This is a genomic window from Phyllobacterium zundukense, from assembly GCF_025452195.1.
Classification (GTDB): Bacteria; Pseudomonadota; Alphaproteobacteria; order Rhizobiales; family Rhizobiaceae; genus Phyllobacterium; species Phyllobacterium zundukense_A.
Window position 1 is genome coordinate 3,446,389 of the sequence record NZ_CP104973.1, and the last position, 55,189, is coordinate 3,501,577.

Genomic DNA, 55,189 nt, shown 5'->3' on the forward strand with positions numbered 1-55,189 from the left:
ACTAGGCCGGACTGGCTTGATCCTAGAACCGATCTTTTTGCGCAGATCGCCAGCGCTTTCTACGGCAAACAGCGGGAACTGTTTGGCGATACGACGATGTACAAGATGGACATCTTGCACGAAGGCGGCAGTGCGGGCGACATACCCGTGCAAGCTGCAGCATTGGCGGTTGGCAACGCCTTGCGTGATGCGCATCCGGGCGCGATATGGGTTATGCTCGGCTGGCAGGAAAATCCAAAACAGGTTGTTGTGGGTTCGCAGAAAGTAGAAGAAGTCCTGGTAGTTGACGGCACGGCAGGTGTGGAAGATTTCAAAAATCGCGAAGCTGATTGGCTCAGCAGGCCATATGCATTTGGAGAAATCCATACCTATGGTGGCAACACAACACTAGGCGCGCCAACGGGGAATTGGATAAAACGGTACTATGAAAATTTGAACAAGACCGGCAGTGCCGAGAACGGTATAGCTTACTTGCCCGAAGCAACTGGCACCAATCCTGCCGCCTTTGAACTGTTTACGGATATGGTCTGGCAAACCAAACCGATTGATCAAAAAGAGTGGTTCAGCAGATATGCTTCTCACCGCTATGGGCGTCATGACGAGCACGCAGACAACGCGTGGAACATCATGCGTCAAACGGCCTATACGTTTGATTTGGGGGCGGTTGGTCCAAGTTTGTTTGCACCGCATGATAGCTTGTTTGCCGCACAACCTGAACTGACCAGAACGAGCGCCTTTGCTTTTGGCCAGGGTGTTCACTATAACATGGAAAAGTTTGCGAAAGCGTTGCCCGAGTTGTTGCAGGTTGCTTCGGATATTCGAGGAACAACGGCGTATCGCTATGATCTTGTCAATTTAACAAGGCAAGTGCTTGTTGACCGAGCAAGAACCTTGCGGCCAAAAATCAAAAACGCTTATGATGCCAAGGATAAGGCGCAATTTGCGGCCTTGACTGCAATCTGGCTCGACTACATGCGGGACCTTGACGCCTTGGTGGCAACAGATCCCAATTTCCTTTTGGGTCGTTTCCTTGCGGGTGCCAAAGCATATGCCAGTAGTGATACCGAGAGAACATTACTGGAATACGATCAACGCTCGCTGATCTCAACATGGGTAACCAAAGCCAGCGATGACTTTGCGTTGATGGACTATGCCAACCGTGATTTGTCGGGCTTGGTGAGCGGATTGTATATGCCCCGCTGGAAAGCATATTTTGAGTCACTGACAAAGGCTTTGGAGACAGGCGGTGCGCCAATTAAAATCGACTGGTTCGATTGGTCAGACAAATGGGCAAGAACGAGGGTGGACCTTCCAACCGAACCTTCAGGGGATTTTTATGCGTTGGCCACCAAAATTCAGGAAAAAATCAGCAAAGAGCCATCCTTCCCGCCCGTAAAACCTTCAACGACAGATGCGAAGCCTACTTGCGTGCCAACAGCTAAGAAATCCTGCCCGGCCTAATCGCGGCATTCGCACTGGTCAGGTTTTGTTGGAAACCCATCTCGCTCTCCGTCATCCTCGGGCTTGACCCGAGGATGACGGAGAGGTCGGGGATGCAATGATGCAATGGCGTGGGAACTACCCCTCGATCGCGTCGAGGAATGTCTGCACGCCCAGGGTGAGATAGGCCGTATCGACGGAGAGAGGAATATAAGTATAGCCGAGACCAGCGAAGCGTTTTGCCAGCGCCGGCGTCGCAGCGTAGATCGCGCAGAGCTTGCCTGCCGCCTTGGTCTTCGCGGCAATCTGCGTCAACGGCTCGATGATGGCCTCGGAAGCCGCATCCACCTCTTGCCCATCACTCCAGGCGATGGAGAAATCCGACGGGCCGACGAACACGCCATCGATACCGTCCACAGCGAGAATATAGTCTAGCGCCTCATAGGCGGCGCGGGTCTCGATCATGGCGAAGGAGAGCGTCTCGTCATTCACCTCGCGCAGATATCCGCCGGAGCCGCCGGCGCCATAGCTCGCGGGACGACCGCGCATCTGGCCCCAGGAGCGTTCGCCGAGCGGCGGATATTTCATCGCGGCTGCGAAAAGCTTTGCATCGTGGACGCTGTTGATCATCGGCGCGACGACGCCTTCAACACCAAAATCCAGCGCGCGGCTCGCCATGTCGAAACGACCGACCGGAATGCGCACCAGCGCATGCTTTTGGGCGCTGCGCAGGATGCCGGTGAGCGCGGCGACGCTCGCCGTATCGTGCGGGCCGTGCTGCATATCGAAGAGCACGGCATCGAGCGGCGTGCGGGCAAGCGCCTCCATGGCAAATGGATCGGTCAGATGCGACCAGCCAGAATAAATGATTTCGCCGGATTTCAGACGCGATGCGAGCGACATGGGAGATTCCTCGTCCAGGTGTTTTGCGCGAGTATGGGAAGCTGAGACCAGACTGGTCAAGGGCGATGGTGAAATTCTCAAATCTGACATTTGCCGCGAGGCTCCCGGAACGAGATCGTGACGGGATCGATTGTAAGGGTGAATTCGTGTAAGCTCTGGGTGACGCTGAGTCCTATCACCAATGCAACCATGGTGCAGATGACAGTTTTCCGTGATGGAAACGAGCCGAAATTCATAGAAGAAACCGGGCCAAGAGACGAGGTTCTCTACAACCTGCTGCTATCGCAGGACGAAAGCCAGGTTCTTGTCGCTCTTTACGACCAAAATGATGTCTTGCGTTACGCCAACAAGAGCTGGCGAGCTGCCTTCCATCTGGCGCCGGGAGAGCAGCCGAGCTGGGGCGATCTGATGCGGCGCAACTACGATGCCGGGCTCGGAACAGTGCTCACGACAAAGAATTTCGAAGAGTGGCTGATATCGACTCAGTCGCGACGCGGAAAGATCCCGTTTCGTGCCTTCGAGACCGATCTGGTCGATGGCCGATGGCTCTGGATGACAGAAACAGTCCAGGCGAATGGCTGGATGCTTTGCATCGCCAGCGATATTACGCCATTACGCACCGATGACCGCCGCTTGCGGCAGGACCGCGATCTCGCATTGCGTGCTTCGCAGACGGACGAACTGACCGGCGTCGGCAACCGGCGTTTCATCATGACCAGGCTCGAAGAGCTGACACGCCGCGAATTGCCGCCTGACGAGCCTATCAAAGGCTGTGTCGCGGTGCTCGATATCGATCATTTCAAAGCGATCAACGATCGTTACGGGCATCAGGCGGGTGATCAGGTTTTGCTCGATTTCGCCCGGCACGCACATAGTTTCGTGCGGCGGCTCGATTGTTTCGGACGGATCGGCGGTGAGGAATTCATGCTGATCCTGCCGGAAACGGAGCTCAACACGGGCATTCATATGCTCGAACGCGTGATAGAACGTATCCGGACGACGCGGCCACTGACGGCCCTTCCGGATTTCGCCTATACATGCTCGGCTGGCATTACTGCGTTGCGCACGGGAGACAGCGCGCAGGACCTTTTCGCCCGTGCAGACCTTGCGCTTTACGAGGCCAAGCTTGGCGGGCGAAACCGCATCAGCGTGATATGATTGGCGAGGTCCGCAGGGCATAAATGTGAAAAGCGCGTGAATAACATGCGCTTCTCCAAATCGATCCAGTGTTCGTATAGAACGTCAATGTGCCGGCGTTATGCGCCTTCGATTTGCTGTATGGCCTCGATCATCAGCTCTTCCATCTTGCGGCGGATGCGATGGTCGGAGGTGTCGATGCCGGCAGCATCGAAATCCGTACGGATCTTGCGGAAGACGTCATCGTCGCCAGCTTCGACGAAATCCGCCTTGATGACCTCTTTCGCATAGGCCTCGGCGTCTTCACCGGTCTTGCCGAGCTTTTCCGCCGCCCAAAAGCCGAGAAGCTTGTTACGCCGGGCCTCCGCCCTGAAACGCACTTCTGCGTCATGCGCATACTTGTTTTCAAAGGCGTTTTCGCGATCTTGCATTGTCATCCTCTCTTTGCTCCCGCAAATTGTGTCGTTAACTAGTAATACATTCATGTATCAGGCGTTTTTCAGGCAGGTCCCGATGTTTTTGTGTTTGTCGATTCCCATATAACCATTCCGTGCAAAATCAAAAGGCTCAATCGAGCATCGTTTCATATTGTCGTAGAACCAGCATATAACCCATAAAACCGGGGAGCTCCATAAAGGATCATTGTAGAATGCTTGCTTTTGCGATAGTTAGCGCGCCAACATGACGGCCAAGACCCAAGGCCGACCGATAACTCCAATACCAGAGAATCCGCAATGAACCGTCGCCGCCGTGTCTACGAAGGCAAAGCAAAGATCCTTTACGAAGGACCAGAACCAGGCACACTCGTCCAGCATTTCAAAGACGATACAACTGTGCTTCACCCCAAGAAAACCCAAGTAATCGACGGCAAGGGCGTCCTCAACAACCGCATTTCCGAATATATCTTCACGCAGCTCAACCGCATGGGCATCCCGACGCATTTCATCCGCCGTATGAACATGCGCGAGCAGCTGATCAAGGAAGTCGAGATCATTCCGCTGCAGGTCGTCGTGCGCAATATCGCGGCCGGCTCGCTGGCAAAGCGCCTCGGCATCGAGGAAGGCACTGTGCTGCCCCGCTCGATCATCGAGTTCTATTACAAGAATGACGAGCTCGATGACCCGATGGTGTCGGAGGAGCACATTACGGCGTTCGGCTGGGCTGCACCGCAGGAAATCGATGACATCATGGCGCTCGCCATTCGCATCAACGACTTTTTGAGCGGACTGTTTCTTGGCGTCGGCATCCAGCTCGTCGATTTCAAGATCGAATGCGGCCGGCTTTACGAAGGCGAAATGATGCGGATCGTTCTTGCCGACGAATTCTCCCCGGACAGCGCCCGGCTGTGGGACGCGCAGACGAGCGAGAAGATGGACAAGGACAGGTTTCGCCGCGATATGGGCGGGCTGATCGAGGCCTATCAGGAAGTCGCGCGCCGTCTCGGCATCATGAATGAAAACGAACCGACGCGGCCTGCGGGGCCCGTATTGGTCAAGTAACACCGGAGAAGACAGATCGATGAAGGCACGTGTCACTGTAACCTTGAAGAATGGCGTTCTTGACCCGCAGGGCAAGGCAATCGTCGGCGCACTCGGCAGCCTCGGTTTCGAGGGCGTCGGCTCGGTTCGCCAGGGCAAGGTTTTCGACGTCGAACTCGATACGAGCGACAAGGCAAAGGCCGAGGCGAACCTCAAGGCAATGTGCGAAAAGCTCCTCGCCAACACGGTGATCGAGGATTATAGTTTCGCTATTGATTGATGACTTTTCAAGGATTCGCCATGGTCGAAGTGACGCAAGATTTGATTTACGAAGTGTTGAGGAAGGTGCAGACGGACGTATCCTCTTTAAAGGATAATGTGCGCGAGTTGCGACAGGATAACGTTAGCATCCGTAACCATCTTCATATGTTGCAGGGCGACGTGAATAATCTGCACGGTACTGTCGGCCAGATCGTCGACCGTCTCGAACGCATTGAAAACCGTCTCGACCTTCGGGAATTCGCAGAAGCACAAGCAAGGTTTGAACCGCATCCATGAAATCAGCAGTTGTACTCCTTCCCGGCCTTAACCGCGATCGCGACATGATTGCGGCGTTGACGAAGATTTCCGGCGTCGCACCACATACGGTGTGGCAGACCGATACGGAAATTCCCGATGTCGATCTGATTGTGATCCCCGGCGGCTTCTCCTATGGCGATTATCTGCGCTGCGGTGCCATCGCAGCGCGCATGCCTGTGATGGAAGCGATCCGCGAAAAGGCCAACAAGGGCGTCATGGTGATGGGCGTATGCAATGGCTTCCAGATCCTGGTGGAAGCTGGCCTCCTGCCGGGTGCGCTGATGCGCAATGCCTCGCTGAAATTCGTCTGCCGCCAGGTGCAACTCGAGATCACCAATGCCAATACGCCGTTCACCCGCGGTTATTCGCATGGCCAGATCATCCAGTGCCCTGTCGCGCATCATGATGGCAACTATTTTGCCGACCCGGAGACGCTGGCGCGCATCGAAGGCGATGGCCAGGTGGTGTTCCGGTATGCCGAAGGCACCAACCCCAATGGCTCGATGAACGACATCGCGGGTATCATCAACAAGAATGGCAACGTGCTGGGGCTGATGCCACACCCGGAAAACCTGATCGAAGCGGCTCATGGCGGCACCGACGGACGTGCGCTCTTCACGGGCGTGCTGGGGATCGCCGCCTAGGCCTTTTGGTATTCACACTCTGACGGCCTGCAAATGGCGTTTTTCTGCGCTCCGGTGTTCACGTACCTTAAAGTACGCTGCGCTCCGGTGCTCGAAAATCACCATTTTCGGCGCGTCATAGCGTGAATCTCAACAGCCTAGGGCAATCCCGTAGCGGAACGACTTTGGCGTCAGCGTTTTAGCTGATAACCATCCTGATATTCTTGCCCGTCAGCCTGGCCAGCTGCTGCAGGCGGCCCTCCGGAACATCACCAATCAGGTCAGCCTTCCTCTTGTCGATCACAAGCTCAAGCCCTTCTGCCGTCGTCTTCCAGGAAAGCTTCGGGACCACACCGGCCATGGATGCGGAAAACGGATAGGTGATGCGCATGATCCCGGCGAGAATCTTGGAATATTCCAGCAGTCGGGGTGTGGCTATGGCAGCGAGTTCCGGATCGGGGACACTGTTGGAAATGCCCTCATGCCTGAAGAAATTGGCGAGTGCGATATAGGCGCGTCCGGGATGATCGATGCCGATGAAGGAAGCATTGGAAATCATGTTCAATGCCTGCGAGCCACGGTAATCAGGATGGGCACGCCAGCTGATATCCGCCACCAGGCAGGCCGCGCGCCGATAGCGCTTCTCGTCTTCCGTCTCGTTGATCCCGAGCGCCGCGAAGGCTTCGCCGCTCCATTCGGCCAATTCGCGCGCATAGGCCGGCGACCGGGCGCGTAGTACGGCGAACTCCTCGGCCGCCGAGATCAACGGATCTTCCAGCTGATCGCTTTCGGGCAGCAGCGAATAGAGAAACCCCTCGCGCACACCAAGGGCTGAAAACACCACGTTCGCCGGCCGCATAAGCTTGATCGTCTCAAGCAGTGCGATAGCGCCGTACGCAAGCAGCGCGCGGCGGTTCTTGGAAACGTCCTCGATGCCATTCATGTTGTCGACATCGCCGGCAGCAACACGTCTGAGGAACCGCTGCGCTTCCTCGAACGGTATTTCGTAGTGGTGCATCACATGGAGCGCATAATGTTCGGAACTCATGTGCAGCTTGGCAAGGTTCCGCCAGGTGCCGCCCACTGCATAAAATGTCCTGCCCTTGCCGTTGCCGAGCAGCTTTGCCGAGGCGAGATGTTTCCTTGCAAGTTCCGTAGCTTTGTTCAAATCGCCGTCGGACATGTCCTGCAGGCGCAAGCCGCCGAGCGGCAGCGTAATGCCATCACCGATCTGCCTGCCCTTGACATCGACGAGTTCCAGACTGCCGCCACCAAGATCGCCGGCAATGCCGTCCGGATCATGGAAGCCCGAAATAATGCCAAGCGCGGAGAAATAGGCCTCTTCCCTGCCCGTAAGAACCTTGATCGGCTCCTTGAGCAACGCTTCGGCTTCCCGAATGAATTGTGAGCCATTCTCGGCCTCGCGCGCCGCAGCTGTCGCCAGAACGTCGAGTGAAACTGCTCCGGCCTGATCAGCCAGCGCGCGAAAACGACGCAATGCGCGTAGTGCGCTTTGTACGGCCTTCGCATTCAGCTTGCCAGTCTTCGCCAGCCCCTTGCCGAGGCCGCAGAGGATCTTTTCGTTGAAAAGAACCGTCGGGGACCGGTTTACGCCTTCATACACCACCAAACGTACAGAGTTCGAACCGATATCGATGACAGCAGCTGGTTGACGCCCCTGCACGCGTCCTTGTGCAGCCGATATCATGCAGCCTTATTTCTCTTTGACCGCTTGCGATGTGCAATCAATCGCGGTGCTGAAGACTTCAGCGACTTGCCACGGCCCGAAAGGCTGGGATTTGTCATGAAATATTCCTGTGCGTTAAAAGCTTCTTCCCCGTCAGCAGGTGTGATCCGGCGCGACGTTCCGTCTGCTAGTAACTCGTAACTCTGCTGATTGTCGAGAAGGTTGGCCAACATAATCTGTGAAAGAACCTGCTGGTGCACAGTTGGATTGGTGATCGGCACCAGTGTCTCGACACGGCGATCGAGATTGCGGGTCATCATGTCGGCAGAGCCGAAGTAGACCAGCGCCTTTTCCGACGGCATCGGTTCGCCATTGCCAAAGCAGAAGATGCGGCTGTGTTCGAGAAAGCGTCCAACAATGGATTTCGCGCGGATATTGTCGGAAAGGCCTGGAAGCTGCGGGCGAAGACAGCAAATGCCGCGCACGACGAGATCGATCTCTACCCCTTGCCGGCCTGCGTCATAGAGCGCGTCGATGATTTCCGCATCGACCAGGGAGTTCATCTTCATCCAGATCGACGCCGGGCGCCCGGCTTTGGCATGGGCGATCTCCCCGGCAATGTGCTGCATGATGCGCGGGCGAAGCGTGATCGGCGAAACGGCAATACCCATCTCGCCGGATGGCGGCGTATAGCCGGTGATGAAATTGAATATCTGCGCGACATCGCGGCCGATGGACGGCTCGCAGGTAAAGAATGACAGGTCGGTATAAATCTTCGCAGTAATCGGGTGATAGTTTCCCGTACCCAGATGCACGTAACTGCGCAACTTCGCCTCTTCACGGCGCACGACCAGAGACATTTTGGCGTGGGTCTTCCATTCGATGAAGCCAAAGACGACCTGTACACCGGCACGTTCCAGATCGCGGGCCCAGCGAATATTGGCTTCCTCGTCGAAGCGGGCCTTGAGTTCGATAAGCGCCGTCACCGACTTGCCTGCATCGGCGGCGTCGATCAACGCACGCACGATCGGGCTGTCGTTCGAGGTACGATAGAGGGTCTGCTTGATCGCCACGACGTCCGGATCGGCAGCAGCCTGGCGCAGGAACTGGACGACCACGTCGAAGGATTCGTATGGGTGGTGAACGATGATGTCCTTTTCACGAATGGCCGCAAAACAATCACCGCCGTGCTCACGCACACGCTCGGGGAAACGTGGATTATAGGGCACGAACTTCAGATCGGCACGCGGGATGCTGACGATTTCCGAAATCATGTTGAGTGCAAGCAGGCCATTGAGAACACTGATGCGATTGTCGGGAACACCGAGCTCGGTGGCGACGAAGCTGCGCAGTGATTCCGGCATTTCATCGTCGAATTCGATGCGAATAACCTGACCGCGACGGCGACGCTTGAGCGCGGTTTCGAACAGGCGAACCAGATCCTCGGCCTCTTCCTCGACCTCGATATCGCTATCGCGGATGATGCGGAAAGTACCGGCACCCTTGACCTCGTAGCCCGGAAAAAGACGCCCGGTAAACAGGCTGATCGCATCCTCGAGCGTGAGGAAACGGAAACGGCCCCTGTCGTCCGGAATTTGGATGAAGCGCTTCAACGCTTGAGGCAGACGCAGCAAGGCTGTCATCGGACGATTGTCGGTGCTCCGGTTGAGGAGCATGGCGATCGTGAAGCCGAGATTGGGAATAAATGGAAAAGGATGCGCCGGATCGATGGCCAGCGGCGTCAGAACCGGATAGATGGTTTCAAGAAAGTGATCTTCCAGCCAGGACTGCTCATCGGCGGTCAACCTGTCCGGACGCACGATCTCGATGTTTTCCTTGAGCATTTCCGCGCGCAAATCATCGAGCCTATGCTGCTGGGCAATCTGCAGCTTCACGACCTCATCGAGAACGAATTCAAGCTGTTCCTGGGGCGTGCGCCCATCGTCGCTGCGGTCTGAAACGCCGGCGCGTACCTGTCCTGCCAGGCCGGCGATGCGCACCATGAAGAATTCATCGAGATTGGCAGCCGAGATGGAGAGGAAACGCAAACGTTCAAGCAATGGCTGGTGCGTGTTCTCGGCTTCTTCCAGAACGCGGCGATTGAACTGCAACCAGGAGAACTCACGGTTAACGAAGCGATCGACACTTGTGTGCAAATTCGCCAGATCCACTTTTTCCAGGGCCTGTGGAATCGCAGTCGAATCCACTTTTTCCAGGGCTTCGGGAATCGCGGATGATTGTTCGTTCATTGGTACTCTCCGACAAAAATGTCCTGTTAAAAATGGAAGACCCTTCGGCGCCTTTCGAAATGGTCTTAGTATCCGTCTTGAAGCTCTACTGCGGCGGTCATCTGACGCGATTTTCTGCGCTTCCGGTGCTCACGTATTTTAAAGTACGTTGCGCTCGTCGCAAGGGCGACACCAGAAACCACGTCATATATCTCACCGCAGCGACTTTGAAGACGGACACTTAACCGCTCACCGTAGACAAGTCTTTTGACAGTTTGATAGCAAGCGTCTTGAAATCATCATCATACCGCTAAATCGCGCTCTAAAGCGAGAAACATCCAAATGGAATCGTTGTGCCGGGCGCCAATCCATCGCCAGAAAGCAGAACCGATACATCTTCTCTGAGGTGTTCAGCTGCTAAAATAATTAGAAAATTTAAACTAATTTGCGCTGAGCACATTAACAATAACCGACAGATCGACTCGACAATACGCGGAGATCATGGTCATTTATTAGTAGGGCAATGAATGCCCGTGGCCGGTCCCGGCCGAGGGCAATGTTCAATCCGACGCCAAACCTTTATTGGACTTTTGATGACGTATCGGCGTTAACCTATTGGAATTCCTGCTTGAATGCATGAATTGCACTGGAGCGGCTATGGAAAAAATTGTTTCCGTTCTTCATGCCTTCGTCCTTATCGCAACATCTTTTGGCATCTCTCCGGCGCATGCCCAAACGTTAAACGTCGGCCTGACAATTGTGCCCGCAGATCGCGCTGCCGTAGCAGACGCGGTTCGAAGGCCCGCCAACAAACGCAATGGTCATGTTCGCATTGTGGAATATGTCTCCCCGGGCTACGCAGCCATTCCAAAGTCCCGGCAAAAGGCATCTGCCTTTACTTTGAAATAACCATTCAAGCAGTCCGGTTTGACCGGATGATTGACCTCCGGCGTGACGCGTCCAGGATTCGCACTGTTTCGCGAATGCAGAAACAATACTGCGACATAGAACGCGTTTCCTTTGCGCGCCTTTTGTTTTAAGACAAAACGAATGGGCGCTATGCGCGCTTGCCGAAGATTTCAGGAGCGAATAATGGCTGGACACAGCATCCCTCATTTCCAGAACAGTGCAGGACATGCGAGCATTGCCATCGGCGTGAAGGAATTCATGTGCGTTGGTGCCAATTCGCCTTTTGACCACCCGCATGTTTTCCTCGATCTTGGCGACGACAATGAGAAGGTGTGTCCCTATTGCTCTACGCTTTTTCGATATGACGCATCGCTTGCCGCCGATGTAACCGTTCCGGAAGGCTGCACCTATGTGGACAAGGCCGCTTGAAAGCAGCGCTTATCGATCTGAAAACCGAACGAAACAGGCGATTACCAAATCCTGATCAGATCATCATTGCCGGTGCAGGTATTGCTGGCCTCACTCTTGCCCTTGCATTGAGCGCCAAGGGCTTTCACGTCCAGATATTCGAGAAAAGCGCGGCGCTCGCCGAAATCGGTGCCGGATTGCAGCTTTCCCCCAATGCAACGCGGCTTCTCGGCCGGCTCGGCGCGATGGAACAGCTGCAATACGCGTCCGTCGAACCGCAAGCCGTCTGCTTGCAGGACGGAGCCACTGGCGGCGAGTTGCTACGGTTGCCGATCGGCGAACAAGCAAAGGAACGCTGGGGCGCGCCTTATATCGTTTGCCATCGCGCCGATTTGCAGAACACTTTGCTCACCCTCGCGCGCAGCCAGCCCAACATCGCAATACAGCTGCAATCGACCGTGACGCAGCGCAAGGCGGACAGACAGGGCATGCTCGTCCGCGTGCAATATCACGACCGCATAGAGGAACACCGCGGCGCACTGCTGGTCGGCGCAGACGGCGTGTGGTCGAACCTGCGCACCGCAGTCTCCGACGCGGACCGCGCGCGTTATACCGGCATGGTTGCATGGCGATCATCACTGGGTGTCGACCAATTGCCGGAATCGTTCAAGACATTGTTGCCAACAGGGGTCAACGTCGTCGCCTGGACTGGCCCCAACGCGCATCTGATTGCCTATCCGATCCGCTCCGGCCAAATGATCAATTTCGTAGCCGTTGCACCTGACCACCAGGCCGGCAACCGCTGGGCTGTCCCTGTCGATCGGGAGAGCCCGAGCCAGAATTTCATCCGGGAATTCGCCGGTTGGCATGTGGGACTAGGCGATGTCATGCGGGCGGGTCGACCCTGGACGCCGTGGCGGCTATTCGAGATGAAGAAATGCCGATTCCTGACCGAGGAACGTGTGGTGCTGATTGGCGATGCGGCGCATGCCATGACGCCCTATGCGGCGCAGGGTGCGGCGATGGCCATCGAAGACGCCTGCGCATTGGCTGGCGCCTTGAGCGCGGACCGTGCCGCCTGGCCGTCTGCCCTCACCCGGTTCAGCAAAGCCCGGACAAAACGTATTGGTGCAGTTGTACGGCGCGGGGCACTCAACCACCTGGCGTATCATGCAAAGGGACCGGTGGCCGTCGCGCGCAATATCGTGCTGCGCAACCGTCCCGTGGAGAAATTCATCGAGGGATTTGACTGGTTGTACGGATTTGATGCGGCAGCATCGCTCGTTTCCGAGTAACTACTCCGCGGGCGTGGCCAGGCGTTTCATTTTTTATTTATTTCCGCGATGCGGTCATTCATTTGGCGCAGAGACTGTTTGGACTCATGCTCGGCAACGAGGATCGCGCCGACGCCGACGACTATCAGCCAGAATATTATGAAGAGGGCGTCCGTCCACATTATTCAAATCCTCGTTCCAGTTGCATTCTACCATATAAATGAAGACCATACGAGACAGCTATGCTGGTCATCATGACGACCGACTCAATAAGGTAGAAAGGTGCCTTGTGATTGAGTTCAACATTTGCAATTCCGACGATCGGGCCGAGGAATCCCACGACGGCGACCGCCGTCGATAATCTGTCGATTGCGGCAGCGACGTATTTCTGACGTTCCGTATTTCTGGCTTTTTCTTGAGCTGTTAACACTGAAAGCTGTGTGGGCTGCTCGAAATTTTCGACCATATGAATCCCGATGAAAATAGCTTTGTTGAAAAAACACAATCTAAAAAATCCCCAGCGGCCACGGGGCCGCTGTATTATCTCGTATCCACTCCCGGACTAATCAGTGCAGTATCTGGCTGAGGAACAGTTTCGTGCGCTCGTGCTGCGGATTGTCGAAGAATGCGGCCGGTTCATTCTGCTCGACGATCTGCCCCTGATCCATGAAGATCACGCGGTTTGCAACCTGACGGGCAAAGCCCATCTCGTGCGTGACGCAAACCATCGTCATGCCTTCTTCGGCCAGCTGGACCATCGTATCCAGCACTTCCTTGATCATCTCCGGATCGAGCGCCGAGGTCGGCTCATCGAACAGCATGATCCGTGGGTTCATGCAGAGCGACCTAGCGATTGCCACGCGCTGCTGCTGGCCCCCTGAGAGCTGGCCCGGATATTTATTGGCCTGTTCAGGGATCTTGACGCGTTCCAGAAAGTGCATCGCCACCTCGTCGGCCTTTTTCTTCGGCATTTTTCGCACCCAGATCGGCGCGAGCGTGCAGTTTTCGAGGATCGTCAGGTGCGGGAAAAGATTGAAGTGCTGGAACACCATGCCGACTTCGCGGCGCACCTCGTCGATCTTTTTCAGATCGCTGGTGAGCTCGATACCGTCGACAAGGATTTTGCCGCTTTGATGCTCTTCCAGGCGGTTGATGCAGCGGATCATGGTGGACTTGCCCGAACCGGAGGGACCGGCAATGACAATGCGCTCGCCGCGCATCACCTTGAGGTTGATGTCCTTCAGAACGTGAAAGTCGCCGTACCACTTGTTCATGCTGATGATTTCAACAGCTACGTCCGTCTTTGAAACGTGGAGGAGCGAGCGGTCGACATGGATTTCTTCCGGGTCGATGATGTTTTCGGTGGTCATAAGCATAGCTCCTTAGTGTTTGTGTCCTGTATCGAGCCGGTTTTCCATGAACAGGGAATAACGCGACATGCCGAAACAGAAAATCCAGAAGACGAATCCGGCGAAGACCAGGCCAGAAATAGGTGTTTGCGGAGATGCCCAATTGGCATCGGAAAAGTGCTGTTTCACGATTCCGAGGAGATCGAACATGCTGATGACGGAAACAAGGCTCGTATCCTTGAACAGACCGATGAAGGTGTTGACGATACTGGGTATCACCAGCTTCAACGCCTGCGGCAGGATGATCAGCCTCGTTTTCTGCCAGTAGCCAAGGCCGAGCGAATCGGCACCTTCATATTGACCCTTGGGGATTGCCTGCAGACCGCCGCGCACGACTTCCGCCATATAGGCCGATGCGAATAGCGCCACACCGATCAAGGCACGCAGCAGCTTGTCGAAGGTGACACCGGGCGGAAGGAAAAGCGGCAGCATATAGCTCGCCATGAAGAGCACCGTTATCAGCGGGACGCCGCGGATCGTCTCGATGAAGATGACGCACAGCATCTTGATAACAGGCAGTTTCGACCGCCGCCCCAACGCCAGAATGATCCCCAGCGGCAAGGAAACGCAGATACCGACAAAGGATATCACCAGCGTGACCAGCAAGCCGCCCCACAATGGCGTCTCGACATACGGAAGGCCGAGCCAACCGCCAACGAGCAGGAAGAACGCCACGATCGGGAAAATGAAGAAGAACGTGATGGCGTTCAGCACCTTGTAGGGCACTTTTGGAATGAGCAGCGGAACAAGCAGCAGCACAAACATGATGCCCACGAGATTGACGCGCCAATGTTCCTCAATCGGATAGCGGCCATACATGAACTGGTTGAAATTGGCATTCACATAGGCCCAGCAGGCGCCAGACCAGCCTTCCGGCTGGATGCCGCCCTGTGCAACGGTCGAACAGACCGACCGGTCAGGTCCGACCCACGCCGCCTCGATGAACGCCCATCTGATCACCGGGGGCAGGAACCACGCAATGAGCAGAAGCGCTAGAATCGTGAGGACGGCGTCGACGGGCGTGGCAAAGAGATTGGTGCGCACCCATTTGACCACGCCACGTTCGGCCAGCGGCGGTGTCTGCCCCTGAAGCATTTCGGTACGGACAAAGCTTAAATTACTATCCACCATGATCAGCGCTCCACCAGTGCCATTTTGGCGTTGAACCAGTTCATGAAGAGCGATGTCAGAACGCTGATACTGAGATAGACCACCAGCCAGATGGTAACGACTTCAATGGAACGATTTGTCTGATTGAGGATCGTCCCGCCGACCGCAACCAGATCAGGATAGCCGATCGCAACAGCCAGGGACGAGTTCTTGGTCAGGTTGAGATATTGGCTCGTCAGAGGCGGGATGATGATGCGCATCGCCTGCGGCACAACCACCAGCCGCGTCGTCGGGCCCGCGCGCAATCCGAGAGCATGAGCTGCCTCGCTCTGGCCCTTGCCGACGCCGCGGATGCCGGCGCGCACGATCTCGGCAATGAAGGATGCGGTATAGAACGACAGCGCCAAATAGAGGGACATGAATTCCGGCCCCACCTGAGAGCCTCCCCTCAAATTGAAAGCGCCGAGAACCGGATAGTCGAACGACAGCGGGAAACCCTTGATCGCGAGCGCCAGAAGCGGCAGTCCGACGATCAATCCAAGCGCCGTCCAGCCAACAGGAAACTGCTGTCCAGTCGCCATCTGCCGCTTATAGGCCCAGCGCCGCACGAGGAACGTGCCGACAATGCCAACCAGAAGGCCAACCCCGGCAAGCCACGCGCCCTCACCGAAGACCGGGGCGGGGAAGAAAAAGCCGCGATTGTTCAGGAACATGTTGAACGGCAGACTGATGCTTTGACGGGCCTGCGGGAGTACCGACAAAACGCCGGAATACCAGAAGAAAATAACCAGCAAAGGCGGAACATTGCGGAAAACTTCGACGTAAACCGTGCAAATCTTGCGTATCAGCCAGTTGTGAGAAAGCCGGCCAATACCGATGATAAAGCCGATGATCGTCGCGGTGATGATGCCGGCGAAAGCGACTGTCAGAGTGTTGAGAATACCGACCCACAACGCCTGCAGATAAGTCGAGTCGCTCGAATAAGCCAGGTACGGACTGCTGCTGATATCGAAACCGGAACGGCCATCGAGAAACCCGAAACCCGACGCAAGGTTCGCACGCTGGAGATTGGTGATCGTGTTGTTGACCATCCAGTATACGAGGCCGGCGATCACAAGGACGGCCACCGCCTGAAAAATATAACCGCGGAATTTCGGATCGTTTAAAAGTGATACCTTGGCGCTGTCCTTAACGACAGGCGTAATATCCTGTGATGCCATTGGCCCCTCATTTCTTGTAAATGCTTGTTCTTATTATTTTTTATTATGGGTAGGTGAGGAGGCCAAACCTCCTCACCTGATTTTCAGATGATCACTCTCTTTGACGCAATTCCGGTTCCCATTTCTTCTGGAATTGCTGCAAGCAATCAGCGAATCGGCATCGCGTACTGCAGGCCTCCCTTGCTCCACTGGGCATTGATGCCGCGCGCAATCTTGAGCGGGCTTCCGGAACCAAGATTCTTTTCGAAAATTTCACCGTAATTGCCGACGGCCTTTACAATGTTGACGACCCAATCATTGGTCAAACCAAGATCAGTCCCAAGCTTGGTGCCGGCTTCCTGACCGAGCACACGCTTGACTTCAGGGCTGTCACCCTTGGCCAATTCCTCGACGTTGGCTTTGGTGATGCCAAGTTCTTCTGCAGTCAACAAGGCATAATGAGTCCAGCGAATAATGTCGGCCCATTGCGCATCACCCTGGCGTACGACAGGTCCGAGCGGCTCCTTCGAAATGATCTCAGGCAAAACGATGTGATCATCCGGCGCAGTTAGTGCGAGGCGGTACGCATAGAGACCGGACTGGTCCGTCGTATAGGCATCGCAACGTCCCGAATCGTACGCCGCGTTGACCTCTTCAACTTTCTCGAACACGACAGGATTGTATTCCATCTTGTTCGCCTTGAAATAGTCGGCAAGGTTGAGCTCGGTGGTCGTGCCCGCCTGCACGCAGACCGAAGCACCCGAAAGCTGCAGAGCCGAATTGATGCCTGACAACTTCTTCGAGTTGATCATGAAACCCTGACCGTCATAATAATTGACGCCGGTGAAATCAAAGCCCTGTTCGTCACGGCTGAGAGTCCAGGTCGTGTTGCGGATGAGAACGTCGATCTCGCCCGACTGCAATGCAGGGAGGCGGTCTTTCGCGGACAACGGCGTATATTTTACTTTTGTCGGATCACCAAAAACGGCAGCAGCAACTGCGCGGCAATAGTCGACGTCAAAACCCGACCATTCGCCTTTATCATTAGGTGAAGCGAAGCCTGGAAGGCCGGTATTTACGCCGCATTGGAGGAAGCCCTTCTTCTTGACGTCGTCCAGTGTGGCAGCCGAGGCCGCATTCGCCAGAAGGACGAAAGCCGAGGCTGCCAGAGCGCCCTTCAAAACAAGATTTTTCATAACGATTTGACCCTTTAGGTTGGTGCCCATAGTTCCCACAGAGGAAAGATCATATTGGCGGATCGCTCCCCACGCCCCCAAAAAAAGGGCCCAATATGTCTCCCATTCACGTGGCTATCGAAGGCCATTCTGACGCTTTGGTCAAGCGGTAATCTTTGCTCAATATTATAGCAATGTTAGACTTTCGACTGCTCACGAAGAGATTTTTGGATCATTTGTTGTTCAGATGAGTGTTTTGTTACCAAAAGCGCTCACTAAACCGCATGGATGGCCAGAATCGGCTTTTCCCGAAGACGAAGGCTGTACGGCGTCCGGCCAAGAATCGGGCCAGCACAATCGTGAATAGAAAGCCGACTGTATAACCAGCCATAACATCGGTCGGATAGTGAGCGCGGGCAAAGACGCGGGTCAAAGCGATGAACATCGTCGCCAGGATGATGGGCATCCGCCAGCGCGGAAACCACAGTGCGAGTACACCACCAACTGCGCCCATGGTGGTTGAATGACCAGATGGAAAACTCGCAAAATTATATCCGGCTTCGAATGGCGAAAAACTGTTGGCCCCCAGTGTATCGATGAATTTTGGCCGCGCCCGGCCGATAAGAAACTTCGCGATATTGGTCAGAATCCCCGACAAGGCGATGGCCCAGAAGGCGAAGGTCGCCTGTGCATAGACGAGGCCAAAGCGGATACGCCTGTCTCTGGCAATATTCCCCCAATCGATGCCAATCAGGCAGACGCCGATGACGAAGGCCGGAATGAGATACCACTGCGACAGGCCGATATCTGTCAGATGCCGCACACCATTGAGGGGCTCGTAGGTCGACAGGCTACGTGACAGGAGCGCGTCATAGGGATGAATCAGCAGAATGAGGAAGAAGATGAGAACGACAGCCATGAACATGCCGTTCGTCCACGCGGGTGGAGAACCCGGAAAAGCGGGAGAATTGATACGGCGCAGAAAGCGGACGACGGACTGACCGACCCGGCTCAAGGCGGATTGCGTTTGTCCCTGATTGCGTGGCTTCGTCATCTTGTCTTTCCAGTCAATCAGCCTGCTCTCCTGTTGCAACCGGCACGTGGTGGCATTATCGACATCTGCGAGACCGTCTGCAAATTCATCCCTGACGATCATCTGATGCAATTTTCTGCGCTTCCGGTGCTCACGTACGATGTGTACGCTGCGCTCCGGTTCTCGAAAACCACATCAGCTGACACATCAGGGATGAATTTTCAAACGGTCTCTGACAAGGCACATAAAATATGGAGGCGGACTTATGGAGAAGCAACCGGGCAAGTTGGCGAAAGCCGGAATCAATACGAGGCTTGCCCATGGTGGCTATGATCCACGCGACTATCACGGCTTCGTCAATCCCCCTGTAGTTCATGCTTCTACCGTGCTGTTTCCGGACGCGCAAACCATGGCTGATCACAGCCAGCAATATACGTATGCCACGCATGGAACACCGACCACCGATGCCTTGTGCCGCGCGATCGATGAGTTGGAGGGCTCTGCCGGCACTGTTCTCGTTCCTTCCGGCCTTGCGGCAGTGACCGTACCGCTTCTGGCTTTCCTCGCGCCGGGTGATCATCTGCTGATGGTCGACAGCTGCTACGGCAATACCCGCCATTTCTGCAAGACCATGTTGAAGCGATTGGGTGTCGAGGTCGAGTTCTATGACCCGCTGGTTGGCGCCGGTATAGAGAAACTGATCAAGCCGAACACCCGCGTCGTCTTCACCGAATCGCCGGGCTCCAACACATTCGAAATCCAGGATATCCCGGCCATCGTTGAAAAGGCCCATACGGCAGACGCCATTGTCATGATGGACAATACCTGGGCGACGCCGATCTATTTCAAGGCGCTGGACTATGGCGTCGATATCTCGATCCATGCGGCGACCAAATATCCCGCCGGTCATTCGGATATCCTGATGGGAACCATTTCGGCCAACGAGAAATGCTTCAAAACACTCGATGCGGCGCATTCGGCGCTCGGGCTCTGCGTGAGCGGTGACGATGCCTATCAGGTTCTGCGCGGGTTGCGCACCATGGGCGTGCGCATGGAACGGCATGCGGAAAGCGCGCTGGAAATCGCCGGATGGCTCGAGGCGCAGGACGGTGTCATCGAGGTGCTGCATCCCGGTCTTGAGAGCCATGCGGGAAACGCCTTGTTCAAACGCGATTTTTGTGGTGCCGGCGGTGTGTTTTCCATCGTCATCCAGGGCGGAGTTGCGCAGGCACAAGCCTTTCTCAACGCATTGAGAATTTTCGGCCTGGGCTATTCCTGGGGCGGATATGAAAGTCTTGCAGTGCATGTCCATCTCGGCGGCCGGGAGATCACGGGAAAGAATTACGCAGGACCGGTCATCCGGCTGCAGATCGGGCTTGAAGACAAGGCCGATCTTATCGCCGATATTGAAAACGGACTGGCCGCAGCAAAGGCGGTTTGAAGGGATAAAAACAAGGTGATTTCAATCCGGGTGACATGACCGCTATAAGGGACAAATGAAAAGGCTCGCCGCAATCCTCGCGCTTTTGACCACGCTCAGCATTGGCTGGGTTCCGGTATTTGCGGCGCCCGGCCGTCTGGCCGTGGAACTGGGTTTGCAGGATGTCGCGACCGGGGCTTCACAGGCTTTGGACCATGCTCGTCATTCCAGTGGCTGCGCCGGCAAACATCATTGCCCGAGAGAGGCCAAACAACAGCATCCTGCCGTGTGTGCGGCCTGCATCGGGGTACCGGCAATCACGTTTGTGGTGCCGGTTATCCCGCAACCCAAGATCATCATTCCGCGAGCCGGAGAATTGCCGCTTGTCGCGCTCGACAATGCGCCGCTCCCGCGCCCTCCCCGGTTATAATCGATCGTTCCTTTCGTTTTCACGCGCAGGTGAGCGGGCCGTAGCCTGCGCCGGTTTGACTGGCCCATGGAAAGATCAATGATGAAAATCACATATATTCATAGCGCAGCACTGGTCTGTGCCCTCACCCTTGGCTCGCCGGTGCTGGCGCAGGATCACACAACCCACCAAACCAAGCCGCATGACATGATGGCGATGCCCAAAGGCGATCAAAGCGCACCCTCCAAGGCATTCGCCGAAGCCAATGCGAAAATGCACAAGGATATGGCGATTCCCTTTACCGGCAATGCCGACAAGGATTTTGTGTCGGGCATGATCGCCCATCATCAGGGTGCCATCGATATGGCCAAGGTCGAGCTCGAATACGGCAAGGATCCGGAGATCCGCAAACTGGCCGAAACGATCATCGCAGCACAGGAAAGCGAGATCAATCAAATGAAAGACTGGCTCGCCAAGAACGGCGGCTAAAACTCAGAGCCCGTTCGAAACTCTGCTGCGGCGGTCATCTGACGCGATTTTCTGCGCTTCCGGTGCTCACGTACCTAATGTACGCTGCGCGCCGGTTCTCGAAAGCCACGCCATATGTCCCGCCGCAGCGACTTTCCAAACGGGCTCTTAAACAAGAATCACCCGCCGGTTTTGGCCGGCGGGTGATTTTCACAAAACCATTTTCCAGTTTACTGGCGTATCTCGTTGGTTGCAGCGCGTTTCTGCAGGCTTAATTGCCAAAGACTATGGGCGGCATCGGCATAGGTCGATGACCCGATCCTGAATTCGGCGGAACGCAAAGGCAACAAATCCTCCACGACGGCAAGCGTGCGTGCGGGGAGGATATCCGTACAGGTCCATAGACGCCGGAACACGGCACTGATCGGGACCCGTTTCTCGTTGACGTCAATCTGGGGCTCGTCACTGCCGAGTTCCCAATCCTCCAAGGCGTCAATCGCATCCTGAAAGGCATTGTGCAATATGATGGGCGCATGGCCCTCATGAAGTGGGTGCAGCAAACCAGGCATTCCTGTCTCCTCACTCTTGTGTTGCAACTGCCGGGGGCTCCCGGAAGTGGAATCATAAGGGCGAGACGGCACCTATCGCAAGCCTAAACTGCTATACCATACTATTTTACTAGTCATTCTTGATTAAATCGAGTTTTCGCTACAGTTTTAACCTCCGTCATTCAACCAAGAACTGCACAGAATCATCCATGCCGTTGAATATACCGCATTTTTATGGAGAATTTTTCCTCTAGTTCTAATTATTGAGTTGCGCTGGTTTGACTGCATTGGTCTGTAACGTTAATAAGAACCACATTTTTCTTTATCGACCATTGTTTTGAACTGGACTTTTTCAATGACCTATTTTCAACACACGGCGGCATTCGAGCCGCGACCAGATTTTTCGGGCAATTTCATACAACGTCTCGGTGGTTATCTGACCGCCCGCATTCAGCCGCTGGCGGAACGTTTTCGTTGGTTCAAAGCAGCCGCATGGAGTGAGCTACGCAGCTCCGCCGACAGCCACATCGTCTTTGATGCATTACCGGAAAGCGATGTCGCAAAAGTTTGTCACATCCTGTGCGCGACCGGATCATTTCGTGAAAATGCGGCGGTGCTGGAACTCGGCGCCGCATCGGGCGTACAGACCATCGAAATGGCAACGTGCGGTGCATTCTCGCATGTGCTTGCCGTCGAACCGGAGGCCATCAATTTTGCGGCCCTGCAGCGAAACGTCGAGGATAATGGCGTGCAAGACATGGTCTGCTGCTTCCCGGGAGCCGTGGGTATCATCGGTGGAATGACCAATTTCTACGTGGGCCGCGACGACAAGCAGCGAAGCGGCATGAAACAGCAGGGCCCCAACGATACCAAGACCCGAATCCCGATCAACACTGTCGAAACCATCCTGCAGGACGCACGTGTTCCGCTGGAGCAGATCGGTCTCATATGGATCGACATCGAAGGTTACGAGGCCATCGCCTGCCTGTCCATGACCGGGCTCATGGAGCGCAATACTCCAATTTATGCTGTGCTTTCACCGGAACTGTATCACCGCGATCATGGTTCGAGTTTCGTCCGCTATCTCGCCACATACTATCGCCGCTGCGTCTTGCTGACGGACGCAGAACCCCGAATCGTCAATGTATCGGACATCCCCCTCGACCAGGGAAGCGTGCGCGTCCTGCTGATCGATTGATGTCGAATCACTAAGTAGATGCTGCATTTTTCGCATCCATCTTGCCAAACTGGCGTCATTGCCGCATTCATGTCCCCGCTGTTCGCTAAAGCGTGTCGCGATCTTTCAGATTCGCCCCTGCGCTTTAGATCTTTGATTTTTTACGCATGCGTTGACGCAAAACCGCTGCACACTTGCGCGACACGCTCTGGCGAGGATATTGGCACATGACGACAAGGCACCTTCAGGTGATCATTCTTTCCGCGCTGCTCTCCGGCTGCGCAGGTATTCAAAGCCAGCTTGATAATGAAAAAATTTCATCCCTGCGTTATGACAGTGTCGCCTGCCCCGCACTTGTGGCGCAACGCAACCAGGCTGTAGCCGAGATCAGCCGGCTCACCAATGGCCGCGGCTACCAGGATCCGAATGTGGTCACCGGCTTCGGCCCCTTCCTGCCCGATTATCGCACGGCAAACCAGAAGCAGGCCGGCGCCTTGCAAGGACAGGCCGATTCAATGACGCGGTCCATAGATCGCCGGAAATGCACCGGATAATCCGTCACCAGGGTGTCGTGCTGGCATTGTTCGTTATCGCGGGCTTTCCTTCGTTGCGACGGTTTCACCCGATTTACGCCTGAAAACCGCAGTTTTCCAGGTTTGCGAAAACGGGGGCAAGCGGCGCTCTTGCAAGGGAGTGCCGCGCATTTCACAGCATGTCGATGATCCTCTGATCCGGATTTGAAAACCGGCGCTGCAATTCCAGTTGAATAACCGCAAAACTAAGCGTACACCTATTAGCTTAAGCGAATAAATTGCTTTCAGCCTTTCGGATAAGCCCGCTAGGTCAATTGTTCTTCTAAGGGAGTGACAAATGGGAGACGTGACGCTTCTTACCCCCCATAATGCCTGCTGCGCTACACCGCAGATTCTGCAAAAAGTCCGCGAAGAAATGCCAAACAAGCCAACCAGCCCCAACAGGCTTTCGGACATTCTGAGACGAGCCAAAGGCGGTTTTGCGCATCGGCGTTTTAAACAGCATACGAAATAATCCGCGACGAAAGTCACGGCAAAATTAACATGAAGATCGCCGCGGCCGGGCTCCAGCGATCTTTTTGTATTTACCTTGTTATTTTTGTCCGCTTGCCTGCATGGCGGACTCGCCGCATCATATTCAGGTTTATTGCCCGTTGTCGGAACCGGTTATCGCTGAAAACATTTCAGGCGTGGCTGAAATTGATGGGGATTGATCCCACGATGCGTTTTCGAGCTAATTATATAGACAGAATTACTAAGTTGTTTTCGCCTTGGCGCTATGGCCTGATGCGATCCGAGCGGTAGTTTATCGCGGCTCGAAGTCCTCTTAATCACTGTTTTCATTGGCAGATGTGGGAGGCACCAATGGAAGAGGATGAAAAAAAGGAAAAGGAGAATTATGCGCCCTACATGACGTCCATCTGGGGCTATCTCATAATCTTTTTGATCATCATACCAATTGTCTTGTATTTAGGCCGTCAGTTCGGAAGGTGAATTCTTGTGTCGTTAACGAGCTTCAACAAGAGGGCGAAGTCCCCTGCAACAATGACATATGCCCCATCGAATGATGAAAACGGGTACGCAACCGATAATGGAATGAAGTTTTATCTGTACTGGCCGCCGGCGATGATCATGGTTCTGCTGGCCGTCGGAAGCTATGCAGTGGGAATGTATTTTTCCTAGAACTTCCTATCGGCGGGGTGCTTCGTATTCAGGGACAGTACTGGTGGGCCCGAAGAAATATCTGTGCGGATCCTCCGCGATTTCTGAAACGCTGCGATCAATACCTTCAACCGTACGCCGGCTGTTCGAGATGAAGCGCTGTGCATTTTGTAAGGGTTGTCCCGTCAAATTGCCCAGATTGTTGAGCACGGCGACGAGCTGCGTGTTCAGGTCCTTGGCTTGCTTCTGATAGGATTGGAGCCTCGAGCGTATTTCGCTGGCCACGCTGTCCTTGTCGTCCGAAAGCTGCTTGTCGACCTTGGCCAACGTTTCATCGACGCGCATGGAAGATTTGTTTACCCGCGAGATGACATCGCGCGCGTCATTCATGAGTTCACCGACGCTGCGAGCCTTTTGGCCATATTCGTTTATCATTTCGGTTTTGCCGGCAAGGCCGTCGGTGAAAGCCTTGGCCTGCTGGATGCTCGCGAGCAACGGTCCACGCGTTCTCGCGACGTATTCTTCCGTGGCCGTCGTCGCCTTGTCGACGCGGTCGATCCAGTCCTGCGCAGTCTGCACCAGTGTCTTCAGGGACGATGGATCGACGTCCATACGGGCAATCGTGTCTTCCTTGTCCGCCTCTTCCAGAAGCTTGGGCTCATAGGCCTTGCCGCCCGTCAACTCGAGGTGCGCTTGTCCGGCCAATATTTCGAAGGCAAGCGTTGCCACGGTCGAGCGCGTGATCGGGGTGGTCGAGTCGATCTCAGTCTGAACGATAACGGCGTCGGGATTGGTCGAGATCAATAAAGAGACGCTTTACCTCGCCGACCTTAAGGCCGTTGAAGAAGACAGGGCTGCGCGCGGCAAGGCCCGTGACGGAACCTGGAACCCTGATCTCCAGCGTTGACGTTTCCCGCGTATCGCCATAACGACCGACCCAGTAAAAGAAACCAAACGCCAGCACACAGACCACAAGGCTGAAAACCGCAACGAGAAAATAGTTGGCTTTGGTTTCCATCGATTTTAAGGCGACTCCGCGGTTGTATGAGTGATCCATTCATTACCGCCTCAAGGGACCGCAAATCAATGGCGAACCAATAATCCGAGACCAGCGCCTTGAGTTGACAACTGAAAAAAGAGAATGATGTTTGACGCCAGTAGACTGGTAAGCTGCATTTGATCGGGAGCGGATCATGATGAACTTGACGATTTTGGCATTCGCATTGGTGTCATTCATCGGCATCGCAACGCCAGGGCCGACAGTGCTGCTGGCGCTGACAAACGGCTCGCGTTTCGGTATCAGGACGGCATGCCTCGGCATGGCCGGTGCGGTGCTGTCGGATTTCGTCCTCATCGGTGCAGTGGCGCTGGGTCTCGGCGCCCTCCTCGCCGCGTCAGAATTCTGGTTCGCCATGGTCAAGTGGATCGGCGTCGGTTACCTCACCTTCCTCGGTATCATGCTGTTGCGATCCAAGGGAACGCTCGAGGTCCTGCATACGAGCGGCAGTGCAGGCTCTTCATCGCGAGCAGTATTTCTGAAGAGTTTCTTCGTCGCCGTCACAAATCCGAAGGGATATCTGTTTTTCTCGGCGTTTCTACCGCAGTTCGTCATGCCGGAATTGCCGCAGTTTCCGCAGTATCTGGCACTGGCGGTGACCTTCGCACTGATCGATTTTGCCGTCATGTTCGGCTACGCCGTTCTGGGTTCGCGTGCGGTGCGCCTGCTGAAGAAATCCGGTGCGCTGTGGCTCGACAGGATCTGCGGCGGTGCATTGCTTGCCCTCGCCGGTTCGCTCGCATTCTATCGACGGGCGAACGCATAGGTCCCTGACCCTGACTTACACCAAAATAATTACCCGACGCGCAACTGTCATGAACGAGTCTTATGATTCCATTGATTCTGCGCGTCGGGAAATTCAACAATGGACCATCACGACCTCAACCTGCGACCATTTCGCTTTGAAGAGATCGAAGCGTTACGATCGATCGAGAAATCCGCGCGCCTGCGTTATGCAGGATGGGACGGTCTCGAGATGGTGGTGGACGCTCCGTCGATCGCTGCGGAACGTTTTCTCAGTGGCGAAACAGTTGTCGCCGAAATCGATGGAAAATGCGTCGGCTATGTTCTGATGCAGCCGCTCGACGGATTGATGTACATCGCCAGTATCATGGTTGCTGCCGATTTCTCTGGCAGCGGCGTGGGCGCAGCATTTCTCGACGTGGTCAAGTCGCGTGCCAGGGACTTGAAACTATCGGGCGTCATGCTGACGACCTTCAGGGCACCGCGGTGGAATGGACCGTGGTTTCGCAAATATGGCTTTGAACCCATGCCGGAAGAACGGATCGGCCCTCGTCTGCGGGCAATACTCGACCGTCACGCGACGGTTCTCGACATGTCGAAACGCGAAACGCTGTGGGTTGAATGGACATAGACCGTTTATTGTATCAGTAGCAGGCCACGTTTTCTGCCGCCGTCGAACGTATCCATCGCCTTGAACAAACGTTCTCGCTTGATCAGCCAAGGCTTGTAATTTTCGTTCACGTCGAGAACGAAAACGGCATCCTCTGCCTCCAGATATCCACCGATGGGCGAATGGTGACCACCGCCGCCGCCGAAAATATCTTCCCGGGTAAAGTTTATGATGTAGCGGCGATCCGGATCATTGGCGTGTTTCATATGCTCGTGAAATTGCTCGGCGGTCAGGTCGCGGATGACCGAGACTTTTCGCTCGGTGTGGGCGCGGGCGACTTCGGCTAGCTCGTCCAGGGTGAGGCCGATGATGCAGAAGCCTGTCCAGCATTTGCCCGTGCCTTCGAGGACCTGCGCTTCCGTGGTTTCCTCCTCGCCAATGGAGCGGAAGGCATTTGCGATGCTTGCCGGACCACACCGGGTACCATTGGACTGCCAGATTACATCCGAGTTGAATGTAGCGGCGACCGGAAGGCGCCATGCACGCTCTACGAGGTCCGGTGTACGGATGACCGATGCCTCTATTGCCTTGGGTGAAACGCTGGATTGGCCGGCAATAAAAACAGCGGTGGTGCCCAGCAAACCGGCGCACACGGCTAAACCGAAAATGAGGCCACGTTTCATCACCGGCACTCGCAGATTGAGCAAGGATGAAGATTACCGTATGGAGCCCGACGCAGCAAATTATGCGTGCTTTCTGCAGCGCCGTCACCGGCGGGAGCTGATGTATTGTCCACCGGAAGACATACTATTGACGCCGGTTCAAGCGAGTTTTTTAATATCCTGGTCGCTGGGTCTGTCAATGGCACATCAGCGATTGAGAGACATAAAAGTGCTCCCGCCTTTGGTGGTAGGAGGAGCCATCATGTCTGTGCATCTCTTCGAAAAACTTACCTATGACGAAGACGATTGGTGCATTTTGGAGGAGGCCCACATCAGGGCTTGTGGCCTTCTCGGCGAACCGCCGGTATCCTACAAAAATGCCGATCGCCTGGCACGCCACATCATGAAACTGTTCAATGCGGGCGTCCGCGACTTTGAGATGATTGCGACGATTGCGGCCCATCGCGAAATCCTCCTGGATCGCAAAGCCACATATCATTGATTGCAGCAAAACATGTGTAATTGCCAAATCTTGGAAAGTTTGGTGGCTACTATGGCTGTAACGAAACTACAGCTCATCGGCATCAAGACAGACCCGCCAGCTCAAACCCCATCGGATAGCTCTTGACCGGCGATATCGTCATTCCAACTGATTAGCCGCCGGTGAATTGCCCGGGACTATCCTCGGTAGTAAAATCCCTACCCCAATAACAAGAAAAAGACTGGGGCGGGACCATGAGAAGAACTCGAAACTATTCTGACTTCGAAGAACGACGCACGCGGTCGTTTCTCGTCAAGGTCTGCGACTATGGCGTGGCCATATTGTTGCTGATAGGCGTCGGCTACTCGACTTACCTGGACATAGAAGCCCGTTTCATGCCGAGCGAACACGCGCTGTTGGCGGCACAGCGCGCCGAAACCAACGCCAAATCAACGATCAAATAAACCTCATCGCTTGATCAATCATCTTCCCGGCCAGCAGCCGGGTGCTAATCCCTTCAAGGCACACATCGATCGGAGAGGCTAACGATCTCTCCGTAGAGCCAGCTTGACATGAATTGTCCACGGGCGGACAATTCATCGTTGGGTCACAGACCCCGCAGGTGAGGTTCGGTCGTATGTGGCACTTCGATGGCCGAGCCTCACTGCGGACGGTCCGCTGCAGTCATTGCTTTTTCTGCAAACCGATCGCTGAATGATGCGTTGCGTGGAGTAGTCGCCCGCGAAGTCGACAGCGGCCACCGGCGGCCATCATTCAAGCCCAAGGAGAGCGCCGGGCCTCACCTGCTCCCGATCGGTATCAGACCTAAGACTCTGCGAAACCAGACCTTAGTCTGAGCATGCGCAGGCATTTGGTCCATATTGCCGCTGCCGTTTTGAGAGTACTTTAGCGGCGCCGGCACCACCCCCGGGCCGGCGAGGCCTGCTAAAAAGGACACCGCTTCTTTTTCACACAGCAGACTCAACCGACGCCCGACCTTCCGGTAAGTTGCATTCCGGAGGGTCGGGCTTTGTGCTTGCCGACGGCGGCACCATAGTCCGGTCGAAGCTCCGCCGATCCTGCAGAAAAGGGCTACTGGAGTTGGCCGTCGCCGCTTCTATCGGCCTTGGCAAAGTCGGCCATGACCTGGTTCATGAATTCCTTCTGGCTCACGTTGCCATTGCCGTCGCGGTCCGTCGCGGCAAATTGGGCCGGGGTCAGCACTTTGCCAACTTCGCCGGCGCGCAAACTGCCGTCCCCGTTCGTGTCCAGCTTCTTGAAAGCGTCATTCATGAAAGCCTGATATTCCGTCCGGTTCACCGAACCATTGTCGTTGGTATCGAGCTGATCCCGGTGGCCTTCATACATTGGTGTGGGCTGCTGCGCTGTCGCTACCGCGGTGCAAAGCAGGAGGGCCGAAACGGCCGTTGCAATTTTTGTTTTCATCTTGATGTCCCTTCTCGTTTTGCGGGCCTTAGCCACAAGCCAGGCGGTTGCCGATGTAGCCACCGCCGCCCAAACCGACTGCTGCACCGATGAGCCGGCCGGTACCGCCACCAATCGTGCTACCTATCAATCCACCGACGATCGCACCGCCTACGGTGCCGGCCATGCAGCCGAATTCCGCATTGTGGGCTCGAACGGACGGGTCCGACGACGACGACTGGCAGGCCGTCAAGGCGAAGCTGCCTACCAAAATGAGTGCCACTGCTGCTCGTTTCTTCATTGGTTTCTCCAGTTCTGTCGTTTCGTAAAATTGCGCGATATGCAAAATTGTCTTGGTTGGACCTCCCTGTGATAATTGTCGGCTTAAATCAGAGAATGACGGCATCAGTCCGGATCGGGCAGAGATCTGTCATTGCGACATCGCGCCAGGGGAAGGATGTCGCCGCGATCACTCTGGTAATCCTTTGCTGCCTGGCACTGGTCACGACGGTCATGCAAGCACATCCGTAACCGTAACCCGCACCAGGCACATTGGTCTCCACGAATTGCCGGTCGCCAAAAGCGGGGAGATTGTCGATACCTTTGGGATCCGGACGTTCTTGCGTCTGAATCCGCCACTCGCCGTCTCCGTCTGTCAGGATGAGGTTGCCGGGTGTCGGGCTGGAATACCAGCCGCACCGGCGCTCGGCGGAATAGACTGCTGCAGGTAGAATCATGGCCAGGCAGAAACAGATGCCGAATAGCGGGCACATGGAAATCTCCTCTCAACCAGGTCCCCGGAGCGGCAAGCCTATGGCTTCAGCTTTGTGTCCGGATGCTTCTCCTCGATCAGGTAGCAGTGGAGCGTAACGGGTGCTTTCATGACATCAGCAAGGGCACCGTCGATAAAATCGCAGGCGAGCAGATTGTCCGGATTAGTCTTGCGCGCCGACGCGACGTTGACGTTGACCTTGGCAGGGCCGGCGAGCCAATCGAGACGCTTCGTGTCAACCTTCGCGCCACTGACATGCGCGTGGCCACCGGTGCCCGGTATCTGCACAGTCTCGTCCTGCTGGTTAAGATCGATTTGGCCGATCTCGTTGGCACGCTTCGCGGCGCTCCGCTTAGGATCGCCGTAATAGTCGGCGAAGACAACGATCCCCTCCTTTTCGGCCGCGAGCCTCGCAGCCGCTTTCGGGGAGAGCGTAACGTTAACGTCGAAACCCATGCCATCCTGGGCCGTTGCCGGTATGGAGCCTGCCAATAGCATGATTGCTGCAATCGTTGTTGCGAGCGACGATCCATGGCGTTTCACAATCTGCCCTCCTTCAAACCCCTCACGCAAGTATCAATTCGCGGCCGGAACGGGGCAGCTCATATCGCCTTCCTGGCATTTCAGGTAACCCTCGAAGTTTTTGACCCGCAATTGCGTCAGGTCGTCCAGACATTGCGCGACGAGCATTGGCAGCATGCTTCCACCGGCAGCCAGTGAAGTCTGGAAATTGCACTCTGCGTCGCGAAATTTGGTCCAGTCCCGCTGTGCCTGAACGAGAAGCTTCCTGGTATTTGCGTCGTCTTTCAGACGGACTTCGATTTGCGTGTAAAGCTCATTGAGCTTTTTGTCGGATTTACCGAGTGAAGCACCGGCACACTGGTTCAGATCGTACTGAGTCTTGGCGTCGTCGTAGCATTTGTCTTGCGCAAAAGCGAAAGTCGGCATGGCCAGAACGATGGCGGCAGCCAGTGTCAGGGTTTTCATCGATTGTCCTCCGTTTAGAATCAAGAAACAGCCTCTGCATCCACCAGTGCCGTCAAATCCGGCATGTCTGTCCCGCCATCCGAAGGCTACTGCAAGCGGCCGCTCCCGCCTCTGCCAGCCGCAGTAAAATCCTTCATGACACTGCTCATGATACTGACCAAACTGTGCAACTTGCAAAAATGTTGCATGAAAGTGCAGCATCAGGCAAGTTTAGATTGATGCAGTCGGTTAAATTTTAAATTAGAATTTGCTAGCAAATTCGAAGTTTCCCCGATTTTGCGTAACGGCGAGAAGGATGACTGATTCCGATCGTTAAAGGCAGGAGACTGGCTTGGCTGTTTGCCACGACTATTCTCGGTTTGGTGACTTTTACTCTTCCGCTCTTGGTGCAATCTGATACATAAATTAATACTCAACTGATGGATTATTGCCGAGTGCGCCTGGCAATTGGATCATCGCGCGGCCCCCCTGCTACGGGGTTGCAGCGTTCTGCCTTTCGATGAAGCTGGCAAAGCCACGGCCTTCACCTGTCCCGATTTGGGCACCGCGGAGAACATCCATTCGAATGCGATGGCGAGCCCAAGTCCGGAAAGCACGGCATTCCATAAGGGAGGCCTGCCTGCCCTTTGCTGGAACACCTCTGTGGCTTCAGCGCTCTCGCTCCTCGCTCTAGCTCGGCTGCGAGCGAGCGCAACCATAATTATATGTCATGAAGGTAGATGGAACCTACCGAGACCCGTAAGCCTGATTCAGCGGTCCGTTAAGGGGCGTTATAGTCCTCGAATACCTCTTTTGAGCAGATAGACGCCCCTCAATGGCGCATTGTACTGTGCCCTGAAGGATACTTCGGAGGAGGTAGCCATGCCGCAACGGACTGTGTGGCATCGGACCCGAGATATGGGTCGTCTGTTCCACGAATTCGGCCCCGGGATGCAACCACTAAGGTTTCTGTGGAGCCTAGCCCACGGCAAGTCCCATGACGGAACAATGTTATTCAGAGTGCGTTCACTTGGCCATCAACCAATATCCGTCAGACCGGGCACCAGCGATCTGGTAGTGCTTTATGAGACTTTCGGTGCGTCATATGATGCACCCCCATCAATTCTTTCAAGGGAAAAAGCGACACGCATTTGGGACCTTGGCGCAAATATTGGTCTGACCGTCGCGCTGTACGCTGCTGCCTTTCCACTAGCGAGGATAAGTGCCGTGGAGCTGGATGCGGCTAATGCCGATCTCGCACGCACCAATACCATCACGTTTGGTTCGCGCTGCGAGATCATTACAGGAGCTGTATGGTTCGAGGATCGAGAAATCGAATATGTCATTGACGCGGGCATGGAACACGGCGCACATGTCACCGAAGCCGCTAATTCCCCGACACGGAATTCGCCCGCTTGGTCACTCAATACTCTTTTCAAGAATGACGACCTGATCGACTTTGTAAAGATGGATATCGAGGGAGCGGAAGCGTTGGTGCTTACGCGAAATACCGAATGGTCCACCAAGGTTGCCTGTCTCAAGGTTGAATGTCACTCGCCCTACACCGTTGCGCAAGCGGTAGCCGACCTGGAGCCACTGGGCTACGAAGTTGAACAAGAGTCGAGACATTGGGCCTCAGTCTTTGCGATCAAACCTTTTTTAGTCGGGCAATCGCGGACGTTGCCATCGCACTAGGCACAATCGTGAGGGCGATGAATTCTGGCTGATCCCGAGGCCGGGGCGTCGACCGCTCTTTCCGGGGAAGGCGACATGCTCCCCCGATTACGAGCCGCAACAGTGGGAACAAAGCGACGGTTTATTCGTTTCTGACTCGCCGACCTAGTCATTCCTTTTTTATAGTGCGGCACTGAATGCAATGATGCGCGTTTGTGCGTCGGCACCGCCCGCTTCGCATCCGTCAGGGTAAGAGGTCTCCCGTGTTGGATAACCCAGTGGGTGAGGAATTTGGCGGCGTCTCGACCCAGAAGCGCCAAAACGTAGTTCTCGTTACGGGGGCATCGGGGTTTATCGGGACTGAACTTGTCAAACAACTTGAGGCGGCAGGCAACCGGGTGATTTGCACGTCGCGAGAACCACCAGGTGGCGGTACGCCATACGTCCGTCTGCCTTCTATGGACGAGCCTGCAAGTACCTTCGAAAGTGTCTTGGAGAACGTCGATCATGTCGTGCATCTAGCCGCCATCCATCACGCCAAGCGAGCAGTATCAGCCGAAGAATATTATGCCGCTAATTGTCTCCTGACCGGTAAACTGGCCGCGGCTGCGCATAAAAAGATTACCGGAAAATTCGTCTTCACATCATCGATCCGGGCGCAGTGTGGCAGCGTATTCGACGGTGTCTTGCGGGAAAGCGACCCGCCGCAGCCAACAGATGACTACGGTCGGGCAAAACTCGCCGCAGAGGCCGAAATTGCAGCTGCTATGCCCCGCCGGAATTATACGATCCTCCGGCCGGTTCTGGTCTACGGCCCTAACGCTACCGGTAACCTTGCCAAGCTCATGCGGCTTGCTGCATTGCCCATCCCCCTGCCCCTGAAGTCGCTGCCTGGCAAAAGGTCGCTGCTTGACCTCGGCGCACTTTGCGCGGCGATCTTCCATAGTCTGCAAGAGCCGAAGACGGATGGCGAAACATTCATCGTTGCGGACAACTCACCTCTGACGATGGGGGAAATGGTGACCGCGATGCGCCGCGGGATGGGCCACAGTCCCCGATTGTTTTCCGTCCCGGAAGCGTTTTTGAATATCGCCGCGAAGATGACCGGTCAAACCGATCGCAAGCAAAGACTGTACAAGGATCTTGTTGCCAGCTCGGCCAAACTCCAGTCCACTGGCTGGGTGGCCGTGGATGATTCAATGCGGCGATTGGAGGAGGTGTCAACAACGATAACTTCAGCTCAGCGGGCGATGTCATCTCTTGCAGCAAGATATTCATTCTTGTTATTGCCACGCGATTTTCGCTGACACCATATCGAACTACCTGGTTTCATCCGGCAATTGAATTGGTGGACTCAACGTCAACGGCGGAACTGGCCCCGGCTCAGGATTGGGAATAGGCGGATCGTCCGGCAGTGGCGGGGTCGGTTCCGGCTCTGGAGCAGGTATTGGATCACCCATATCAATGTCTCCTTATAACGAGCTCCTAACTGCTTACCGTAAGGGAATGTTCCGCCCGCGAAACGCCCTAACAAGGCGTCGCGCTAAGGCCAAGGGTGTGAAAAGTCTAAACTCGGATTCAAACCGAGTCTAAACATTCGCAAACGTCACCAGATAAGTTATTGAAAAAATGGCGATCCCGACTGGATTCGAACCAGTGACCGTCGGCTTAGAAGGCCGGTGCTCTATCCAGCTGAGCTACGGGACCAATATGAGTTCCCGTGGAGAGCGATCTTCCCCGGGAAAAATCGAAAAACGCTGTTCTAATGTGTCCAGGGCTGCTTGCGGTCGAAGCGGAAGTTTTCCGAATAAGACACGACACGGCGGCGTGTTTCCTTGGGTTCCTGGACGACATAGTCAATGGCATTTTTCTGCGCGTAAGCGATCGCCTCTTCCTTCGTCTCGAAAGTCAGGCGGATCTGGCTCTTCATGTCGCGCGATGACGTATAACCCATCAGCGGTTCAATCTTGCGCGGCTGCTCCGGCTCGAACTCAAGCATCCAGGTATCGGTCTTGGCCTTGCCGGATTGCATTGCGGTTTTTGCCGGGCGGTAGATGCGTGCTGCCATTGAAGAGATTCCCTTGTCTGCAATCCCGATATATTACAGGCTTCAATTCAGTTCCAGCAGCATTTGCCTGGGAAATGGTCGGAGCGGCAGGATTCGAACCTGCGACCCTCTGGTCCCAAACCAGATGCGCTACCAGGCTGCGCTACGCTCCGTCCTTTGACGTTGCTGTCCCTAGAGTTTTCACCGTCGGAAAGCAATAGCCCAAAACACGAAAAAAGCAGAAAACCGAAGGAATGGTTTGCAAAGGCAATTTGTGGCACCAAAAGTCCCACGCAAATTACAAACCTGCTCGAAGATCCGCTTCCTCGCCCATCCGGTGGCAACTTGACAGAAAAGTGAAGCCAGGAACCATAAAAGTTGACCTTTTGGTTTGGTCATCGCAACCGAGAAGGTTAGATCGATGGTTAAACGCAATTCACTATCGAATCCCCGGAGTTTGCAAATGAGTGCTTCGAACGATTATACGCCGCCGAAGGTCTGGACCTGGACAAAAGAGAGCGGTGGTCACTTCGCGAATATCAACAGGCCGATCGCCGGGCCGACACATGAGAAAGAGCTGCCGATCGGCCGCCATCCGCTTCAGCTCTATTCTCAAGGTACGCCGAATGGTGTGAAGGTTACCATCATGCTCGAAGAGCTTCTGGCGCTTGGCCACGGTGGCGCGGAGTATGACGCCTGGTTGATCAATATCAATGACGGTGACCAGTTCGGTAGCGGCTTTGTCGCAATCAATCCAAACTCGAAAATACCCGCTTTGGTGGATCGTAGCGGCCCGAAACCCATCCGGGTTTTCGAGTCCGGTTCTATCCTTGTTTATCTCGCGGAGAAATTCGGTGCGTTCCTTCCCACCGAAACAGCGGCGCGGGCCGAATGCCTGTCATGGTTGTTCTGGCAGATGGGTAGTGCGCCCTATCTGGGAGGCGGGTTCGGCCATTTCTACGCCTACGCGCCGACCAAGATCGAATATGCAATCGACCGATTTGCGATGGAAACCAAACGTCAGCTCGATGTGCTCGACCGCCGCCTCGCTGAAAGCGAATATCTGGGAGGCAGCGAATACACCATCGCCGATATTGCGGTTTGGCCGTGGTATGGCGGATTGGTCAAGGGCCGGCAATATGACGCCGCGGAATTTCTGCAAGTGCAGGAATACAAGAACGTGTTGCGTTGGGCCAACCAGATTGAAGAACGCCCGGCAGTCCGGCGCGGCCGGATGGTCAATCGCACCTCCGGTGAACCCTCGACCCAGTTGCGCGAGCGTCACGATGCGAGCGACTTCGAAACGAAGACCCAGGACAAATTGGCCGCCAAAGGATGATCGCCTGCTAAAACCAGAGTTTGCGCGGCGTTGCAAACTGTATCTTGATGCCGGCAGCATTGACTTGCCTGCCGGCGATTCAGGCAGCTTCTTCGTCGAGAGTTCTCGTCGGACTGAAAACCTGAAACGTGTTCCGTCCTGCAGCTTTGGCAGCGTAAAGGGCAGTATCGGCATGCTTTACGACGTCGGAAGGCACGCAGTCATTGATGAGCGCGATACCCACTGAAGCCCCCAGCTTTGGCTGGCCGAAGAACTCCAAGGGTTTACTCAGAGAAACGACGATCTGCTGCGCAAGGTCTGTGATCGCATCCTCGCCAAATTGGGATCCGAGCAAAATGGCGAATTCGTCGCCGCCAATTCGAGCTACAATCTCGGTGTCGTGACATAAAGTAAGAAGCCGATTGGCAACCTCTTTCAGACACTCGTCGCCGACGGGGTGCCCCAGGCTGTCGTTGATACTTTTAAAACCGTCGAGATCGATCAGGAGCAATGCGCCGCGCGGGCTTTCACCGGCATCCAGTTTGCATAAATCTGCAAGTCTCATCTGGAACTGGCTGCGATTGGCCAGTCCAGTCAAAAGATCAAAGTCGGCCAGATAGCGGGTACGATCCAACAAAATCTTTTGCTCGGTGATGTCCTGTTTCATGCCAAAAATGCGGACAGGTACGTCATTTTCGGATTCGACAGTGGCAGTAATTCGTATCCAGCGGCGATTGCCCTGCACGGTTATGATTTCGGCGTCCATCTCGAAACCGCTGCGATCTTCAATTGCTCTTTTGCGGCGTCGCTGGAGTTCTTTCGCGGTGTTCTCCGCATAGCATTCCACGATCTGGTTTCGATTAAGATTCGACCCGCGCGGCAGGTCAAAGATGTCATAGACCACGTCGGTCCAATGCAATGTCTCGTCGGGAAGGCTGCACTCCCACACGCCAATACGAGCAGCCACCGACGCTCGCGCGAAGATTTTTCGACTGTGTTCCAGTGCAGTGGCCTGATCGCGGATCAGCAATTCCTTAGCCTGTAACTCCGCATTCAAGCGGGCAATGACGGCGGACTCGAGCAGAGGGACATCGGACATATAAAACTCTGTTGCTTAGAGCGGGACGGGGATAGGAACGCGAAAGTCATTAATACACTCTATGAAGCGGCTCCGTCTCGCGGAAAATCGATGCGGTGGCGGGAACCCCATTCCGCTTAACACCAGATCGCCAGTGGAGTCCTCTCAGACCGTCGGGCTTCGCCGCACCTGCCAGGCAAGTCGCGCAAGCGCGCCGCCGACGCTGATCAATTGAATTCCGAGCAGCAATCCGACGAGCCATAGCGCCGTGACCGGCAGGCTTGCCCAAAGCACCAGAGAGAGCAGGACACCGACGAGGCCGCTGGCCAGCACCCAGCCCCAATAGGGAAATGGACGGATTGTCAGTGCAAAGACGATCTTTGAGATGCCTTCGATCATGAAGAACACGATGAGAAGGAGCGTGACCGTCAGCAGGCCCTGCGCCGGGTCACGCAGGAAGAGGAAGCCGATAAGGAAGGCAAGGATAACGGAAATAAGTTGCAGCCAAAAGTGCGGCACATGTCTCGCTCCCACCAGGCTGATCCCCTGCGCAACGCCACTGATGATCAACAGCCAGCCCAACATGATGATGACCGCTACCGACGATAAAATGGGATAGATGATCGCCAGGACGCCTGCTACGACGAGAAGCGCGCCTTGGATGAGATACCACAACGAGTATCGCTTGACCGTTTCCCGCATGGCCGCGCGGAAAACCTCCGCGGCCGAATCCAACGACATCGTCATGACCTGCTCCACTTCTCCAGTGCCCCACCTACTGCCGAAACAGCCGTATCCCGGCGATCCTGAATTGCGTATTTACGATGAACAAGTACGTAACTGTAACACGCCTGACAGCTGATGATTATCAACGGTATTCGCCAGACGCTGCGGCTGGCACGATGAAGTACGACCTCTCCTCCATGAGAGGTAGCACCTCTCCCCGGACCTACGTCTTTTGACGATGTGACTACGCCGATTTCAGCAGCCAACAAGCACGAAGTCCGACGCCTTCTACGTTGCGGGGTAAGGTAAGATGAACCGTCAGCAATCTTGAATGAAATAAATCGAGAGGGATGGGAATATGTCAACAAATTCAGAGCGGCACCTACCACCCAGCCGGGCACGACGTCACTTCCTCGGCCTGACTTTCGCCATCGGCGCCAGAGTTGCAGCGGCAAGCGCAGCCGCGATGATTATTCCTTCGTTGCCCGCTCAAGCCAAGCGCAAAGAAAATTCTGGTCGTGGCCCCAAGGGCGGCGGTGGCGGTAATAATTGTTTCCTCCGAGGCACCTCGATTATGACCCCGGCAGGCGAGACGCGCATCGAGGAGCTCGCAATCGGTGACATCGTTGAAACCGTGCGCGGAGAAACCCTGGCAATCAAATGGATCGGTCGCCGCCTTTACAAGAAGAGCGGCTCATCCTGGCCTGAAAACGTGATGCCAATTCGTGTTTCACGCCAGGCTCTCGACGAGCGGACGCCCCGCAAAGATCTTTATCTTTCTCCCGACCATGCTCTATTCATCGATGGCGTCCTCATCCGTGTGAAGGAGCTTGTAAACGGGATTTCGATCGTTCCCGCCCTTCCCGCCGAGCAGGAAAACATCGAGTATTTCCAGATCGTGCTCGATACCCATGAAGTGATCCTGGCCGAGGGTACTCCAGCCGAGACATTCCTCCTCAGGGCAAACAATCATGAGAATTTCACGAACTTCGCTGAATATGATCGTCTTTATCCAGCAGACGGTCCGCGTCCTGCCATGACGCCTTTTGCGCCAGTCGTGGGCTATGAGGGCGGCCGACAGCACCTGAAGGCTCTTCTTCTCCTCGGGGCGTCTCCCTTTGTCCACTGGCGTGACCCTGTCCGTGACGTTTACGAAAGAATTGCGGTACGCGCCGGCCAACCAGTCAGTTGATCTGACAAGGAGGACGACAAAGCCTCCACACGAAACGGCAATCAAGCTTGCGCATATGTCCCATGCGCAAGCTTTTTTATGGCCCGCGCGATCAAAACGACTGACCAGTTCAGCAAGATGAAACGACGTGGACGTGTTCGGCGATCTCTCTTCAACCGCTTCTCACGGATCCCGGCGATCGGACTGACGCTTCATCTCTTCTGTTCGCAAAATTTTCGTTTGATGGTATTTGCAAACAAATTCTGCCTTATGGTTTCACCAGGTTGAATGCGATGACAGGATTGCCGTGAGCAGGTTGATATCGGAGCTGTATGAGGGAAACACCAACAGGGCCCACCGGTTCCGGTATGCGTTGCTGGCTTTCGATATCGCCACTGTCCTGTTCGTGATCGGTACATCCTTTCTTCCACGGACCCAGGTCGTCGAATGGGCAGATACGGGTATCGGTCTGATCATTCTGCTTGATCTGGTGGCCCGCTTTTCGACTGGCGAGATGTCGATGCGTTCAATCTTGCGGCCCTCTACGCTTGCGGATTTTGCCGCCGTTTTCTCTTTTCTTGCCCCTCTTTCCGGTGAGGGTTTCGGATTTCTACGCATTCTTCGCACCCTTCGGTTACTTCACACCTATCAGGTTCTCGCCCGACTGCGCGCTGACTTCCCGTTTGTGCGCCAACACGAGGATGCGCTGATCGCCGTCCTCAATCTCCTGGTGTTCCTGTTCATCATGACAGGCGTGGTTTACGAGACGCAGCACCGGACCAATGCCGAGATCGCCAACTATGCCGACGCGCTGTATTTTACCGTCACCGCCCTCACCACAACCGGTTTTGGCGACATCACGCTCGAGGGGACGAGCGGCCGTTTGATATCCGTGTCGATCATGATTTTTGGCGTTACGCTCTTCTTGCGCCTTGCTCAAGTGCTGTTTCGGCCAAATAAAGTTCGCTATCTATGTTCGACTTGTGGACTCAACCGGCATGATCCCGATGCAGTGCATTGCAAAGCCTGTGGAGCTATTGTCAATATCGAAAACGAGGGCGAAGGCTGAGAGCCCGTTTTGAAACTCTACTGCAGCGGTCATCTGACGCGATTTTCTGTGCTTCCGGTGCTCACGTACTTTAAGTACGCTGCGCTCCGGTTCTCGAAAACCGCGCCATATGTCTCGCCGCAGCGACTTTCCAAAAGGACTCTGAGGCCCGATTAGCGGAAGTTTGACCGATACGAAGGAGGATAAACCGTGTTCTACGCGATCTTGGCCTATCACGAGGAGGAAGTGGTCGAATCATGGACCAAAGAGGAAGATGCGGCGCTGATGGCCGAACTGCTCGAGGTCAATGAGCGCCTCGTCCGCGAAAAGCGTTTGGGCCCGGCCGCACGGCTTGGTCCGACGGGGCGCGCCGTGACCTTGCGGGGCAAGGATGCCGGCATGATCATCGATGGCCCTTTTGCCGAGACCAAAGAGCAGTTGCTCGGCTTCTACATCGTGGATTGCCCGACGCTTGAGGACGCCGTTGCGGCCGCACGCGACCTGCGCCGTGCCAATCCGACTGCCGTTTATGAAATCCGCCCAATCCTGCTCTATCGCCCGGGTGCACCGCTGCCGACCGAACACGAGAGTTCATAGAGCACTAGAGCAATTCCTTTTTCTCGAATCACGGAATTGCTCTAACTCTTTGTTTTTACGCATTTCCGAACGCAAAACCGGTTCCCACTTTTGCTGGAATTGCTCTAGAGCTCAAACGCCGCCTGCCCCTCATCGCTCGCGGTGACAATGCTGGCGGCAAGAGCGCGGGTGATTCTCGATTTCTTTTCGAGAGCAGCGAGGTCCAGCCGCTCGACAATGCGATTGGCGGTAGAGAGCGAGCGCTCGATATGGCTGACGAGGAAGTTGATGACGTTGGGATCAACGGCAATCTGCCGATCAGCGAAAAGCTTGTAGAGAACGCCCGAGAGCAGCGCGTCGTCCGGCGCGCCGATTTCCACGGTCGTCGCCGCTTTCAGGCGCGAAGCGAGATCCGGCAAGGTCACAGGCCAGTTGGCTGGCCATTTACGCGAGGTCATCAGCAGACTGGAGCCGCTCTGGCGCACGCTATTGATCAGGTGGAAAAGGCCGGATTCGTCGATCGGACCTGAGCCGATGTCGTCAATCAGGAACGGGCCCTTCTCGCCCGATGCGGTACCGATGCTCTGCGCATCGAGAACGATGGCATCGGATTCCGCTTTCCAGACCGCGGCAAGATGGGTTTTGCCCGAGCCTGTTGGACCGGCCAACACGACGATGGGCGATATCCAGGCCGGCCAGCGATCGACGATATCCACCGCAGCCATGTTGGATGCAGACACGATCAGATCGTCACGGGAATAGCCCGGTTCGTGGCCGAGATCGAGCGGCAGCTGGCGCGGTGTACTTACATCGGTCATGGAGCGATGAAATACAGCCAGCAACGCTGCACTGTCATCTGATTTCTTTGGTCTTCTCGTTTTTGCGATGTTCGCCTGTGTAGAGCGGGGATTGCTGATAGCGATGGATGACGAAGCGCACGAGAACGCCGACAGCGGCGGCTGTTGGCACGGCGATGAGCATGCCGGTGAAACCAAGCAGCGAGCCGAAGGCGAACAGCGCGAACATCAGCCAGACGGGATGGAGGCCCACGGACGAGCCGACGAGCTTCGGCTGAAGGATATTGCCCTCGATGAACTGTCCTATGCCGAACGCAAGAGCGACATAGAGAACATTAATGTAGTCGGGCCAGAACTGCACGAGCGCTACGCCAAGCGCCAAAAGCAGGCCGACCAGCGAGCCGACATAAGGAATGAAGCTGATCAGACCGGCAAACAGACCGATCAGCAGACCGAAATTCAGCCCGGTAACCGTGAGGCCGACCGCATATATGATACCGAGCAGGAGACACACCGTGCCCTGCCCGCGAACGAAACCGGCGATGGCTTTATTCATGTCGCGCGCTATGACCCGAACGGTATGGACATGCTCGCGTGGAACAAGCTTGTCGATCTCGGTAACCATGCGGTCCCAGTCGAGCAGCATATAAAATGCCACAACAGGCGTGACGACGAATAGTGCCACGACATCGATCAAGGTTTTGCCCGAACTCCAGATCGACTGCAGCAGGGTGGTAAGGAAGCCTGCGCCCTGCTGGAGAAGCGAATCCAGACTGCTGCGGATAACCGAAGCATCGACACCTATGAAATCCTTCAACCATTGCGAGTCGCGATTGGCGATGAGTTCCTGTAGTCGCGATACATAACTCGGCAAGCGCACGATAAAATCGCTCATCTGCGAAGCGAGCACAGGCACGAGGATGATGAGCAACAGCGCAAAGGTGACGACAAACAGGACGAGGATGACAATAGTCGCCAGCAGACGGGACAGGCCGAGACGCTGGAGATGGTCGGCGACAGGATCAAGAAAATAAGCGAGCACAAGTCCCGCGACAAAAGGCAGGAGAATCGATGAGAAGATGTAGAGGAAAAACGCCAGGAAAAGCATCGCGCCTGTCCAGAATACGGCCTGGCGGCGTACGCTTGCGCCAAGCGTGTTGACCTGAACATCCACATGAATGTCCTTGTCCGGAATTTCGACCGGACCAGGATCTGTTTTAGTCTTGCTTATGCTCTTGCTCATATCCCGCCATGTGTTTCGTCCACGCCATGAGATAGGCAGCCGCGGAAGCTGCGGTCAAGAGGGCAACTATCCATACGAGTACCATGCGGACGCCGGCGAGTGAAAAATCAAATGCAATATCCGCCAGTGTGACCGTGACAAGGATAATCTGAAACGCCGTATTCGCCTTCGACACGAACAACGGATGCATCTCCAACGGTTTGCCGATGACCGCACCGAGGAGCACAGCACCGATAATGAAGATATCGCGTGAAACGACGATGACGACCAGCCAGACTGGCAATTCCTTCACAAAACCAAGCACCACGAACAGCGAAACCAGAAGCAGTTTGTCGGCGATGGGATCGAGATAGGCACCGAGCTCTGACCCTTGATTGTAGCGCCGGGCAATGAAACCATCAATGCCGTCGGAGATGCCGGCGATAACGAAGCCTATCAGTGCGGCTCCGACATATCCGGACAGCAAGGCCATCACGATGAACGGCACGAGAATGAAACGGAAGATCGTGATGTAGTTGGGAATTGTCACCAGGGCGGATTCCTCCAGGCATGCATACAATCCTAAATGGCGTGGGTAAATGCTTTCCTCAACCCCAAACGGCGGCCAAACTGTCCATAAACGGGGTTTTCTTGACGGGAGGGTTACTCAGACCTTGCAGCAACGCCAGAGTCGTGCCATTTCGCGGGCAATAATCCGGAGCAGATCATGAATACCAAGAACGAGCCCGCCAAAGGTGGCAAGAATGGTCTTACCTACGCGCAGGCAGGCGTGGATATCGATGCCGGCAATCTGCTTGTCGAAAAGATAAAGCCGATCGTGCGTTCGACGCGCCGACCCGGCGCCGATGGCGAAATCGGCGGTTTTGGCGGACTTTTCGACCTGAAGGCCGCAGGTTTTACCGATCCCGTGCTGGTTGCGGCCAATGACGGTGTCGGCACCAAGCTCAAGATCGCCATCGATGCGGGCGTACACGACACCGTCGGCATCGATCTCGTCGCCATGTGCGTCAATGATCTCGTCGTGCAGGGCGCGGAGCCTCTGTTCTTTCTCGATTATTTCGCCACGGGCAAGCTCGATCCAGATCAGGGCGCGGCTATCGTCAGCGGGATTGCCGAAGGCTGCCTGCAGGCCGGTTGTGCGCTGATCGGTGGCGAAACGGCGGAAATGCCGGGCATGTATCGTGATGGCGACTATGACCTTGCCGGCTTTGCTGTGGGCGCAGCCGAGCGCAATCAATTGTTGCCGTCCGGTGACATTGCCGAGGGCGATGTCATTCTCGGCCTCGCTTCTTCCGGTGTACACTCCAACGGATTTTCGCTGGTACGGCGCATCGTTGAGCTTTCCGGCCTCGGATGGGATGCCGACGCGCCGTTCAAGACCGGCACGACGCTTGGCGAGGCCCTGCTGACGCCAACGCGGATCTATGTAAAGCCGCTGCTCGCAGCAATTCGCGAGACCAATGCGATCAAGGCGCTCGCGCATATTACCGGCGGCGGGTTCCCGGATAATATTCCCCGCGTATTGCCGAAGACCCTGACCGCAAGCATCAACTTGTCGGCCATCAAGGTTCCGCCGGTGTTCTCGTGGCTGGCAAAGACTGGCGGCGTCGAGCGCGATGAAATGTTGCGGACGTTCAATTGCGGTATCGGCATGATTGCCGTTGTTGCGCCGGACAATGTCGATGCTGTGCTTGCGGCTCTGAACGCACAGGGTGAACAGCCTGTTCGGCTCGGCACGATGGTTGCACGCAGCGACGCCGGTGTGGTCTATCAGGGCACGCTGGCGCTGTGAGCACACCGAGGAAACGTGTCGCCATCCTGATATCCGGCCGCGGCTCCAATATGAGCGCGCTCATCGAAGCTGCAAAGAACGCAGACTATCCGGCGGAAATCGTTGCGGTTATTGCCAACAAGCCGGATGCCGGCGGGCTGGAAACAGCACGGACACAGGGCATTCCGGCATTTGCCATTCCCCATCGCAACTTTGCTTCGAAGCGCGAGCATGAAAAGGCCGTTTCCGAAACGCTGCAGGCTGTGAAGGCCGACATCGTCTGCCTTGCGGGTTACATGAGAATTATCTCGCCGGAATTCGTAAGTGAGTGGGAGGGAAAGATGCTCAATATCCATCCTTCCCTGCTGCCGCTGTTCAAAGGCCTCCACACGCATGAGCAGGTGCTCGAAGCCGGAATGCGTGTGCACGGCTGCACCGTGCATTTCGTCACTGCCGGCACGGACGAAGGGCCGATCATTGCGCAGACGGCAGTGCCGGTGGAGAGCGGGGATACGACCGACACGCTCGCTGAACGGGTGCTGTCAGTGGAGCACGAAACCTATGTACGGGCGCTCGCGCTGGTTGCAAGCGGCAAAGCCGTGATGAAGGACGGGCGGACGGTTTTTAAGTATTGATCCACACTAGGCGGCAAAGGGGACCTTATGCGGCATCTTTCTTGTTTTTCGACAGTCGCGAAAAAGACAGGCGCAGGCCCAAAGCTTCGGCTACTTTTGTGATTGTTGCGAACTCTGGATTGCCCTCGCCACTCAAGGCTTTGTAAAGTGTCTGGCGGGTGAGGCCGGTCTTACGCGCAAGTTCGGTGAAACCCCTTGCGCGCGCGATTGTACCCAAAGCGCGGGCTATTTCCGAAGGCGTACCATCTTCACAAACCGCCAGCAAATATTCTTCAATCATCTCTTCGGAGTCGAGGTGGTGAGCGGTATCGTAAGTGCTCAAATTTATCATGCCGTCATTTCCTCAAAAGATTGGCCATTGACTTTGCCTTTTTGATATCGCGCTCCTGAGTGCTCTTTTCCCCTCCGCACAACAAGATAATCAAGATGCCATTTTGCTCAATAAAATAAATGCGGTAACCAGGGCCATAATCAATTCGAAGCTCGCTGATGCCCTCACCGACGGGTTTGACATCACCAAAATTACCCTCGATCAAACGATCAAGCCTTTTAAAATTCTCGCCCTGGCTCGCTGGTCCCGCAAACCATCAATCCAGTATAAAAAAGTGTCGGTCTTCTCAATTATATAACTCAAAAATGTAAACCATAGTTGTCAAAATGTCTAGATATCAAAAAATTTCAAAGCCTTAAAAAACGTTCACAGTGTGACAAGTCTATTCTACCGCCAACCGCACCCAAACCTTGTTATCGTGGAACGCGGCGCCGCCATTGGGTGCTGGAGCATCAGCACCGGTCAGGACATTGATCCCCTCGCCCCGCTCGAAAGCCGAATTGGCAAAGATGCCTTCGGAAATTACCACCCCGCGCTTCGTTACGGCCTGAACGCGCGCATGCACGACGACTTCGCCGCGATCATTGCCTATCTCCACACGCGCGCCGTCCTCGATACCGAGTTCGGCCGCATCTTCCGGATGAATGAGCAGCTCCGGCCGCCTTTCCTTGACCACCGAAGTCGGGGTTTCAGAGAAAGTCGAGTTCAGGAAGTTATGCGCGGGCGACGTCGCCAGGCGGAAGGGGTGCTTTTCATCGGCGACTTCGATTGCCTGCCAATAGTCCGGCCATTGCGGCAATGTTTCGAACGGACCTTGCAGGCCCATCGATTGCGGCGGCCGGTTGGGTGACGGGCCGTTGGTCCAGTCCGGCTTGAAACGGAACTTGCCATCCGGCCAGCTGAAACCTTTTTCATAATGCGCCGTTTCGAAATCCGGCTGGATGTCGAGCCAGCGGGTTTCTTTGAGCACGTCGAAGCCGGGCAGATTGCTAGCTGCCATCATGTTGTCGATGAGTGTCTTCGCGTCGAGTTCGAAGCCGGGGAAATCACCCACACCGAGGCGTTTCGCCAGTTCGTTGATGACAAAGAGGTTGGGCCGTGTTTTGCCGGGACCATCGATCAGCTTCGGACCGAGCACGATGTGCTGCTGGCCGCCACCGCGATAGATGTCGTCATGCTCCATGAACATGGTGGCCGGTAGAACGACATCGGCGAGTTTGGCAGTGTCAGTCATGAACTGCTCATGCACGGCTATGAACAGATCATCGCGCATCATACCCTGTTTCACCAGCCGCTGTTCCGGCGCGACATTGGCTGGATTGGTGTTCTGCACCAGCATCGCCATGACTGGCGGGCCGCCATAAAGCGCGGCCGGGTCGCCGGTGAGCGCCGGACCAATCTTGCATTGGTCGATGTGCCGGATGGATGGGTCGACAAATGCACGGCCCTCTATTTCCCGCTTGTCCATGCGGAAAATGCCTGAATTTGAATGGAAGCCGCCGCCGCCTTCATATTTCCAGGCGCCGGTAACAGCCGGAATCGACAGCGCCGCGTGCATGTTGACCGCACCGTTGCGCTGGCGGGCAAAACCGTAGCCGAGACGGAAGAATGTCCGCTTGGTTGTGCCGACGAGCCGGGCAAACTCTTCGATCTCGGCAATGGTCAGGCCGGTGATCGCAGCGGCCCATTCCGGGGTACGATCCTTCAAATGTTGTTCGAGACCCTTCGGATCGTCGGTATAGGCGTTGAGATAGTCCCAATCGGCAAGCCCATCGCGAAACAGCACATGCATGACCGCACAGGCGAAGGCGCCATCGGTTCCAGGCTTGAGGACAAGCCCCAGGTCCGCCTGCCGGACAGTGGCGGTCTCATAGATGTCGATGGCGACGATCTTGGCGCCGCGATCCTTGCGGGCGCGGACAGCATGGGTCATGACATTGACCTGCGTCGCCGCAGCATTGGTGCCCCAGATCACGACACAGTCGGACTTGGCCATTTCGCGCGGGTCGACACCACCGAGCTTGCCGGTGCCGGCGAAAAAGCCGGTCCAGGCCAAGTTGGTGCAAATGCTATCGAACTGGTTGGAATATTTCTTGGCGTGGCGCAGCCGGTGAATCGAATCGCGCTGCACAAGACCCATGGTGCCGGCATAGTAATAAGGCCAGACGCTCTCGGAGCCATAATCGGCTTCCGCCTTCAGAAACCGTTCAGCGATCAGATCAAGCGCCGCCTCCCAGCTCGCTTCTTTCCACACGCCCTCGCCCTTGGCACCACCACGGATGACGGGCTTCAGCAACCGTTCAGGATGATGGATGCGCTCGGCATAACGGGCAACCTTGGCGCAGATGACGCCAGCCGTGTAGCTGTTCTCCTTGGCACCGCGCACGCGGCCGATATGGCCAGTATCGAGCACCTCGATATCAAGGGCGCAAGTCGAAGGGCAATCATGGGGACAGGCGGAATGGCCCGTGCGAAGCAGGACAGGTTTGTTCATCGGCTATCCATAGCGCAAAATCCAGCAGTCACAAATGGTGCTTTTTGTCTTGGTGACAAGCTTGACGCGTGCGTCCTTGCCTGATAGTTAAGTAATTACTTTAGTATTATAACCGGAGGAATGAGATGTCGCTGAAGCTGTTTTATCACCCGCTGTCGTCCTATTGCATGAAGGTTCTGACGGCGCTGTACGAGAAGGACCTGGCCTTCGAGGCGCAACTGGTCAACTTCGGCGATCCGGAAGAGAACGCACGCTTCACCGAAATGTGGCCAATCAGGAAGTTTCCGGTGCTGCAAGATGGTGCGCGCGACAGGCTCATTCCCGAGTCTACACCGATCATCGAGTATCTGGAAATGCACTATCCCGGCAAGGCACAGCTTTTGCCCACCGACCCCGAGATGGCGCACGAAGCACGGTGGTTTGATCGTTTCTTCGATCTGCACGTGCATACGCATATGCAGAAGATCGTCGGCGACAAGCTCCGGCCGGAAGACAAGAAAGATGCTTTCGGGGTGGAGGAAGCCATCACAAAGCTGCGGACGGCCTATAGCGTGCTCGAAAGCAGGTTGAAGCACCGTACCTGGGCCGCTGGCGAGCAATATACCTTGGCCGATTGCTCCGCCTCACCGGCACTTTTCTACGCCAATCTGAATATGCCGCTCGGTTCCGAACATCCGAACGTATCTCACTATCTGCACAGGCTGATGAACCGGCCGTCTTTTGCGAGAGTGGTGGAGGAAGCAAAGCCTTATTTCCATATGCTGCCGCAGTAGTTCAAGTCAGCAGGTGCTGCACTCGTTCAATCGCCCAATGATAGAAACTTCCGGGTTCGGCAGGCAGATCTGTCGGCTTCTTCTTGTGAATATGGAACCCGATGAAATCTTTGTGGCGTGTCGGTTCCAGGCCATATCTCGGGTCGAATATGCGAAGCGCATCCCGGCCCGTCCAATAGTAGAAGCTCTGCTTTGGTGCAGCATCAGTGAAAAAACCGTGCCGGCGTGCCAGTCGCGAGATGCCGTCATTGCCAAAGACGGTGTGGCCGATCATCGCTGTCGTGACTTCCTTGCCATTCCAGCGAGCCAAGGCCGGCTTGACTACCCGGCGGTGAAAGCCAAGCCAATCGGGGAGAACTTCGATTCCTTGAATATAGGCGACAAAATCGGCGATGATAGGATTGTCCGTTGGTAGATACAGCGCGGAAACGCCAAGCCTCGTCAGGGTATCATGTGCGAGATAGGGCTGGTCCGGCGCTGGAAGAAACGGCTTCAGCAGGTAAACATCCGTATCGAGCCAGGCTCCCTGGTCATACTTCATCAACATGACCCGGAACAGATCGCTGAACTGCAGAATCGAAACACCGGGTGTCGTAGCCGGAAAATTACGGTTGATTCGCGCGAAGGTGTCACGAGGAAGGATTTGCTCGGCATCGTGAACTTCGATGCCAACCGGAATGTTCTCAATCTCGCCGTATGAAAAAAGTTTTACGCGATGCCCTGCCAAGAGCATTGATGCGAGACAGACTTGGTCCACGAAACGCAGGGACGGGCCGTACCAGAAGGTGCAAATATCCAAGATTCATCCAAGTCTGAATAGGTCCGAGCAAAACCGCGTAACCGCAGATAGGGCACACATCCAATGTTTGCCAGTAGATTACAAAAATTTAAGCCAGACGCATGACGGCAGCACCCATCGCGATCAGCGCGACCGCGGCAAGCCGCTTCGGCCCGACGCTTTCCTTGAGAATGAAAGCCGAAATAGCCACCGCAAACAGGATCGATGTTTCCCGCAAGGCAGCAACAGCGGCAACCGGCGCCATCGTCATGGCCCAGAGCGCAAGGCCGTAGGAGCCAAGCGTGCCTACCCCGCCGATCGTTGCGAGCCGCGTCCGCTTGAGGAAATGCGGCCACAATTCACCCGGGCGCATGACCATCGTCCAGATGAACAACGGCACTGCATTCAGGACAAACACCCACATCGTGTAGGAAGCCGGCGCGCCCGAATGACGAACGCCGACGCCGTCGATCAGCGTATAGGACGCAATCACCACCGCGTTGATGAGCGCAAGGATCGTGGTGGCGCGATTTGAGCCAGCCCGCCGCCGCGACTCCAGCGCCAGCGCAAGGACGCCGCCGCAGATCAGCGCGATTCCGGCCCATTTCTCCAAGGAAAGTACCTCGCCGATCAGCGGGCCGCTGGCGATGGCGACGATCAACGGCGCGGTGCCGCGCATGATCGGATAGGCCTGGCTCATGTCACCACTGCGATACGCCGCCGCTACCAATACAAGATAGATGACCTGAGCGACACCGGATGCGGCCAGAAAAGGCCAGCTTTCGCGTGCTGGCGGTGTTAAAAATGGCAGGCAGATGGCCGCGATGATGCCGGCAGAGGTGACAACGACAACAGTGTTCAGGAACTTGTTGCCTTCGGATTTGACAACGGCATTCCAGCTTGCATGCATGAGTGCTGCAAACAGCACGATGAGGACGACAGTTCCGGACATTATTGCTCACCCGCAGCGCGCCAGCAATACGTGCGTGCCTGATGCGCTGTATGACAGATTTGCGACAGATAACAAATTCGATAAGCTGGAGTTCAACATCAAAGAAAATGATGAAGTACCAAGCCCGCTTGCGACCAGGCTCGCGGCATGAGAGAAGCCCAGCATGAACTACCGACACGCCTATCATGCCGGCAATTTCGCCGATGTGGTCAAACACCTCATCCTGACGCGAATTGTGCTCTATCTCCAACGCAAGGAACAAGCCTTTCGCGTTATCGATACCCATGCGGGCATAGGCCGGTACGATCTCGGCGGCGTCGAAGCTGGCAAGACCGGCGAGTGGCAGAACGGCGTTGGACGGCTGCTCGATGCCAAGATCGATGCCAAGGTTGCGGAATTGATCCAGCCCTATCTCGATATCGTACGCGCCGAAAATGCGGGTGGCGAGATGCGGCACTATCCGGGATCGCCGCTGATCGTGCGGCATCTCTTGCGCCGGCAGGACCGGCTTTCCGCGCTGGAATTGCATCCGGAAGATGCAGAGCTGTTGGCCGAGATATTCGAGGGCGACATTCAGGTCCGCGTGACCAAGCTGGACGGCTGGCTGGCCCTCGGCGCGCACGTACCGCCGAAGGAAAAACGCGGGCTGGTCCTGGTCGATCCGCCGTTCGAGGTGGCGGGTGAATTCGACCGTCTCGTCGATGGGCTGGTGCGGGCACACAAGCGCTTTTCCGGCGGAACCTTCGCCTTGTGGTATCCAGTCAAGGACCGGCAGGAAGTGCGGCGGTTTGTGGCCGCGCTGCACGATACCGGCATCCCCAAGATATTGCGGACCGAACTCATGATTCGCGCTCCTTCGCCGGAACCGCGTCTGGATGGCACCGGCATGATCATCGTCAACCCACCCTATACGCTCGATGACGAACTGCGCATCCTGCTGCCAGCGTTGTCGAAAATCCTCAGTGAAGAACAGAATGCGGGTTTCACGCTCGAATGGATACGCGGCGAGCAAGTTGACGCTTGACCGAAGGCAACGGCTGGTTGAGATTGCGACCAACGAGATTTCACGGAGAGTGATCCTATGACGCGCGTATCATCGTTTCTTGCTGCAAGCTTCGCCGTTGGCGTAGCGCTGGCATCGGCTGCCGCTCCGGCGCGGGCCGCAGATTACGTGGAAAGCGGGCCCGGTTACGACGATACATGCGGGCAGGCACGCGTCCTCAATCGCATCATCAACAGGTTTTCCTATCAGGTTCGCCACGTACCCAATCTACCGCAGGTTGCCATCCAGGACTTCAGCGATGTGCGCTTGACGCACTTTGAGCCTAGCCGCGATCCGGAAATGGATGCCGTGGCGCGCCATTATTGCCGCGCGACAGCACATCTTTCGGATGGAGTTCAACGTCCGGTTTGGTATCTGGTCGAAGAAGGCCAAGGTTTCGTCGGTATCGGCAATAACGTTGAATTCTGCGTTTCCGGATTTGATCGCTGGCACGTGTACAACGGCAACTGCCGCACGCTTTACTAGTCAAGCCAAGGCATGCCGATCGCCAAGCTGGCTCGCTATGTGCTGTTTGCGGCTCTGATCGGCATTTCAATACTTTCCTATCTGCGCGAAGAGAACGCGCCGGTAACGAACGGTCCGATCGAACCTTCTTCTGATACGCCGATGGAACGGCAGGCCGGGCAGCCCCCGTCACTGCCCTCCGGCACAGGTTTCGACTTCTATGTGCTCGCGCTTTCCTGGTCACCCAGCTATTGCGCGGCAGAAGGACCGAACGCCAATCGGCAACAATGTTCGTCAGGGCGGCCGTACGGGTTCGTCGTGCATGGGCTCTGGCCGCAATATGAACGGGGCTATCCGCAGGATTGCGATACGTCGCAGCCGCGCAACGTTCCCTACGCCCAAGCCAGACAATTATCCGATATCATGCCATCACCCGGTCTCGTTACCCATGAGTGGCGTAAACATGGCTCCTGCACCGGCTTGACGCAGCAGGACTATTTCTCCGTTATGCGCCAAGCTGTAAAGCGTGTTGCGATTCCAGCCCCTTACCGCCAGCCTACATCGCGCGCGCCGATCAATCCGCAGGTACTAGAACAGGCCTTTGTTTCCGCCAATCCCGGACTTGCCAAAGAAGGCATCGCCGTTACCTGCGACAGCGACTATCTGCGGGAGGTGCGCGTTTGCCTGACAAAGGATCTGAACTTCCGCACCTGCCCCGAAGTCGAGCGCTCCTCTTGCAGGCGGCGCTCCGTGGATATGCCTGCAGCGCAGTAGTAAGGCGAAAATGCCGCTCTTTGCGAAAACCAATGGCGGGTTTACGGTTCCGGCACCGAATCGTGATCAATGGGAGTCCACAGTGCCGAAAATTCTCTATTCCCCCGCCTCACCCTACAGTACCAAAGTCCGCATGGCGGCGCTTTATGCGGGGGTCCCTGTCGAGAATGTGCTGGTGGACAGCAACGCCGAACCGATGGAACTGATCAGCGCCAATCCGCTCGGCAAGATTCCAACGCTTATTCTGGATGACGGCAAGGCAATCTTCGACAGCCGCGTCATCACGCAATATCTAAACCGTATGTCGGGCAACAAGATTTTCCCGCGCAATGCAGAAAAGCGGCTTGAGGCCGAACAACTGGAATCGGTTGCCGACGGACTTTGCGATGTGCTGCTCGCACACGTTTATGAGCGCCGCTTCCATCCGGAGGAAAAGATCCACCAGCCTTGGCTCGACCGCCAATGGGGCAAGGCTATCCGCGTGCTTGACCACCTCAACGCCGCACCGCCGCGTCTCGGCAAGAAAATTCATGGCGGACATATCGCACTTGCGGCCGCCCTCGCCTATGCGAGCCTGCGTTTTGAAGGCAAATGGGAAAAAGGCCGCTCGAAGCTCAAGCGCTGGCAGAAGCGTTTCGAGGAATTGCATCCTGACTTGGCGGCGCTGCTGCCAAAATAAGCGCAAAAAAAGAGCCGGGCAGTTTCCTGCCCGGCTCTTTTCAAATAAATCGTCGTTTAGAACTTGTAACCAACACCGACACGAATCTCGTTCGTTGTCAGCTTGCTGGAAACGTCATCCAGACCGCCGAGGTCGAAGTCCTTCTTGCCGTAATCGCTATAGCGATATTCGACGCGGCCTACGATATTCTGCGTGAACTTGGCTTCGGCACCGGCACCAACTGTCCAGCCGACGCGGGTGTTTGAGTCACTACCCGTATCGGAAGACAGTTTGCTGTTCGCCACGGCGAGACCGCCTGTGCCGTACAACAGAATCGGATCAAGCGCGATACCGGCGCGAGCACGAACCGAGCCTTCTACGCCCTGCTTCGCTTTGATGCCGCCACTGGTCTCGTCTCCACCGGAGTAGCCGAGGTCTGCTTCACCACCATAGACGAACTGGCCGTTCTGGAAATTGTAACCACCGTAAGCGCCGCCCTGGAAGCCATCGGCGTTGATGTTGCCAGAATCGTCGGTCTTGTGCTTGTTCCAACCGTAACCGCCATAAGCGCCGAGGTAAGCGCCGGACCAATCAGCAGCAGCTGGTGCTTCGATGGGAGCCGGTGCAGGTGGCTGTTCCTGGATGGCGTCGGCGGCGATTACCGGAGCGGAGAGCGTGAACACTGCCACGGTAGCGAGGATCGTTGTTTTAAGAGTGCGCATAGGCAATCTCCTTTTTTAAACTCTTTTACACGGAGCGGGCACTGGTTGGGGGGAAGAACCAAGAATTGCATCCGCTTGACGGGGCAGACATTCGCTTTGCATTGTGGCGGCACTTGCGCGGCACTGTGAAAAGAAACTGTCGAGAAAATGGCGGAAATGCGATGTGTTTTTTATGCAACATCGCGAATTCTTCAATGATTTCAATGCTAATATAGTAAGCCAATAAAATAGAAGCTAATCGATACTAGACGAGAATTTGGCCGGCAGTCTCTCGATATTGCAGCGCAATATAGTAAACTTAATCAGCGCTTAAAATTTGCGTTCGTCTTAAAGTCCAGGAGGATGTTGTGACGCTATTCGAACTGCGTCCGCCTTGGCGCAGATGAACTTCGATGATCAATCGCATCTGTTCACTACTGACACTGTTGCGGCCTTTCACTCTCGCGCTTTCATGCCGTGATCCCTATATTCGTGACTGAATCGCGGCATGAAGGAGCCATCACTTGAAGACTGATCAGCCCGTTGTTCTTGTAACCGGTGGCGCAAAGCGGATCGGCAAGGCGATTGTCCAGGATCTGGCCGCACATGGCTTTGCCGTGGCGATCCATTGCAATCATTCGCGCGACGAGGGCGAAGAGCTTTTGACGGACATCTATGCGGCAGGTGGCACGGCTTGCGTGGTGCGGGCCGATCTCGCCGACAGCAATGCAGTGCGCCGCCTTGTTCGCGACGCACAGGATCAACTCGGGCCTGTGCAACTGCTGGTCAATAATGCGTCGATTTTTCAGGAAGACGGCGTAGGTGACTTTGCCGATGACAGCATCTGGGACCGGCACTTCGCCGTCCACGTCAAGGCACCCGTGCTGCTTGCGGATGCGATGGCAACGGCGCTGCCGGCAGGTAAGGATGGTCTGGTCGTCAATATGATCGACCAGCGTGTCTGGAAGCTCACGCCGAAATTCATATCCTACACCCTGTCCAAATCAGCGTTGTGGACTGCCACGCAGACGCTTGCCCAAGCTCTCGCACCACGGGTCCGTGTCAATGGCATCGCACCTGGCCCAACCATGCCGAGTGACAGGCAGAGCCAG

64 protein-coding genes and 2 tRNA genes (2 of these 66 running past the window's edge) are annotated in these 55,189 nt (G+C 55.6%); 32 read left to right on the forward strand and 34 right to left on the reverse strand.

Going from position 1 to position 55,189, the window contains the following annotated elements:
- Nucleotides 1-1,461, forward strand: partial view of an alpha-N-acetylglucosaminidase gene (locus N8E88_RS29255; protein ID WP_262293588.1) — the 3' portion only. The gene continues 1,284 nt to the left of window position 1, outside the view; the window shows 1,461 of its 2,745 coding nt (coding positions 1,285-2,745); its start codon lies off the left edge, out of view; it ends in the stop codon at nt 1,459-1,461.
- A 117-nt stretch (nt 1,462-1,578) separates the two neighbouring features.
- Here N8E88_RS29255 and N8E88_RS29260 read toward each other — a convergent pair whose 3' ends face one another.
- Entirely contained in the window at nt 1,579-2,343 is a 765-nt protein-coding gene (locus N8E88_RS29260; RefSeq protein WP_262293589.1) for an HpcH/HpaI aldolase family protein, read from the reverse strand.
- A 117-nt stretch (nt 2,344-2,460) separates the two neighbouring features.
- Here N8E88_RS29260 and N8E88_RS29265 point away from each other — a divergent pair, with 117 nt between their 5' ends.
- Complete coding sequence (locus N8E88_RS29265) at nt 2,461-3,501, forward strand: GGDEF domain-containing protein (RefSeq protein WP_262293590.1); 1,041 nt, start codon at nt 2,461-2,463, stop codon at nt 3,499-3,501.
- Nucleotides 3,502-3,599: 98 nt separating this feature from the next.
- Here the strand turns inward: N8E88_RS29265 and N8E88_RS29270 are convergent, their stop codons facing one another.
- Entirely contained in the window at nt 3,600-3,917 is a 318-nt protein-coding gene (locus N8E88_RS29270; RefSeq protein WP_114429199.1) for a DUF1476 domain-containing protein, read from the reverse strand.
- 297 nt (nt 3,918-4,214) lie between these two features.
- On the opposite strand from N8E88_RS29270, the gene purC reads away from it, so the two are divergent.
- The 4 genes from purC to purQ are packed head-to-tail and all read left to right on the forward strand — an operon-like array spanning nt 4,215 to nt 6,181.
- A complete protein-coding gene (gene purC, locus N8E88_RS29275; RefSeq protein ID WP_112530810.1) occupies nt 4,215-4,979 on the forward strand; it encodes a phosphoribosylaminoimidazolesuccinocarboxamide synthase in 765 nt (254 codons plus the stop codon).
- Nucleotides 4,980-4,998: 19 nt separating this feature from the next.
- Nucleotides 4,999-5,238: a phosphoribosylformylglycinamidine synthase subunit PurS gene (gene purS / locus N8E88_RS29280; RefSeq protein ID WP_106716990.1), complete on the forward strand. Its 240-nt coding sequence runs from the start codon at nt 4,999-5,001 to the stop codon at nt 5,236-5,238.
- Nucleotides 5,239-5,258: 20 nt separating this feature from the next.
- Nucleotides 5,259-5,516, forward strand: a complete 258-nt coding sequence (locus N8E88_RS29285) for a hypothetical protein (protein WP_224505869.1) — start codon at nt 5,259-5,261, stop codon at nt 5,514-5,516.
- Entirely contained in the window at nt 5,513-6,181 is a 669-nt protein-coding gene (gene purQ / locus N8E88_RS29290; protein WP_262293591.1) for a phosphoribosylformylglycinamidine synthase subunit PurQ, read from the forward strand. The genes N8E88_RS29285 and purQ overlap by 4 nt, the downstream gene beginning before the upstream one ends.
- Before the next feature lie 178 nt (nt 6,182-6,359).
- Here the strand turns inward: purQ and ppx are convergent, their stop codons facing one another.
- Together ppx and N8E88_RS29300 are read right to left on the reverse strand one after the other, a co-directional pair.
- Nucleotides 6,360-7,868 carry an exopolyphosphatase gene (gene ppx, locus N8E88_RS29295; RefSeq protein WP_262293592.1) on the reverse strand — a complete coding sequence of 503 codons (1,509 nt, stop codon included), beginning with the start codon at nt 7,866-7,868 and terminating at the stop codon, nt 6,360-6,362.
- Nucleotides 7,865-10,096, reverse strand: coding sequence for an RNA degradosome polyphosphate kinase (locus tag N8E88_RS29300; protein WP_262293593.1), 2,232 nt, complete (start codon nt 10,094-10,096; stop codon nt 7,865-7,867). Before N8E88_RS29300 ends, ppx begins: the two co-directional genes overlap by 4 nt.
- Before the next feature lie 636 nt (nt 10,097-10,732).
- On the opposite strand from N8E88_RS29300, the gene N8E88_RS29305 reads away from it, so the two are divergent.
- From N8E88_RS29305 to N8E88_RS29315, 3 genes are all read left to right on the forward strand, one after another.
- On the forward strand, nt 10,733-10,984 hold the full coding sequence (locus tag N8E88_RS29305) for a hypothetical protein (protein WP_262293594.1): 252 nt from the start codon (nt 10,733-10,735) through the stop codon (nt 10,982-10,984).
- Between the two features lie 183 nt (nt 10,985-11,167).
- Nucleotides 11,168-11,413 carry a zinc-finger domain-containing protein gene (locus tag N8E88_RS29310; protein ID WP_114429195.1) on the forward strand — a complete coding sequence of 82 codons (246 nt, stop codon included), beginning with the start codon at nt 11,168-11,170 and terminating at the stop codon, nt 11,411-11,413.
- On the forward strand, nt 11,410-12,687 hold the full coding sequence (locus N8E88_RS29315) for an FAD-dependent monooxygenase (RefSeq protein ID WP_262293595.1): 1,278 nt from the start codon (nt 11,410-11,412) through the stop codon (nt 12,685-12,687). Before N8E88_RS29310 ends, N8E88_RS29315 begins: the two co-directional genes overlap by 4 nt.
- 26 nt (nt 12,688-12,713) lie before the next feature.
- Here the strand turns inward: N8E88_RS29315 and N8E88_RS29320 are convergent, their stop codons facing one another.
- The 7 genes from N8E88_RS29320 to N8E88_RS29350 form a co-directional block, all read right to left on the reverse strand.
- On the reverse strand, nt 12,714-12,848 hold the full coding sequence (locus N8E88_RS29320; RefSeq protein ID WP_262293596.1) for a hypothetical protein: 135 nt from the start codon (nt 12,846-12,848) through the stop codon (nt 12,714-12,716).
- Nucleotides 12,848-13,132: a hypothetical protein gene (locus N8E88_RS29325; protein ID WP_262293597.1), complete on the reverse strand. Its 285-nt coding sequence runs from the start codon at nt 13,130-13,132 to the stop codon at nt 12,848-12,850. The genes N8E88_RS29320 and N8E88_RS29325 overlap by 1 nt, the downstream gene beginning before the upstream one ends.
- A gap of 100 nt (nt 13,133-13,232) precedes the next feature.
- On the reverse strand, nt 13,233-14,036 hold the full coding sequence (locus tag N8E88_RS29330) for an amino acid ABC transporter ATP-binding protein (RefSeq protein ID WP_315975273.1): 804 nt from the start codon (nt 14,034-14,036) through the stop codon (nt 13,233-13,235).
- Between the two features lie 12 nt (nt 14,037-14,048).
- Entirely contained in the window at nt 14,049-15,206 is a 1,158-nt protein-coding gene (locus N8E88_RS29335; protein WP_262293598.1) for an amino acid ABC transporter permease, read from the reverse strand.
- A gap of 2 nt (nt 15,207-15,208) precedes the next feature.
- Entirely contained in the window at nt 15,209-16,405 is a 1,197-nt protein-coding gene (locus tag N8E88_RS29340; RefSeq protein ID WP_262293599.1) for an amino acid ABC transporter permease, read from the reverse strand.
- A 146-nt stretch (nt 16,406-16,551) separates the two neighbouring features.
- Nucleotides 16,552-17,580, reverse strand: coding sequence for an amino acid ABC transporter substrate-binding protein (locus N8E88_RS29345; protein ID WP_114429190.1), 1,029 nt, complete (start codon nt 17,578-17,580; stop codon nt 16,552-16,554).
- 238 nt (nt 17,581-17,818) lie between these two features.
- Nucleotides 17,819-18,715, reverse strand: coding sequence for a phosphatase PAP2 family protein (locus N8E88_RS29350; RefSeq protein WP_262295677.1), 897 nt, complete (start codon nt 18,713-18,715; stop codon nt 17,819-17,821).
- 142 nt (nt 18,716-18,857) lie between these two features.
- On the opposite strand from N8E88_RS29350, the gene N8E88_RS29355 reads away from it, so the two are divergent.
- From N8E88_RS29355 to N8E88_RS29365, 3 genes are all read left to right on the forward strand, one after another.
- Nucleotides 18,858-20,033, forward strand: coding sequence for a cystathionine beta-lyase (locus N8E88_RS29355; RefSeq protein WP_262293600.1), 1,176 nt, complete (start codon nt 18,858-18,860; stop codon nt 20,031-20,033).
- 55 nt (nt 20,034-20,088) lie between these two features.
- Nucleotides 20,089-20,442, forward strand: a complete 354-nt coding sequence (locus tag N8E88_RS29360) for a hypothetical protein (RefSeq protein WP_262293601.1) — start codon at nt 20,089-20,091, stop codon at nt 20,440-20,442.
- 78 nt (nt 20,443-20,520) lie between these two features.
- Nucleotides 20,521-20,910, forward strand: coding sequence for a CopM family metallochaperone (locus N8E88_RS29365; protein ID WP_410010631.1), 390 nt, complete (start codon nt 20,521-20,523; stop codon nt 20,908-20,910).
- A 209-nt stretch (nt 20,911-21,119) separates the two neighbouring features.
- Here the strand turns inward: N8E88_RS29365 and N8E88_RS29370 are convergent, their stop codons facing one another.
- The gene (locus tag N8E88_RS29370) at nt 21,120-21,458 is read right to left on the reverse strand and encodes a BRA0787 family protein (protein WP_262293602.1); all 339 of its coding nucleotides are present in this window, start codon (nt 21,456-21,458) and stop codon (nt 21,120-21,122) included.
- 334 nt (nt 21,459-21,792) lie between these two features.
- Here N8E88_RS29370 and N8E88_RS29375 point away from each other — a divergent pair, with 334 nt between their 5' ends.
- Entirely contained in the window at nt 21,793-22,635 is an 843-nt protein-coding gene (locus N8E88_RS29375; protein WP_262293603.1) for an FkbM family methyltransferase, read from the forward strand.
- A 206-nt stretch (nt 22,636-22,841) separates the two neighbouring features.
- On the forward strand, nt 22,842-23,168 hold the full coding sequence (locus tag N8E88_RS29380; protein WP_114429184.1) for a hypothetical protein: 327 nt from the start codon (nt 22,842-22,844) through the stop codon (nt 23,166-23,168).
- A 1,167-nt stretch (nt 23,169-24,335) separates the two neighbouring features.
- Here the strand turns inward: N8E88_RS29380 and N8E88_RS29385 are convergent.
- Together N8E88_RS29385 and N8E88_RS29390 are read right to left on the reverse strand one after the other, a co-directional pair.
- On the reverse strand, nt 24,336-25,112 hold the full coding sequence (locus N8E88_RS29385) for an MlaD family protein (RefSeq protein ID WP_262293604.1): 777 nt from the start codon (nt 25,110-25,112) through the stop codon (nt 24,336-24,338).
- Nucleotides 25,072-25,326 carry an MlaD family protein gene (locus tag N8E88_RS29390; protein WP_262293605.1) on the reverse strand — a complete coding sequence of 85 codons (255 nt, stop codon included), beginning with the start codon at nt 25,324-25,326 and terminating at the stop codon, nt 25,072-25,074. Before N8E88_RS29390 ends, N8E88_RS29385 begins: the two co-directional genes overlap by 41 nt.
- A 175-nt stretch (nt 25,327-25,501) precedes the next feature.
- On the opposite strand from N8E88_RS29390, the gene N8E88_RS29395 reads away from it, so the two are divergent.
- Complete coding sequence (locus N8E88_RS29395) at nt 25,502-26,131, forward strand: LysE family translocator (RefSeq protein ID WP_262293606.1); 630 nt, start codon at nt 25,502-25,504, stop codon at nt 26,129-26,131.
- Between the two features lie 99 nt (nt 26,132-26,230).
- A complete protein-coding gene (locus N8E88_RS29400) occupies nt 26,231-26,740 on the forward strand; it encodes a GNAT family N-acetyltransferase (RefSeq protein ID WP_262293607.1) in 510 nt (169 codons plus the stop codon).
- Nucleotides 26,741-26,745: 5 nt separating this feature from the next.
- On the opposite strand, the gene N8E88_RS29405 is transcribed toward N8E88_RS29400, so the two are convergent.
- Nucleotides 26,746-27,402 carry a phytochelatin synthase family protein gene (locus tag N8E88_RS29405; RefSeq protein WP_262293608.1) on the reverse strand — a complete coding sequence of 219 codons (657 nt, stop codon included), beginning with the start codon at nt 27,400-27,402 and terminating at the stop codon, nt 26,746-26,748.
- Nucleotides 27,403-27,643: 241 nt separating this feature from the next.
- Here N8E88_RS29405 and N8E88_RS29410 point away from each other — a divergent pair, with 241 nt between their 5' ends.
- Both N8E88_RS29410 and N8E88_RS29415 read left to right on the forward strand, forming a co-directional pair.
- Nucleotides 27,644-27,883, forward strand: coding sequence for a hypothetical protein (locus N8E88_RS29410; protein WP_262293609.1), 240 nt, complete (start codon nt 27,644-27,646; stop codon nt 27,881-27,883).
- Nucleotides 27,884-28,116: 233 nt separating this feature from the next.
- Complete coding sequence (locus N8E88_RS29415; protein WP_262293610.1) at nt 28,117-28,326, forward strand: hypothetical protein; 210 nt, start codon at nt 28,117-28,119, stop codon at nt 28,324-28,326.
- 628 nt (nt 28,327-28,954) lie between these two features.
- Here the strand turns inward: N8E88_RS29415 and N8E88_RS29420 are convergent.
- The 5 genes from N8E88_RS29420 to N8E88_RS29440 all read right to left on the reverse strand — a co-directional run bounded on the left by N8E88_RS29420 (nt 28,955) and on the right by N8E88_RS29440 (nt 31,046).
- Nucleotides 28,955-29,308, reverse strand: a complete 354-nt coding sequence (locus N8E88_RS29420; RefSeq protein WP_262293611.1) for an EF-hand domain-containing protein — start codon at nt 29,306-29,308, stop codon at nt 28,955-28,957.
- Between the two features lie 28 nt (nt 29,309-29,336).
- On the reverse strand, nt 29,337-29,588 hold the full coding sequence (locus tag N8E88_RS29425; RefSeq protein ID WP_262291732.1) for a YMGG-like glycine zipper-containing protein: 252 nt from the start codon (nt 29,586-29,588) through the stop codon (nt 29,337-29,339).
- Between the two features lie 88 nt (nt 29,589-29,676).
- Entirely contained in the window at nt 29,677-30,060 is a 384-nt protein-coding gene (locus N8E88_RS29430) for a DUF4087 domain-containing protein (RefSeq protein ID WP_262293612.1), read from the reverse strand.
- Between the two features lie 38 nt (nt 30,061-30,098).
- A complete protein-coding gene (locus N8E88_RS29435) occupies nt 30,099-30,602 on the reverse strand; it encodes a hypothetical protein (RefSeq protein WP_262293613.1) in 504 nt (167 codons plus the stop codon).
- A 33-nt stretch (nt 30,603-30,635) separates the two neighbouring features.
- Entirely contained in the window at nt 30,636-31,046 is a 411-nt protein-coding gene (locus N8E88_RS29440; protein ID WP_262293614.1) for a lysozyme inhibitor LprI family protein, read from the reverse strand.
- Between the two features lie 897 nt (nt 31,047-31,943).
- Between N8E88_RS29440 and N8E88_RS29445 the strand changes: the two genes are divergently transcribed.
- Nucleotides 31,944-32,720, forward strand: coding sequence for an FkbM family methyltransferase (locus tag N8E88_RS29445; protein ID WP_262293615.1), 777 nt, complete (start codon nt 31,944-31,946; stop codon nt 32,718-32,720).
- A gap of 257 nt (nt 32,721-32,977) precedes the next feature.
- Nucleotides 32,978-34,006 (forward strand): NAD-dependent epimerase/dehydratase family protein, encoded by a 1,029-nt coding sequence (locus N8E88_RS29450; protein ID WP_262293616.1) that lies wholly within the window; start codon nt 32,978-32,980, stop codon nt 34,004-34,006.
- Nucleotides 34,007-34,329: 323 nt separating this feature from the next.
- On the opposite strand, the gene N8E88_RS29455 is transcribed toward N8E88_RS29450, so the two are convergent.
- The 3 genes from N8E88_RS29455 to N8E88_RS29465 form a co-directional block, all read right to left on the reverse strand.
- Nucleotides 34,330-34,406, reverse strand: a tRNA-Arg gene (locus N8E88_RS29455).
- A 55-nt stretch (nt 34,407-34,461) separates the two neighbouring features.
- The gene (locus tag N8E88_RS29460) at nt 34,462-34,767 is read right to left on the reverse strand and encodes an ETC complex I subunit (protein ID WP_262293617.1); all 306 of its coding nucleotides are present in this window, start codon (nt 34,765-34,767) and stop codon (nt 34,462-34,464) included.
- Between the two features lie 75 nt (nt 34,768-34,842).
- Nucleotides 34,843-34,919 (reverse strand) — tRNA-Pro (locus tag N8E88_RS29465).
- Between the two features lie 290 nt (nt 34,920-35,209).
- Here N8E88_RS29465 and yghU point away from each other — a divergent pair.
- Nucleotides 35,210-36,085, forward strand: a complete 876-nt coding sequence (gene yghU, locus N8E88_RS29470; protein ID WP_262293618.1) for a glutathione-dependent disulfide-bond oxidoreductase — start codon at nt 35,210-35,212, stop codon at nt 36,083-36,085.
- A gap of 79 nt (nt 36,086-36,164) precedes the next feature.
- Here yghU and N8E88_RS29475 read toward each other — a convergent pair whose 3' ends face one another.
- Together N8E88_RS29475 and N8E88_RS29480 are read right to left on the reverse strand one after the other, a co-directional pair.
- On the reverse strand, nt 36,165-37,094 hold the full coding sequence (locus N8E88_RS29475) for a diguanylate cyclase domain-containing protein (RefSeq protein ID WP_262293619.1): 930 nt from the start codon (nt 37,092-37,094) through the stop codon (nt 36,165-36,167).
- 213 nt (nt 37,095-37,307) lie between these two features.
- Nucleotides 37,308-37,889, reverse strand: a complete 582-nt coding sequence (locus N8E88_RS29480) for an HdeD family acid-resistance protein (RefSeq protein ID WP_262293620.1) — start codon at nt 37,887-37,889, stop codon at nt 37,308-37,310.
- 337 nt (nt 37,890-38,226) lie between these two features.
- On the opposite strand from N8E88_RS29480, the gene N8E88_RS29485 reads away from it, so the two are divergent.
- The 3 genes from N8E88_RS29485 (at nt 38,227) to N8E88_RS29495 (ending at nt 40,684) form a co-directional block, all read left to right on the forward strand.
- Complete coding sequence (locus N8E88_RS29485; RefSeq protein WP_262293621.1) at nt 38,227-39,060, forward strand: Hint domain-containing protein; 834 nt, start codon at nt 38,227-38,229, stop codon at nt 39,058-39,060.
- Between the two features lie 286 nt (nt 39,061-39,346).
- Entirely contained in the window at nt 39,347-40,108 is a 762-nt protein-coding gene (locus N8E88_RS29490) for a potassium channel family protein (RefSeq protein WP_262293622.1), read from the forward strand.
- A gap of 189 nt (nt 40,109-40,297) precedes the next feature.
- Nucleotides 40,298-40,684: a YciI family protein gene (locus tag N8E88_RS29495; RefSeq protein WP_262293623.1), complete on the forward strand. Its 387-nt coding sequence runs from the start codon at nt 40,298-40,300 to the stop codon at nt 40,682-40,684.
- 104 nt (nt 40,685-40,788) lie between these two features.
- Here the strand turns inward: N8E88_RS29495 and hdaA are convergent, their stop codons facing one another.
- Genes hdaA through N8E88_RS29510 form a run of 3 tightly spaced genes read right to left on the reverse strand, consistent with a single transcriptional unit; the run spans nt 40,789 to nt 43,232 of the window.
- Nucleotides 40,789-41,481, reverse strand: coding sequence for a DnaA regulatory inactivator HdaA (gene hdaA, locus N8E88_RS29500; RefSeq protein ID WP_262293624.1), 693 nt, complete (start codon nt 41,479-41,481; stop codon nt 40,789-40,791).
- A gap of 34 nt (nt 41,482-41,515) precedes the next feature.
- Nucleotides 41,516-42,703: an AI-2E family transporter gene (locus tag N8E88_RS29505; protein WP_262293625.1), complete on the reverse strand. Its 1,188-nt coding sequence runs from the start codon at nt 42,701-42,703 to the stop codon at nt 41,516-41,518.
- On the reverse strand, nt 42,678-43,232 hold the full coding sequence (locus N8E88_RS29510) for a CDP-alcohol phosphatidyltransferase family protein (protein WP_262293626.1): 555 nt from the start codon (nt 43,230-43,232) through the stop codon (nt 42,678-42,680). The genes N8E88_RS29505 and N8E88_RS29510 overlap by 26 nt, the downstream gene beginning before the upstream one ends.
- Nucleotides 43,233-43,409: 177 nt before the next feature.
- On the opposite strand from N8E88_RS29510, the gene purM reads away from it, so the two are divergent.
- Both purM and purN read left to right on the forward strand, forming a co-directional pair.
- Nucleotides 43,410-44,495 (forward strand): phosphoribosylformylglycinamidine cyclo-ligase, encoded by a 1,086-nt coding sequence (gene purM, locus N8E88_RS29515; RefSeq protein WP_262293627.1) that lies wholly within the window; start codon nt 43,410-43,412, stop codon nt 44,493-44,495.
- A complete protein-coding gene (gene purN, locus N8E88_RS29520) occupies nt 44,492-45,109 on the forward strand; it encodes a phosphoribosylglycinamide formyltransferase (RefSeq protein ID WP_262293628.1) in 618 nt (205 codons plus the stop codon). The genes purM and purN overlap by 4 nt, the downstream gene beginning before the upstream one ends.
- Before the next feature lie 25 nt (nt 45,110-45,134).
- Here the strand turns inward: purN and N8E88_RS29525 are convergent, their stop codons facing one another.
- The 3 genes from N8E88_RS29525 to N8E88_RS29535 all read right to left on the reverse strand — a co-directional run bounded on the left by N8E88_RS29525 (nt 45,135) and on the right by N8E88_RS29535 (nt 47,934).
- A complete protein-coding gene (locus N8E88_RS29525) occupies nt 45,135-45,440 on the reverse strand; it encodes an addiction module antidote protein (RefSeq protein ID WP_262293629.1) in 306 nt (101 codons plus the stop codon).
- A 4-nt stretch (nt 45,441-45,444) separates the two neighbouring features.
- Nucleotides 45,445-45,645: a type II toxin-antitoxin system RelE/ParE family toxin gene (locus N8E88_RS29530; protein WP_315975274.1), complete on the reverse strand. Its 201-nt coding sequence runs from the start codon at nt 45,643-45,645 to the stop codon at nt 45,445-45,447.
- 177 nt (nt 45,646-45,822) lie between these two features.
- On the reverse strand, nt 45,823-47,934 hold the full coding sequence (locus N8E88_RS29535; RefSeq protein ID WP_262293630.1) for a molybdopterin oxidoreductase family protein: 2,112 nt from the start codon (nt 47,932-47,934) through the stop codon (nt 45,823-45,825).
- Nucleotides 47,935-48,059: 125 nt separating this feature from the next.
- Here N8E88_RS29535 and N8E88_RS29540 point away from each other — a divergent pair, with 125 nt between their 5' ends.
- The gene (locus N8E88_RS29540; RefSeq protein ID WP_262293631.1) at nt 48,060-48,707 is read left to right on the forward strand and encodes a glutathione S-transferase family protein; all 648 of its coding nucleotides are present in this window, start codon (nt 48,060-48,062) and stop codon (nt 48,705-48,707) included.
- A 1-nt stretch (nt 48,708) separates the two neighbouring features.
- Here N8E88_RS29540 and N8E88_RS29545 read toward each other — a convergent pair whose 3' ends face one another.
- Both N8E88_RS29545 and N8E88_RS29550 read right to left on the reverse strand, forming a co-directional pair.
- Nucleotides 48,709-49,506, reverse strand: a complete 798-nt coding sequence (locus N8E88_RS29545) for a hypothetical protein (protein ID WP_262293632.1) — start codon at nt 49,504-49,506, stop codon at nt 48,709-48,711.
- An 88-nt stretch (nt 49,507-49,594) separates the two neighbouring features.
- Nucleotides 49,595-50,437 carry an EamA family transporter gene (locus N8E88_RS29550; protein ID WP_262293633.1) on the reverse strand — a complete coding sequence of 281 codons (843 nt, stop codon included), beginning with the start codon at nt 50,435-50,437 and terminating at the stop codon, nt 49,595-49,597.
- A gap of 163 nt (nt 50,438-50,600) precedes the next feature.
- On the opposite strand from N8E88_RS29550, the gene N8E88_RS29555 reads away from it, so the two are divergent.
- The 4 genes from N8E88_RS29555 (at nt 50,601) to N8E88_RS29570 (ending at nt 53,397) form a co-directional block, all read left to right on the forward strand.
- Nucleotides 50,601-51,461 (forward strand): 23S rRNA (adenine(2030)-N(6))-methyltransferase RlmJ, encoded by an 861-nt coding sequence (locus N8E88_RS29555; protein ID WP_262293634.1) that lies wholly within the window; start codon nt 50,601-50,603, stop codon nt 51,459-51,461.
- A gap of 57 nt (nt 51,462-51,518) precedes the next feature.
- A complete protein-coding gene (locus N8E88_RS29560; RefSeq protein ID WP_262293635.1) occupies nt 51,519-51,965 on the forward strand; it encodes a hypothetical protein in 447 nt (148 codons plus the stop codon).
- Between the two features lie 12 nt (nt 51,966-51,977).
- A complete protein-coding gene (locus N8E88_RS29565; protein WP_262293636.1) occupies nt 51,978-52,718 on the forward strand; it encodes a ribonuclease T2 family protein in 741 nt (246 codons plus the stop codon).
- Between the two features lie 82 nt (nt 52,719-52,800).
- Nucleotides 52,801-53,397, forward strand: coding sequence for a glutathione S-transferase (locus tag N8E88_RS29570; protein WP_262293637.1), 597 nt, complete (start codon nt 52,801-52,803; stop codon nt 53,395-53,397).
- A gap of 56 nt (nt 53,398-53,453) precedes the next feature.
- On the opposite strand, the gene N8E88_RS29575 is transcribed toward N8E88_RS29570, so the two are convergent.
- A complete protein-coding gene (locus tag N8E88_RS29575; RefSeq protein WP_262293638.1) occupies nt 53,454-54,098 on the reverse strand; it encodes an outer membrane protein in 645 nt (214 codons plus the stop codon).
- A 503-nt stretch (nt 54,099-54,601) separates the two neighbouring features.
- Here N8E88_RS29575 and N8E88_RS29580 point away from each other — a divergent pair.
- Nucleotides 54,602-55,189 carry the 5' portion of an SDR family oxidoreductase gene (locus N8E88_RS29580; RefSeq protein WP_262293639.1) on the forward strand. 180 nt of this gene lie beyond the right edge of the window, so only the first 588 of its 768 coding nucleotides appear in the window; its start codon is at nt 54,602-54,604; its stop codon lies off the right edge, out of view.

Coding starts and splice junctions, on each gene's coding strand:
- N8E88_RS29260 (WP_262293589.1), bottom strand. CDS start 2,343: ATGTCGCTCGCATCGCGTCTGAAATCCGGCGAAATCATTTATTCTGGC.
- N8E88_RS29270 (WP_114429199.1), bottom strand. CDS start 3,917: ATGACAATGCAAGATCGCGAAAACGCCTTTGAAAACAAGTATGCGCAT.
- purC (WP_112530810.1), top strand. CDS start 4,215: ATGAACCGTCGCCGCCGTGTCTACGAAGGCAAAGCAAAGATCCTTTAC.
- purS (WP_106716990.1), top strand. CDS start 4,999: ATGAAGGCACGTGTCACTGTAACCTTGAAGAATGGCGTTCTTGACCCG.
- N8E88_RS29285 (WP_224505869.1), top strand. CDS start 5,259: ATGGTCGAAGTGACGCAAGATTTGATTTACGAAGTGTTGAGGAAGGTG.
- purQ (WP_262293591.1), top strand. CDS start 5,513: ATGAAATCAGCAGTTGTACTCCTTCCCGGCCTTAACCGCGATCGCGAC.
- ppx (WP_262293592.1), bottom strand. CDS start 7,868: ATGATATCGGCTGCACAAGGACGCGTGCAGGGGCGTCAACCAGCTGCT.
- N8E88_RS29300 (WP_262293593.1), bottom strand. CDS start 10,096: ATGAACGAACAATCATCCGCGATTCCCGAAGCCCTGGAAAAAGTGGAT.
- N8E88_RS29305 (WP_262293594.1), top strand. CDS start 10,733: ATGGAAAAAATTGTTTCCGTTCTTCATGCCTTCGTCCTTATCGCAACA.
- N8E88_RS29310 (WP_114429195.1), top strand. CDS start 11,168: ATGGCTGGACACAGCATCCCTCATTTCCAGAACAGTGCAGGACATGCG.
- N8E88_RS29320 (WP_262293596.1), bottom strand. CDS start 12,848: ATGTGGACGGACGCCCTCTTCATAATATTCTGGCTGATAGTCGTCGGC.
- N8E88_RS29325 (WP_262293597.1), bottom strand. CDS start 13,132: ATGGTCGAAAATTTCGAGCAGCCCACACAGCTTTCAGTGTTAACAGCT.
- N8E88_RS29330 (WP_315975273.1), bottom strand. CDS start 14,036: ATGACCACCGAAAACATCATCGACCCGGAAGAAATCCATGTCGACCGC.
- N8E88_RS29335 (WP_262293598.1), bottom strand. CDS start 15,206: ATGGTGGATAGTAATTTAAGCTTTGTCCGTACCGAAATGCTTCAGGGG.
- N8E88_RS29340 (WP_262293599.1), bottom strand. CDS start 16,405: ATGGCATCACAGGATATTACGCCTGTCGTTAAGGACAGCGCCAAGGTA.
- N8E88_RS29345 (WP_114429190.1), bottom strand. CDS start 17,580: ATGAAAAATCTTGTTTTGAAGGGCGCTCTGGCAGCCTCGGCTTTCGTC.
- N8E88_RS29350 (WP_262295677.1), bottom strand. CDS start 18,715: ATGATCGTCAGGGATGAATTTGCAGACGGTCTCGCAGATGTCGATAAT.
- N8E88_RS29355 (WP_262293600.1), top strand. CDS start 18,858: ATGGAGAAGCAACCGGGCAAGTTGGCGAAAGCCGGAATCAATACGAGG.
- N8E88_RS29360 (WP_262293601.1), top strand. CDS start 20,089: ATGAAAAGGCTCGCCGCAATCCTCGCGCTTTTGACCACGCTCAGCATT.
- N8E88_RS29365 (WP_410010631.1), top strand. CDS start 20,521: ATGATGAAAATCACATATATTCATAGCGCAGCACTGGTCTGTGCCCTC.
- N8E88_RS29370 (WP_262293602.1), bottom strand. CDS start 21,458: ATGCCTGGTTTGCTGCACCCACTTCATGAGGGCCATGCGCCCATCATA.
- N8E88_RS29375 (WP_262293603.1), top strand. CDS start 21,793: ATGACCTATTTTCAACACACGGCGGCATTCGAGCCGCGACCAGATTTT.
- N8E88_RS29380 (WP_114429184.1), top strand. CDS start 22,842: ATGACGACAAGGCACCTTCAGGTGATCATTCTTTCCGCGCTGCTCTCC.
- N8E88_RS29390 (WP_262293605.1), bottom strand. CDS start 25,326: ATGGAAACCAAAGCCAACTATTTTCTCGTTGCGGTTTTCAGCCTTGTG.
- N8E88_RS29395 (WP_262293606.1), top strand. CDS start 25,502: ATGATGAACTTGACGATTTTGGCATTCGCATTGGTGTCATTCATCGGC.
- N8E88_RS29400 (WP_262293607.1), top strand. CDS start 26,231: ATGGACCATCACGACCTCAACCTGCGACCATTTCGCTTTGAAGAGATC.
- N8E88_RS29405 (WP_262293608.1), bottom strand. CDS start 27,402: ATGAAACGTGGCCTCATTTTCGGTTTAGCCGTGTGCGCCGGTTTGCTG.
- N8E88_RS29410 (WP_262293609.1), top strand. CDS start 27,644: ATGTCTGTGCATCTCTTCGAAAAACTTACCTATGACGAAGACGATTGG.
- N8E88_RS29415 (WP_262293610.1), top strand. CDS start 28,117: ATGAGAAGAACTCGAAACTATTCTGACTTCGAAGAACGACGCACGCGG.
- N8E88_RS29420 (WP_262293611.1), bottom strand. CDS start 29,308: ATGAAAACAAAAATTGCAACGGCCGTTTCGGCCCTCCTGCTTTGCACC.
- N8E88_RS29425 (WP_262291732.1), bottom strand. CDS start 29,588: ATGAAGAAACGAGCAGCAGTGGCACTCATTTTGGTAGGCAGCTTCGCC.
- N8E88_RS29430 (WP_262293612.1), bottom strand. CDS start 30,060: ATGTGCCCGCTATTCGGCATCTGTTTCTGCCTGGCCATGATTCTACCT.
- N8E88_RS29440 (WP_262293614.1), bottom strand. CDS start 31,046: ATGAAAACCCTGACACTGGCTGCCGCCATCGTTCTGGCCATGCCGACT.
- N8E88_RS29445 (WP_262293615.1), top strand. CDS start 31,944: ATGGGTCGTCTGTTCCACGAATTCGGCCCCGGGATGCAACCACTAAGG.
- N8E88_RS29460 (WP_262293617.1), bottom strand. CDS start 34,767: ATGGCAGCACGCATCTACCGCCCGGCAAAAACCGCAATGCAATCCGGC.
- yghU (WP_262293618.1), top strand. CDS start 35,210: ATGAGTGCTTCGAACGATTATACGCCGCCGAAGGTCTGGACCTGGACA.
- N8E88_RS29480 (WP_262293620.1), bottom strand. CDS start 37,889: ATGACGATGTCGTTGGATTCGGCCGCGGAGGTTTTCCGCGCGGCCATG.
- N8E88_RS29485 (WP_262293621.1), top strand. CDS start 38,227: ATGTCAACAAATTCAGAGCGGCACCTACCACCCAGCCGGGCACGACGT.
- hdaA (WP_262293624.1), bottom strand. CDS start 41,481: ATGACCGATGTAAGTACACCGCGCCAGCTGCCGCTCGATCTCGGCCAC.
- N8E88_RS29505 (WP_262293625.1), bottom strand. CDS start 42,703: ATGAGCAAGAGCATAAGCAAGACTAAAACAGATCCTGGTCCGGTCGAA.
- purM (WP_262293627.1), top strand. CDS start 43,410: ATGAATACCAAGAACGAGCCCGCCAAAGGTGGCAAGAATGGTCTTACC.
- N8E88_RS29525 (WP_262293629.1), bottom strand. CDS start 45,440: ATGATAAATTTGAGCACTTACGATACCGCTCACCACCTCGACTCCGAA.
- N8E88_RS29535 (WP_262293630.1), bottom strand. CDS start 47,934: ATGAACAAACCTGTCCTGCTTCGCACGGGCCATTCCGCCTGTCCCCAT.
- N8E88_RS29540 (WP_262293631.1), top strand. CDS start 48,060: ATGTCGCTGAAGCTGTTTTATCACCCGCTGTCGTCCTATTGCATGAAG.
- N8E88_RS29550 (WP_262293633.1), bottom strand. CDS start 50,437: ATGTCCGGAACTGTCGTCCTCATCGTGCTGTTTGCAGCACTCATGCAT.
- N8E88_RS29555 (WP_262293634.1), top strand. CDS start 50,601: ATGAACTACCGACACGCCTATCATGCCGGCAATTTCGCCGATGTGGTC.
- N8E88_RS29560 (WP_262293635.1), top strand. CDS start 51,519: ATGACGCGCGTATCATCGTTTCTTGCTGCAAGCTTCGCCGTTGGCGTA.
- N8E88_RS29565 (WP_262293636.1), top strand. CDS start 51,978: ATGCCGATCGCCAAGCTGGCTCGCTATGTGCTGTTTGCGGCTCTGATC.
- N8E88_RS29575 (WP_262293638.1), bottom strand. CDS start 54,098: ATGCGCACTCTTAAAACAACGATCCTCGCTACCGTGGCAGTGTTCACG.